The 54365-nt window shown below is 60.0% G+C and carries 64 protein-coding genes and 1 pseudogene (1 of these 65 running past the window's edge); 41 read left to right on the top strand and 24 right to left on the bottom strand.

The features are described from left to right. From BM403_RS28820 to BM403_RS28800, 5 genes are all read right to left on the bottom strand, one after another. Positions 1-7 carry the beginning of a hypothetical protein gene (locus BM403_RS28820; RefSeq protein WP_093546423.1) on the bottom strand. Its footprint begins 509 nt before the window's first position, so 7 of the gene's 516 nt are visible here — the first part of the coding sequence; the start codon lies at positions 5-7; its stop codon lies off the left edge, out of view. Next, on the bottom strand, positions 4-801 hold the full coding sequence (locus BM403_RS28815) for a hypothetical protein (RefSeq protein ID WP_093546421.1): 798 nt from the start codon (positions 799-801) through the stop codon (positions 4-6). The genes BM403_RS28820 and BM403_RS28815 overlap by 4 nt, the downstream gene beginning before the upstream one ends. Continuing rightward, positions 788-1765, bottom strand: coding sequence for an SIR2 family protein (locus BM403_RS28810; RefSeq protein WP_093546418.1), 978 nt, complete (start codon positions 1763-1765; stop codon positions 788-790). The genes BM403_RS28815 and BM403_RS28810 overlap by 14 nt, the downstream gene beginning before the upstream one ends. Positions 1766-2009: 244 nt before the next feature. Then, positions 2010-2435 carry a phage regulatory CII family protein gene (locus BM403_RS28805; RefSeq protein ID WP_093546415.1) on the bottom strand — a complete coding sequence of 142 codons (426 nt, stop codon included), beginning with the start codon at positions 2433-2435 and terminating at the stop codon, positions 2010-2012. A gap of 84 nt (positions 2436-2519) precedes the next feature. Further along, entirely contained in the window at positions 2520-2720 is a 201-nt protein-coding gene (locus BM403_RS28800; protein WP_032877429.1) for a Cro/CI family transcriptional regulator, read from the bottom strand. 108 nt (positions 2721-2828) lie between these two features. Here BM403_RS28800 and BM403_RS28795 point away from each other — a divergent pair, with 108 nt between their 5' ends. The 4 genes from BM403_RS28795 (at position 2829) to BM403_RS28780 (ending at position 6082) form a co-directional block, all read left to right on the top strand. Further along, positions 2829-3404: a helix-turn-helix domain-containing protein gene (locus BM403_RS28795; protein ID WP_093546412.1), complete on the top strand. Its 576-nt coding sequence runs from the start codon at positions 2829-2831 to the stop codon at positions 3402-3404. Further along, a complete protein-coding gene (locus tag BM403_RS28790; protein WP_093546409.1) occupies positions 3385-4263 on the top strand; it encodes a hypothetical protein in 879 nt (292 codons plus the stop codon). Before BM403_RS28795 ends, BM403_RS28790 begins: the two co-directional genes overlap by 20 nt. Next, positions 4260-5141, top strand: coding sequence for a hypothetical protein (locus tag BM403_RS28785; RefSeq protein WP_093546406.1), 882 nt, complete (start codon positions 4260-4262; stop codon positions 5139-5141). The genes BM403_RS28790 and BM403_RS28785 overlap by 4 nt, the downstream gene beginning before the upstream one ends. A 701-nt stretch (positions 5142-5842) precedes the next feature. Further along, positions 5843-6082 carry a hypothetical protein gene (locus BM403_RS28780; RefSeq protein WP_093546403.1) on the top strand — a complete coding sequence of 80 codons (240 nt, stop codon included), beginning with the start codon at positions 5843-5845 and terminating at the stop codon, positions 6080-6082. A 57-nt stretch (positions 6083-6139) separates the two neighbouring features. Here BM403_RS28780 and BM403_RS28775 read toward each other — a convergent pair whose 3' ends face one another. Then, positions 6140-6553, bottom strand: coding sequence for a hypothetical protein (locus BM403_RS28775; RefSeq protein WP_093546400.1), 414 nt, complete (start codon positions 6551-6553; stop codon positions 6140-6142). 202 nt (positions 6554-6755) lie between these two features. On the opposite strand from BM403_RS28775, the gene BM403_RS31965 reads away from it, so the two are divergent. The 10 genes from BM403_RS31965 (at position 6756) to BM403_RS28730 (ending at position 11730) form a co-directional block, all read left to right on the top strand. After that, positions 6756-6920, top strand: coding sequence for a hypothetical protein (locus tag BM403_RS31965; protein WP_175538116.1), 165 nt, complete (start codon positions 6756-6758; stop codon positions 6918-6920). A gap of 28 nt (positions 6921-6948) precedes the next feature. Next, on the top strand, positions 6949-7227 hold the full coding sequence (locus tag BM403_RS28770) for a hypothetical protein (protein WP_093546397.1): 279 nt from the start codon (positions 6949-6951) through the stop codon (positions 7225-7227). Further along, positions 7224-7661, top strand: coding sequence for a hypothetical protein (locus tag BM403_RS28765; RefSeq protein WP_093546394.1), 438 nt, complete (start codon positions 7224-7226; stop codon positions 7659-7661). The genes BM403_RS28770 and BM403_RS28765 overlap by 4 nt, the downstream gene beginning before the upstream one ends. Beyond that, on the top strand, positions 7658-7849 hold the full coding sequence (locus BM403_RS28760) for a hypothetical protein (protein ID WP_093546391.1): 192 nt from the start codon (positions 7658-7660) through the stop codon (positions 7847-7849). Before BM403_RS28765 ends, BM403_RS28760 begins: the two co-directional genes overlap by 4 nt. Further along, positions 7846-8040 carry a hypothetical protein gene (locus BM403_RS28755; protein ID WP_012724020.1) on the top strand — a complete coding sequence of 65 codons (195 nt, stop codon included), beginning with the start codon at positions 7846-7848 and terminating at the stop codon, positions 8038-8040. The genes BM403_RS28760 and BM403_RS28755 overlap by 4 nt, the downstream gene beginning before the upstream one ends. Before the next feature lie 168 nt (positions 8041-8208). Continuing rightward, positions 8209-9015 (top strand): phage recombination protein Bet, encoded by an 807-nt coding sequence (gene bet, locus BM403_RS28750; protein ID WP_093546548.1) that lies wholly within the window; start codon positions 8209-8211, stop codon positions 9013-9015. Continuing rightward, positions 9012-10640, top strand: a complete 1629-nt coding sequence (locus tag BM403_RS28745; protein ID WP_093546388.1) for a YqaJ viral recombinase family protein — start codon at positions 9012-9014, stop codon at positions 10638-10640. Before bet ends, BM403_RS28745 begins: the two co-directional genes overlap by 4 nt. Next, positions 10637-10879 (top strand): hypothetical protein, encoded by a 243-nt coding sequence (locus BM403_RS28740; protein ID WP_093546385.1) that lies wholly within the window; start codon positions 10637-10639, stop codon positions 10877-10879. The genes BM403_RS28745 and BM403_RS28740 overlap by 4 nt, the downstream gene beginning before the upstream one ends. After that, positions 10876-11346, top strand: coding sequence for a hypothetical protein (locus BM403_RS28735; protein WP_093546382.1), 471 nt, complete (start codon positions 10876-10878; stop codon positions 11344-11346). Before BM403_RS28740 ends, BM403_RS28735 begins: the two co-directional genes overlap by 4 nt. A 69-nt stretch (positions 11347-11415) precedes the next feature. After that, a complete protein-coding gene (locus BM403_RS28730) occupies positions 11416-11730 on the top strand; it encodes a hypothetical protein (RefSeq protein ID WP_093546379.1) in 315 nt (104 codons plus the stop codon). A gap of 75 nt (positions 11731-11805) precedes the next feature. Here the strand turns inward: BM403_RS28730 and BM403_RS28725 are convergent, their stop codons facing one another. Further along, the gene (locus BM403_RS28725; RefSeq protein ID WP_093546376.1) at positions 11806-12648 is read right to left on the bottom strand and encodes an FRG domain-containing protein; all 843 of its coding nucleotides are present in this window, start codon (positions 12646-12648) and stop codon (positions 11806-11808) included. 110 nt (positions 12649-12758) lie between these two features. Between BM403_RS28725 and BM403_RS28720 the strand changes: the two genes are divergently transcribed. Continuing rightward, the gene (locus BM403_RS28720) at positions 12759-13391 is read left to right on the top strand and encodes a hypothetical protein (RefSeq protein ID WP_093546373.1); all 633 of its coding nucleotides are present in this window, start codon (positions 12759-12761) and stop codon (positions 13389-13391) included. A 33-nt stretch (positions 13392-13424) separates the two neighbouring features. Here the strand turns inward: BM403_RS28720 and BM403_RS28715 are convergent, their stop codons facing one another. Then, positions 13425-13778: a hypothetical protein gene (locus BM403_RS28715; protein ID WP_139238013.1), complete on the bottom strand. Its 354-nt coding sequence runs from the start codon at positions 13776-13778 to the stop codon at positions 13425-13427. A gap of 217 nt (positions 13779-13995) precedes the next feature. Between BM403_RS28715 and BM403_RS28710 the strand changes: the two genes are divergently transcribed. After that, positions 13996-14865, top strand: a complete 870-nt coding sequence (locus BM403_RS28710; RefSeq protein ID WP_093546367.1) for an adenine nucleotide alpha hydrolase family protein — start codon at positions 13996-13998, stop codon at positions 14863-14865. Between the two features lie 9 nt (positions 14866-14874). Here the strand turns inward: BM403_RS28710 and BM403_RS31770 are convergent, their stop codons facing one another. Next, on the bottom strand, positions 14875-15330 hold the full coding sequence (locus BM403_RS31770; protein WP_139238012.1) for a hypothetical protein: 456 nt from the start codon (positions 15328-15330) through the stop codon (positions 14875-14877). Positions 15331-15381: 51 nt separating this feature from the next. On the opposite strand from BM403_RS31770, the gene BM403_RS28700 reads away from it, so the two are divergent. Continuing rightward, complete coding sequence (locus tag BM403_RS28700; protein WP_093546361.1) at positions 15382-17334, top strand: DNA cytosine methyltransferase; 1953 nt, start codon at positions 15382-15384, stop codon at positions 17332-17334. Here BM403_RS28700 and BM403_RS28695 read toward each other — a convergent pair. Together BM403_RS28695 and BM403_RS31765 are read right to left on the bottom strand one after the other, a co-directional pair. Further along, entirely contained in the window at positions 17331-17912 is a 582-nt protein-coding gene (locus BM403_RS28695; protein WP_139238011.1) for a hypothetical protein, read from the bottom strand. The genes BM403_RS28700 and BM403_RS28695 overlap by 4 nt on opposite strands. 1 nt (position 17913) lies before the next feature. Further along, positions 17914-18297: a hypothetical protein gene (locus BM403_RS31765; protein ID WP_139238010.1), complete on the bottom strand. Its 384-nt coding sequence runs from the start codon at positions 18295-18297 to the stop codon at positions 17914-17916. A gap of 133 nt (positions 18298-18430) precedes the next feature. Here BM403_RS31765 and BM403_RS28690 point away from each other — a divergent pair, with 133 nt between their 5' ends. From BM403_RS28690 to BM403_RS28665, 6 genes are all read left to right on the top strand, one after another. Next, positions 18431-18754 (top strand): hypothetical protein, encoded by a 324-nt coding sequence (locus BM403_RS28690; RefSeq protein ID WP_093546355.1) that lies wholly within the window; start codon positions 18431-18433, stop codon positions 18752-18754. Positions 18755-18803: 49 nt separating this feature from the next. Next, positions 18804-19283, top strand: coding sequence for a class I SAM-dependent methyltransferase (locus tag BM403_RS28685; protein WP_093546352.1), 480 nt, complete (start codon positions 18804-18806; stop codon positions 19281-19283). Between the two features lie 59 nt (positions 19284-19342). Then, the gene (locus BM403_RS28680; protein WP_093546349.1) at positions 19343-19528 is read left to right on the top strand and encodes a hypothetical protein; all 186 of its coding nucleotides are present in this window, start codon (positions 19343-19345) and stop codon (positions 19526-19528) included. Between the two features lie 259 nt (positions 19529-19787). Beyond that, a complete protein-coding gene (locus tag BM403_RS28675) occupies positions 19788-20981 on the top strand; it encodes a tyrosine-type recombinase/integrase (RefSeq protein ID WP_093546346.1) in 1194 nt (397 codons plus the stop codon). 20 nt (positions 20982-21001) lie between these two features. Beyond that, complete coding sequence (locus BM403_RS28670; protein ID WP_080567188.1) at positions 21002-22588, top strand: ABC-F family ATPase; 1587 nt, start codon at positions 21002-21004, stop codon at positions 22586-22588. Positions 22589-22897: 309 nt separating this feature from the next. Next, positions 22898-24073 (top strand): MFS transporter, encoded by a 1176-nt coding sequence (locus BM403_RS28665; RefSeq protein ID WP_043205287.1) that lies wholly within the window; start codon positions 22898-22900, stop codon positions 24071-24073. Here BM403_RS28665 and BM403_RS28660 read toward each other — a convergent pair. Both BM403_RS28660 and BM403_RS28655 read right to left on the bottom strand, forming a co-directional pair. Next, the gene (locus BM403_RS28660; protein WP_012723997.1) at positions 24067-25104 is read right to left on the bottom strand and encodes an alpha/beta hydrolase family protein; all 1038 of its coding nucleotides are present in this window, start codon (positions 25102-25104) and stop codon (positions 24067-24069) included. The two genes, BM403_RS28665 and BM403_RS28660, sit on opposite strands and share 7 nt — an antisense overlap. A 207-nt stretch (positions 25105-25311) precedes the next feature. Further along, positions 25312-25923: an FMN-dependent NADH-azoreductase gene (locus BM403_RS28655; RefSeq protein ID WP_012723996.1), complete on the bottom strand. Its 612-nt coding sequence runs from the start codon at positions 25921-25923 to the stop codon at positions 25312-25314. Between the two features lie 125 nt (positions 25924-26048). Between BM403_RS28655 and BM403_RS28650 the strand changes: the two genes are divergently transcribed. Together BM403_RS28650 and BM403_RS28645 are read left to right on the top strand one after the other, a co-directional pair. Further along, positions 26049-26957, top strand: a complete 909-nt coding sequence (locus tag BM403_RS28650) for a LysR substrate-binding domain-containing protein (protein WP_012723995.1) — start codon at positions 26049-26051, stop codon at positions 26955-26957. Further along, on the top strand, positions 26954-27310 hold the full coding sequence (locus tag BM403_RS28645; RefSeq protein ID WP_093546343.1) for an MmcQ/YjbR family DNA-binding protein: 357 nt from the start codon (positions 26954-26956) through the stop codon (positions 27308-27310). Before BM403_RS28650 ends, BM403_RS28645 begins: the two co-directional genes overlap by 4 nt. Here the strand turns inward: BM403_RS28645 and BM403_RS28640 are convergent. Beyond that, positions 27299-27682, bottom strand: coding sequence for a DUF1294 domain-containing protein (locus tag BM403_RS28640; protein ID WP_093546340.1), 384 nt, complete (start codon positions 27680-27682; stop codon positions 27299-27301). The two genes, BM403_RS28645 and BM403_RS28640, sit on opposite strands and share 12 nt — an antisense overlap. After that, on the bottom strand, positions 27679-28509 hold the full coding sequence (locus BM403_RS28635; RefSeq protein ID WP_093546337.1) for an undecaprenyl-diphosphate phosphatase: 831 nt from the start codon (positions 28507-28509) through the stop codon (positions 27679-27681). Before BM403_RS28635 ends, BM403_RS28640 begins: the two co-directional genes overlap by 4 nt. Positions 28510-28728: 219 nt before the next feature. On the opposite strand from BM403_RS28635, the gene BM403_RS28630 reads away from it, so the two are divergent. The 3 genes from BM403_RS28630 to BM403_RS28620 all read left to right on the top strand — a co-directional run bounded on the left by BM403_RS28630 (position 28729) and on the right by BM403_RS28620 (position 31721). Then, positions 28729-30363 carry a methyl-accepting chemotaxis protein gene (locus tag BM403_RS28630; protein ID WP_093546334.1) on the top strand — a complete coding sequence of 545 codons (1635 nt, stop codon included), beginning with the start codon at positions 28729-28731 and terminating at the stop codon, positions 30361-30363. A gap of 279 nt (positions 30364-30642) precedes the next feature. After that, positions 30643-31206: a nicotinamide riboside transporter PnuC gene (pnuC, locus tag BM403_RS28625; protein WP_093546331.1), complete on the top strand. Its 564-nt coding sequence runs from the start codon at positions 30643-30645 to the stop codon at positions 31204-31206. Then, positions 31203-31721 (top strand): AAA family ATPase, encoded by a 519-nt coding sequence (locus tag BM403_RS28620; protein WP_093546328.1) that lies wholly within the window; start codon positions 31203-31205, stop codon positions 31719-31721. Before pnuC ends, BM403_RS28620 begins: the two co-directional genes overlap by 4 nt. 145 nt (positions 31722-31866) lie before the next feature. On the opposite strand, the gene ggt is transcribed toward BM403_RS28620, so the two are convergent. Continuing rightward, the gene (gene ggt, locus BM403_RS28615; protein WP_093546325.1) at positions 31867-33591 is read right to left on the bottom strand and encodes a gamma-glutamyltransferase; all 1725 of its coding nucleotides are present in this window, start codon (positions 33589-33591) and stop codon (positions 31867-31869) included. Positions 33592-33769: 178 nt separating this feature from the next. Between ggt and BM403_RS28610 the strand changes: the two genes are divergently transcribed. Then, on the top strand, positions 33770-34408 hold the full coding sequence (locus tag BM403_RS28610) for a TetR/AcrR family transcriptional regulator (RefSeq protein WP_043205286.1): 639 nt from the start codon (positions 33770-33772) through the stop codon (positions 34406-34408). On the opposite strand, the gene BM403_RS28605 is transcribed toward BM403_RS28610, so the two are convergent. The 4 genes from BM403_RS28605 to BM403_RS28590 form a co-directional block, all read right to left on the bottom strand. Then, positions 34405-37932 (bottom strand): molybdopterin cofactor-binding domain-containing protein, encoded by a 3528-nt coding sequence (locus BM403_RS28605; protein ID WP_093546545.1) that lies wholly within the window; start codon positions 37930-37932, stop codon positions 34405-34407. The genes BM403_RS28610 and BM403_RS28605 overlap by 4 nt on opposite strands. Positions 37933-37937: 5 nt before the next feature. Further along, the gene (locus BM403_RS28600; RefSeq protein ID WP_046034233.1) at positions 37938-38420 is read right to left on the bottom strand and encodes a (2Fe-2S)-binding protein; all 483 of its coding nucleotides are present in this window, start codon (positions 38418-38420) and stop codon (positions 37938-37940) included. 160 nt (positions 38421-38580) lie between these two features. After that, entirely contained in the window at positions 38581-39015 is a 435-nt protein-coding gene (locus tag BM403_RS28595; protein WP_043206229.1) for a MarR family winged helix-turn-helix transcriptional regulator, read from the bottom strand. Between the two features lie 60 nt (positions 39016-39075). Further along, on the bottom strand, positions 39076-40128 hold the full coding sequence (locus BM403_RS28590) for a 2,5-dihydroxypyridine 5,6-dioxygenase (RefSeq protein WP_093546322.1): 1053 nt from the start codon (positions 40126-40128) through the stop codon (positions 39076-39078). A 307-nt stretch (positions 40129-40435) separates the two neighbouring features. Between BM403_RS28590 and BM403_RS28585 the strand changes: the two genes are divergently transcribed. The 6 genes from BM403_RS28585 (at position 40436) to BM403_RS28560 (ending at position 46935) form a co-directional block, all read left to right on the top strand. Beyond that, positions 40436-41569, top strand: a complete 1134-nt coding sequence (locus tag BM403_RS28585; RefSeq protein WP_093546319.1) for an FAD-dependent monooxygenase — start codon at positions 40436-40438, stop codon at positions 41567-41569. Next, positions 41566-42363 carry an alpha/beta fold hydrolase gene (locus tag BM403_RS28580; protein WP_012723981.1) on the top strand — a complete coding sequence of 266 codons (798 nt, stop codon included), beginning with the start codon at positions 41566-41568 and terminating at the stop codon, positions 42361-42363. The genes BM403_RS28585 and BM403_RS28580 overlap by 4 nt, the downstream gene beginning before the upstream one ends. A 14-nt stretch (positions 42364-42377) precedes the next feature. Next, entirely contained in the window at positions 42378-43130 is a 753-nt protein-coding gene (locus BM403_RS28575; protein ID WP_093546316.1) for a maleate cis-trans isomerase family protein, read from the top strand. Positions 43131-43311: 181 nt separating this feature from the next. Next, the gene (locus BM403_RS28570; protein ID WP_093546313.1) at positions 43312-43944 is read left to right on the top strand and encodes an N-carbamoylsarcosine amidohydrolase; all 633 of its coding nucleotides are present in this window, start codon (positions 43312-43314) and stop codon (positions 43942-43944) included. A gap of 177 nt (positions 43945-44121) precedes the next feature. Next, positions 44122-45432: an MFS transporter gene (locus BM403_RS28565; RefSeq protein WP_093546310.1), complete on the top strand. Its 1311-nt coding sequence runs from the start codon at positions 44122-44124 to the stop codon at positions 45430-45432. Between the two features lie 357 nt (positions 45433-45789). Then, positions 45790-46935: a MalY/PatB family protein gene (locus tag BM403_RS28560; RefSeq protein WP_093546307.1), complete on the top strand. Its 1146-nt coding sequence runs from the start codon at positions 45790-45792 to the stop codon at positions 46933-46935. 55 nt (positions 46936-46990) lie between these two features. On the opposite strand, the gene BM403_RS28555 is transcribed toward BM403_RS28560, so the two are convergent. After that, entirely contained in the window at positions 46991-47206 is a 216-nt protein-coding gene (locus BM403_RS28555; RefSeq protein WP_003173733.1) for a TOBE domain-containing protein, read from the bottom strand. A gap of 318 nt (positions 47207-47524) precedes the next feature. On the opposite strand from BM403_RS28555, the gene BM403_RS28550 reads away from it, so the two are divergent. From BM403_RS28550 to BM403_RS28540, 3 genes are read left to right on the top strand one after another with little or no spacing between them, the layout of a single operon-like run. Continuing rightward, positions 47525-48481 carry an aliphatic sulfonate ABC transporter substrate-binding protein gene (locus tag BM403_RS28550; protein ID WP_043205280.1) on the top strand — a complete coding sequence of 319 codons (957 nt, stop codon included), beginning with the start codon at positions 47525-47527 and terminating at the stop codon, positions 48479-48481. Between the two features lie 22 nt (positions 48482-48503). Beyond that, the gene (locus tag BM403_RS28545; RefSeq protein ID WP_093546304.1) at positions 48504-49325 is read left to right on the top strand and encodes an ABC transporter permease; all 822 of its coding nucleotides are present in this window, start codon (positions 48504-48506) and stop codon (positions 49323-49325) included. After that, on the top strand, positions 49322-50038 hold the full coding sequence (locus BM403_RS28540) for an ABC transporter ATP-binding protein (RefSeq protein ID WP_064052450.1): 717 nt from the start codon (positions 49322-49324) through the stop codon (positions 50036-50038). Before BM403_RS28545 ends, BM403_RS28540 begins: the two co-directional genes overlap by 4 nt. Before the next feature lie 160 nt (positions 50039-50198). Here BM403_RS28540 and BM403_RS28535 read toward each other — a convergent pair whose 3' ends face one another. Both BM403_RS28535 and BM403_RS28530 read right to left on the bottom strand, forming a co-directional pair. Then, positions 50199-51119: a FecR domain-containing protein gene (locus BM403_RS28535; RefSeq protein WP_046034240.1), complete on the bottom strand. Its 921-nt coding sequence runs from the start codon at positions 51117-51119 to the stop codon at positions 50199-50201. Next, positions 51116-51634 (bottom strand): sigma-70 family RNA polymerase sigma factor, encoded by a 519-nt coding sequence (locus BM403_RS28530; RefSeq protein WP_046034241.1) that lies wholly within the window; start codon positions 51632-51634, stop codon positions 51116-51118. Before BM403_RS28530 ends, BM403_RS28535 begins: the two co-directional genes overlap by 4 nt. A 238-nt stretch (positions 51635-51872) precedes the next feature. Here BM403_RS28530 and BM403_RS28525 point away from each other — a divergent pair, with 238 nt between their 5' ends. Together BM403_RS28525 and BM403_RS28520 are read left to right on the top strand one after the other, a co-directional pair. Further along, complete coding sequence (locus tag BM403_RS28525; protein WP_093546301.1) at positions 51873-52838, top strand: threo-3-hydroxy-L-aspartate ammonia-lyase; 966 nt, start codon at positions 51873-51875, stop codon at positions 52836-52838. After that, entirely contained in the window at positions 52835-53215 is a 381-nt protein-coding gene (locus tag BM403_RS28520) for a RidA family protein (RefSeq protein WP_093546298.1), read from the top strand. Before BM403_RS28525 ends, BM403_RS28520 begins: the two co-directional genes overlap by 4 nt. Here the strand turns inward: BM403_RS28520 and BM403_RS28515 are convergent. Beyond that, the gene (locus tag BM403_RS28515; protein WP_093546295.1) at positions 53203-53829 is read right to left on the bottom strand and encodes a helix-turn-helix transcriptional regulator; all 627 of its coding nucleotides are present in this window, start codon (positions 53827-53829) and stop codon (positions 53203-53205) included. The genes BM403_RS28520 and BM403_RS28515 overlap by 13 nt on opposite strands. A gap of 258 nt (positions 53830-54087) precedes the next feature. Between BM403_RS28515 and BM403_RS28510 the strand changes: the two are divergent. Beyond that, positions 54088-54365: pseudogene (locus tag BM403_RS28510) on the top strand (ribonucleotide-diphosphate reductase subunit beta); the annotation flags it as partial.

The following is a 54365-nucleotide window of genomic DNA, read 5'->3' as shown; positions in this document are numbered from 1 at the left end:
TGGTCATTGCGCCACTCTCTTCGCTTCCAAATCCTGGGCCTGCTGGATCAGCAGCGCCCTGCGATCCGCCAACTCGTTGGCAGCCTCAATCCGAATTTCGTCCTGTCGCTCCGCGCTTGCCTTGCGCATCTCCAGCATTGAGGTCTTCACCAATTCCAGCTTCTGGCGCAGTGCCGGCTCTGGCCGAGTAACAGCTCCTGTCAGCAAACCCGCAACGGCACGCCCGTCTTCAGTGATCGGCTCGACGCTCAGGTCTGCCAGGTACTTCTGGCCGTGCTCGCGGGGAATCCGCTTCAGCTCCATGGCCTTGATCACGGCCTGAACGCGGCGATTGGCGTCGAACCCTACAGAGACGTGCCAACTCACCGGCTTGACGTCTTCGCGTGCCTGGCAGACAAACCGCTCGTAAGCGCTGATGAACGCCATGCGGGCCCCCACATTGTCACCGGCGTCGAGGACAGGCTTGGCAGCGGCCAGGGCAAGCTGGATTTCGTCTGTCAGCACCACGGTCTCGAATTCGTCGTAGGTGGTCATGGCGATTGCCCATGCCTCGTCCTTCCCAGGGCGGCCGTCGGAGGTCTGGACACGCTGCAGGATGTCAGCCATTGCCAGCTTGCCCTTCACTTCGAAGCGGCACGCCTTCAGCGCCGCCTTGACGACGGGTACCGGGTAGGCACAGAGGTCTTCAGCCATCATCGCAGCTGTGCCAGGGTTCATTTCCTGGCCCATGGCCTCGGCCGTTGCGCAGATGGCGGCGGCAAGCCCGGCGACCTGCTGGTCGTTCATTTCAGAGGTATTCATTGCGGTCACCTGATTGGCGTTTGTCCAGGACCATCTGAGCGGCCTGCTCCGCTGCGGAGTGGTTCGCCTCTGTCCGCTCCATCTGGCGGGCGGTTGTGCCGTTGATGCGCTGCCCGGTGACCCACTGGGTGTGGTAGCTCTCGGCATTGGCCAGCAGTTCATTGAGGCTGTGGCACTTGCGCAGGACAGCGGCATCGCTGGTTTTCAAGAAGTGGGCGGCGACATGGTGGGCGACGTCGGCGCCCAGGCGGTCAACCAGTTGGCCGAGCTGACCACCGACCTTGGCGTTCCACACCGGCCAGGCGCTGTAGCGCTTGCGGTAAGCCATGGCGTAGTTCGCCCAGACCTTGAAGGTTTTGCAGGTTTGGTCTTTGGGGCCCGGCATGTCGGCGGGGATCTCGACCCGTGGAGTGTCGGTGCGATCAACCACCAGCACCAAGCCGCGGGACTGAGCCGGCTTGCCGGTGGCGTCCTGCAAGTCCTGACTGGTTTCCTGATTGGTACCCTGATGATTGGTATCCTGATTTGTCGGAGATTTATCCGACCCTTGGCCGGATTTTTTTCCGACCTTGCTCGGAGATTTATCCGAGGTAGATCGGATTTTTTTCCGACCCATATTGTTTGGCGGGGTCGGATATTTTTCCGACCCATCAAGCTTATGGTTCCACTCGATGGCCTTCTCGGTTAGGCGAAAAAGCGTGATGTTCGAAGTACTGGAAAGCTCAATCAAACCGGCCTCCTCCAGGGCCTTCAGCATGCGGTAAGCGGTGTCCGGCTTATCAGTGAGCAGCGGCAGCTCCTCGATGATCTTTGCCTTGCTCAGCGCGAAGAAGATCCCGTCATCGGTCTTGATTGGCTTGGTCCAGCTCGGGCAGCCGTAGACGAACGCGAACAGCAGGGCCTGCTGAGAATTCAGCCCCCACTCCAGCGCCTTCACCTGGTTAATCGTGACGGTGTATTGCATGTCAGGCCGCCAAGGGGACGGAATGTGAGCTAATACGCGCCACGCTTTCAGATTGCGGAAAACGTGGCGCGAGATTGGTAGAGCTATTGATATGTGGCGGGGTTTGCATATAATCGGTCTCACAAAGTGTTATCGAATTAGCCGACCTCGACCGTCGGCTTTTTTGTGCCTGGGTTTATGGTCCGCATAATTGATAGTGCGAAGCCAAAGGGCACTGATCCGCGCATGCGCGGGTATTTTTTGTTTAGGCGGCTTTTACCGACTGCTTGAACACTTCCAGACTGACGATCACTTCCTCGGCTTCCTTTAGCAGTTCGGACTTCTCGCGTGTGCATACGCGGCCATCGGCCTGGGCGTCGAACGCAAGGCGGGTCACATCGGCCAGGTCGGCGTGCAGGCGCAGTAGCGCGGTGTTGAGGTTGATGCCCTCGGGCTTTTCCTTCGGCACCAGGTCGAAACCAAACGCCTCGGCCCACGCCTTCAGCGGACGGAAGTCCTGGGTGAACTTCATAATCCGGTGCAGCTCCTGGACGTTCAGCTTGTGGCTGTCGTAGTCCGGGTTCGCCTTCTGGGAAAGCAGCGTCTTCGAAGAGAAGCTGGCGCCCTCTGTAATCCGCCCTGCTCCGTGGTCGTCAACCACGTCATAGATCGCCTTCATCAAGTCCTGCATGTAACACCTCGAAATTCTTTACGTGGCGCCCTGCAGGTGCAGAGGCGATCATTTGCTCAATGGAACGGCGGACAGGGATGTCGCTTAGCTGGCGAGACGTTGATTCTGCGAAGGAAAAGCTCTCACCTCTTCTGCTGTACAAATCCCATTCGGGTGAGGGGTGACATAGATGTCACGGCCGATTCGAATGGCTTTACTGATGGCGCCCTGCGTCATCCCCAACAGAGCTGCAGCCTCGCTCTGCCCAAGCCAGCGGGCAAAATCAGTGATGTGAATTCGGTTCATGGGAGTGATCTCCGTGGTTCTTCATGCACGGATATTACCTATGGCATTTTTAAAAGTAAATGCCATTGGCATTTGTAGCTATATTACCGATGGGAATACGATTCAGGGATGAGCAAGAAACCCCTACCGCAAGAAAAAAAGGATGAGTGCCTTCGGCTGAAGGCATTGTTCAATAGAAAGAAAAATGAGCTTGGCCTGACCCAGGAGAAGCTGGCGCACGCCTTAGAAATCAATCAAAGCTCCGTCAGCCACTATCTGAATGGTGTTAACCCGCTCAATCCTTCGATTGCCGCCTCGTTCGCGAACATATTGAAGGTGGATGTTCGTGAATTTAGTGAGCGCCTCGCCAAAGAGATTTCTCAAATGGCGTCATCCATCGACCAGCGGCACACCGGATCTGGCACCGCCATCTCGCTGGATGGAGAAGATTCGTCCAAATCTGATCGTGACTTTACGGGTGCTGGCAAGAGAGCAAGGGCCCTGGCTTTGGCCGCAAGCCCAAGGTCTAGATCGGCACTCGAACGGATTGCCGAGGCCGCAGATTCTGGGCTGCTGAGCGAGCAAGATGTTCTGCTATTGGAGGCTATCGCCACTCGCCTTTCGATCAGGATCCCAACCAAAACAGAATCGCCTCATCAGCGTTTAAGGAAAAAGCTGACTCCAAATGATCCAGTTCCTGAATAGCGACTGCTTCGGCGGTCAATTGCGTGACCCAGTAAAAACGGGGCTAAACCCATTATTCCGCGCAAAAATTCGGGTCGGTGACGAGTCTTTGCACTGCTACGTTAAGCCGATCCCCGATAAAGTTTGGGAAAGGCCGGGCACCTACGAGTTTGAGTCATCTGAAATCGTAAGCGAGGCAATCGGGTATGCGCTGGCCGGTATCGTTGGTCTCCCGGTGGCCAAGAATGCAGGGGTAATTGAGCTGGATCGCGATCAAATCCCTGAGAGAGTTCAGCGCGCGCTCGACTTTATTTCTCCCTCGGGCCCACAGAAAAGCTATTTGGCGTGGTTCTCGCAAGACACGACGTATCCCAATCTTGTGCAAAAGCACGTGGACGGTTTTCCTGATTTTATGAAGGAGCGTCGAGCAAAGAGACTTGTAACGCAGCTATCCAAGAACAAGTCTATCCCGGCAATTTTGTCTTTTGACGCATGGCTTCAAAACTCTGACAGGCACCTAGGAAACCTACTTTGGGCGTCTAGCGGTTCGTACACCCTGATAGATCACGGAAGGCTATTTGTGTGGCCTGACTGGACTCCAGCCAAGCTGAGCGGGGCAAGGAAGTGCCCAAATAGGCTGATGGAAATAATCGATCTTTATGTGCCTCAGTGGAGCCAGAATCTACCCGTTCGAAGCGCTAGGCTGCTCGCGTACAATTCTTTCTCTGTCGCGTTTCGGGATGGTGGAGCAGAAAAAACAACGGAAATGCTATCGAGCTTTCTAGGCGACGAGGGGTCGACCCAGGTGGTCGACTTCATTGCCGCGCGTCTGGATAATGACCGATACTCCAAGGAACTTGGAATGCTGGCAATATCATGAATATCTCCGAAAAGCTCAGAAGTCGCATAGGTGGCGCACCCCGCCAGGAGCTCGTGCGTGGCTCCTGGAGAAGCATAAGCATGTGCCTTGATCCTGATGCAGGGGAGTTCCTTAATGTGGGGGTTGCCTTCCAGCATGGCGTGCAAGTCGAGATTCGCATGCTCGACACCTTCCAGCGCCTGGCTTGCTTATATGACGGCCGAATCGATCAAAACGATTTGGTGCATTACCTTCAGGACGTAGAGGCCACGCTGCTGAGTTATGGCGGCAATCTCCCTGACTTTATCGGACACGATGTTCGACTGGGAGAGGCCCTATTTGCATCTGGCGCCACGGCAGAAAGCGTCGTCGATGAGTTCTTCAATGACGTAGTGACCCTCGCCCGCCCAAAATTTGGAGCCAAGCGTGACCACTTCCGCTATCACTCCACACCCAAGCTTAGGGACGGCGTGCTGAGAATTATGGAAGAAAAAATGAGGCTGAAGGCATCCCGCATTATTCAGCAGGGAAGATTCAGCTTAAAAATGAAAGGGTCTGCGAACCGCATCGAAGTAGACGTCCCCCTGCTTAGCAGTGACGCCGCCGGCACAATTGTCTCTGCGTGGTACAAGAGTCCGCTTGTGGTTGAGCATAACATCCTGCAAGCAGCCTCGGACATTCTGCTAATTACGAGCAACTCAGATCGAAAAGGGTCTATTTCGGTACTCATGCCCAATTCTGATAGCGGCATGTCAGCAGAGGAATTTCGGAAAGTCCACGACACGGCCTTTCGCCAGATGGATCGGGCCAGCAAGGCTGGTGTTGACGTCATCGAAGCAGTGTCGACTGACGCATTGGCCAACCAAACAATCGAATGGTGGGACGATAGAGCTGCATAACGCATAAATCATCCATCAAATCAGCCCGCCTAGTGCGGGCTTTTTATTGCCATCGACAAATATTATTACCAATGGCATTGACAGCAAATAATGCCATTGGTAATGTTTGTTTGTCGCAGCGACACACAGCCACTGCGAAGGGCCTCACAGCCCGACGCTCTTTAACAGCTCAGGAACTTCGCAGATCGATCCCCGGCAACGGGCACAGCGCGAACAAGAAATTCGATCTCCACGCCAGCTCTGGAACTGGCCGCACCTTCCACATGAGGGTGCGCGAAACCACGCAAGCCAGCCAGGAAGAACACCGGACACGAAATGTGTGACCTGGCCAGAGATATGAATCGGGCGATGCGCGTGGTGGAGATGAAACACCGAATTCAAGAATTAGCGGGCCCGATAGCTTCGGCTGGGACCGCCGGACCTCATGCACCCTGCCCACCTAACCGGGCAAACGAGCTGCAGCGTGCATGTTGTAGGGACCTGTGATCCAAGACGAACAGATGCTGATTGACGCCCTGGGGAGGAAGCTCACCGCCAACCTACGAAGACGAGCGGCCAGCCCTGCAATCAGCAGCGGGCAACGGGCCACACCGCTGACGCAACATACCCGGTCTGACGCCAGTAGCGTGACCGGGGCTTCACCGATAGGCCTTGGCGACAGGGATTAACGGGAAGCCAACGGAGCCCTGGAGGGCAGCGCAATGTTCAACTTCACCAGCACAGAAAAAAACGGAAAGACCATCGCCCGTCTGGGTGAATACAGCGCTCACTTCACCAGCAGCGCTCGAAACACTCGGATCACGGCGGTCGTGATCGCCGATGAAGACAGCGGAGAGTGCCGCGCTACTGGTTCGCTGTTCTACCACTACGACGCCATCGCCCAAGGCCATAGCCATTGCGACACAGGCGCCCGGCAATATGACAACAGCGTACTTGTTTGACGCAAAGCATCACAGAGTAGCCTTCTCGCGAAGGCTGCTTGGGATGCTGACCCAACACTAACGATGCTTGCGAGAGCTGATTAGCTTCTCGCATCTATCAGACACCTGAGGGTGGGATACAGCCACATCAGACAGCACGCGGTACATCTCATGCTCGTCCGGAAACGGGTACACCTCGAGGTTAAGAGCAATCTGAATCTTGCGCAGATCTGTGCCTTCGACAAGCCAGCGCTCAGCGGTGCGAGTCATCGCTGATCCGTTGTCATCCGTCTGCCAGGCAAGAAAGTCGAAGAGCCGGGCCACCTGCATGAAAGCAATCGAATCGGGAATATCGGCAAAAAGCCGGTCAGCCAGATTTTCCTCCCCAAACTCAACCACTACTGCACGAACAGCGCTGAACGCTTCAGTGTATTCAGGCTCGCTGCTCTCTGCCGCGATCACGCTTAACGCCCTTTCAACAACCTGACGCATAGCAATTCCTTGCTCCGAGAAGGAGTGTCGATGCTACCAGCCTTCAGTGCGACTCGCTAAACGGCCAGCGCCGCCGTAGCCGGGAAAGACCGGCACCCTTCCCCACCTCTATTACGTCAGCACTCCTCCCCCGCGCCCATCGGCAACCAGCGGGAGGCATGAGTGTTGACGAATACAGGTGAACAAACGAATGGAGAGAGTCATGAGCGACCTGATTTTGAACATCCGTTTCTGGATGTGGCACTTGCAGATTACCTACCGCCTGCGGGTCCGCGTCAGCAAGAACGAATATCACCGCGCTAACCCGGATGGCCGCTTCGCGATCTACGAGTTTTCGCCCAGCCGGATTATGTGGAATTTCCGGTAACGCCTAACCCCAAACACTGGAGGTCGCCATGCATAACTGTACTGAAACTCAAGCGGTGTGCCGAGGATGCGGCCTCAAGCTGCGCGGCTCGCCATCGTGGAAAGGCGGCCTCGCCTATCACCCGGAGCCGAAAGGCGAAGTCCACCAATGCCACTACGGTGGCTGGGTCTGCTCGCGCCGCTGCGACATCCGCGCCTGCGTCGAGCTGGAAGGAACGATGCCAGGCTGCGGTGGCGTGAACGGCTACGAGCGGCTTTCCATCTACGCAAAAGAGAGCATTGAGCGCCACTGGCCGGAGGCAGCATGAACGCAGCATTGCAGATATGCCAGGAGCGTTACGACGCTCAGTTGCCTCCAGAGGTCAGTGAGGCGAGCGCGGAACAGGAGTGGCTGGAACACTCGGCGGAACAGTTGGTGTGCGGCATGGACATCAAATGGAAGCGCCGCTACGGCCAGCCGCAGGTGGTGACGTTTGATCGGTTTTGCACGTACCTGCAAGGCATCCTGAATCAACGCCAGATCGACGGACTTGACGAGCGTGACTCGTTCGCCCGCCTGTTCCTGTCAGCGATCCTGGGTAGCCAGAGTGAAGCGCGCAGCCATGCAGCGGACTTACTGGGCAATGAGCGCCCAGTCGAAACGGTTGAAAGGTTCGCCATGGACCTGCTCCGGCCCTACGCCGCCGATGCAGTGGCAGCAGAACGGGAAGAGGCAGAAGACGATGTGGATGCCGACCTATGAGCCCGCACGTCGCGATAACCACCGCCCTACTAGAGCTTGAGCATCCGGACACAACAGACCTGGCCGAGTCGCTGGCTGAAGGCCTGATTGTCCGCCACTTCACTACCGGCGCCATCAACGCCGAAGAGTTCCACCACTACAGCGCCTGGCTGCTGAAGACCAGCCGGCAGCGCAAGGAGGCAGCATGACCACCGCACCGGTTAAATCGCTGATCGACGAGCAGCTCGACGACATCGAGCGCCGCATTGCCATCCTGGGCTTCGGCCTTCCCTTCAACGAGCTCATCGGCCGCAAGCGTGAGGACCTGGTGCGGGATCTACCGCAGCGCCTGGCGCCAACCATGAAGGGTGGGCGGATTGCGGTGAGGGTTCGGCCTTGACTCCCCACCAGCGCACCCGGCGCCTGCTGATCTGGCGCGGCGCCTTCCCTGTCCTTGCCCTCTTCACCTTTCTGATGTTGCTCAGCGCCCTCGCTGATCGAATCACTCAATAACCAACACCTTCAATCGCTGCGAGCATCGCGGCAAGGAATCCCCATGTCCGCAGTAATAAAGCTGGACGACAACGCGCCTGCAATGTCGGAGGCCGCTCTCGTTGAAGTGCTGAGCAGCAGCCTCTACCCCGGCGCAGAAAAGAACTCTGTTGTGATGGTCCTGGCCTACTGCCAGGCCGCGCACCTTGACCCGATGTTGAAGCCGGTGCACATCGTCCCGATCTGGAACTCCAAGACAAAAAAGATGCAGGACACGGTGATGCCAGGCATCGGCCTGTACCGCATTCAGGCGGCGCGCACCGGCCAATACGCCGGGATCAGCGAACCAGAATATGGCCCTCCAGTGACTGCGAAGTTGAGTGGTGTAGAAGTCACGTATCCCGAATGGTGCCGCGTGACGGTCAAGCGGCAGATGAGCAACGGCCTAGTGGCCGAATACACAGCCAACGAGCGCTGGATCGAAAACTACGCAACAGCCAGCAAGGACACTGCGGCGCCCAACGCCATGTGGAAGCGTCGAGCATTTGCCCAGCTCGCCAAGTGCGCCGAGGCGCAGGCCCTGCGCAAAGCGTTTCCTGAAGTTGGATCGGCGCCAACGGCTGATGAGATGGAGGGCAAGGCATTCGAGGAGCCGGCGCGCGATATTAGCCCACGACAGCAAGCCCAGCCTGAACCTAAAGCGCTGCCCGCCTACTCCGACGACCTGCTGAGCGAGAACATCGCGAAGTGGCAACCGCTGATCGACTCGAACCGCACCAGTCCCGAACACCTCATTGCGACCATCAGCAGTAAGTACACGCTGAGTGAGGCGCAGATTGAAAAAATCACCAACCTCAAAGCCCTCGATGGAGACGCAGCATGAAAATTCACAACGTAGCTCAAGGCTCCGCCGAGTGGCTTGCCCTTCGCGCCAAGTTCCGCACTGCCTCCGAAGCCCCGGCGATGATGGGCGCATCGAAGTACCAGACCCGCACCGATCTGCTCGCAGCCAAAAAGACCGGCATCACGCCCGATGTCACGCCGTCTCAGCAGTTCATCTTCGACAAGGGTCACGCGACCGAAGCCATGGCTCGCCCGCTCGCCGAAGCACTGATCGGCGAAGAGCTTTATCCGATCGTTGCTACCGAGGGCAACCTGCTCGCCTCCATGGATGGCGCCACGATGCTCGGCGAGACCCTGTTCGAGCACAAGCTTTGGAATGAGTCGGTGGTCGCCCAGGTGAAGGCTGGTGAACTGGCTCCACACTATTACTGGCAGCTTGAGCAGCAACTGCTGGTGAGCGGCGCTGAGCGGGTCATATTTGTTTGCTCGGACGGCACGCCGGAGAACTTCGTGCACATGGAATACCGGCCGGTCGCCGGGCGAGCGGCCCAGCTGATCGAAGGTTGGAAACAGTTCGAGGTCGACCTGGCCAACTTCGAGATGTCCGACGCGCCTTCAATCGCAGTCGGCAAGGCGCCTGATGAGCTGCCAGCCCTGCGCATCGAGCTGACCGGCATGGTCACCGCCAGCAACCTGAAAGTGTTCGAAGACTCGGCGCTGGCTGTCATCGACTCGGTTAAAACCACACTCTCCACCGACCAGGACTTCGCCGACGCCAAGAAAGCGGTCAAATGGTGTGGCGATGTCGAGGAAGCTGTCGCGACCGCCAAGAAGCAGGCCCTGTCGCAGACCCAAAGCATCGACGAGCTGTTTTCATCGCTGGATCGCATCAGCGCTCATGCCCGCGAGACCCGCCTGAAGGTCGACAAGCTGGTGAAGGCTCAAGAGCTGTTGGTGAAGACCAACATCAAGCAAAAAGCAGAACTGGCACTGGCGGATCACATTGCCGCAATCAACAAGACCCTTGGCAAAGTCACGCTGCCTCATGTCGTTTCGGACTTCGCCGGTGCCATGAAGAATAAGCGCACCATCGCCAGCCTCCAGGACGCAGTTGATACCGAACTGGCCCGGGCGAAGATCGATGCAAGCCAGGCAGCCGACAGCATTCGCTTGAACCTGACCAGTCTGGCGGAGCTCGCCGTTGATCACGCCTTCCTGTTCAGCGATGTGCAGCAGCTGGTGACCAAGGCCAACGATGATCTGGTAACACTGATCAAATTCCGTATCGCAGAACACCAGAAAGATGAGCAGGCCAAGGCTGACGCGAAACGCATCGCCGCAGAGCAGGAAGCGCAACGCTTGGCGGCCATCAAGCCAGAGCCTGTCGTGGAGAAGGTGGCGGCGCCCGAGCCAGTCCGCGCCACGCCAGTCCAGACAGCGGCACCCGTCGCCCAGGCTACAAAGCCAGTAACGAGCCACGCGGTCGAGCAGGTAGCGCTGCAGGCGAACGTGACGGACTTCGAGGCACTGATCAAAGCAGTGGCATACGGTCAGGCGCCGACCACTGTCCTTTTGGTCAACTGGGAAGCGCTCGACGCAATGGTCGCGGCGCAGGGTGCAAACTTCAGCATGGCCGGGGTGACACTCGGCAAGGCGGCAGCATGATCAGCAACCTCCGATCAGATATCGAGTTTCGGCGCGAGAAAGCGCTGGAGCTTTCCAGTCAGGTCCGGCGGCACCTGGCCGCCGGCGGCAAGCTCACCATCGGCGATAGTCCGCCGATGAATCCAGACCCGGCGAAGCGTTCGGAATTCATCGACCCGGCAACCATCCTCAAGCGCCGCAAGCCGCCTATCACAGCGGCAGAACGTAAGGCGCTGCGCAAACTCGCGGAGGTTTTATGAGCAAGCGCAAGCCGCACAACCTGCAGACACGCATTGCCCGGTCGTGCCGCTCGCTGCTGGCATCCAATCACGTCGCCGTGGTGAACATCGACCCCGGCGGCCGCCAGGGCATGATCAATTACAAGTCGCTGAAGAACATCGCACCGGGGAAGATTGGCCAGGCCGTCTGCGGCATCCCCCACCGGTGGACGATCTACCTGAGCGCGCTTTGCATCGACGCCCGCGGCGACCGGTACAGCAAGTCGGTGGAGGTGGCGCCCGATGGCGTTTACCTCTCCGACCACTTGGAAGACGTGATCGAGCATTGCTACAAGAAGCTGCGCGACGAGGCCAATCAAAGCCAGATGGTGGCTTCGGGCTGGATCGCCATACCTGAAGCGATATCGCTGGACGAGGCGCACGCCGCGCGCATCTTCGAAGCTGTCGGCGCCTGGTGCCAGGTGAAGGTCGATTCATGCGCCGCATAGCCCGCACTCAGCAACGCAAACGTCAAACCTGGCTCGCACTGCCGGCCAGCGGAGTAGAAGAGGTAGGCCATGGCCAAGACTGTGCAGGAACGATCGGCCAAGGCTGCGCAGAAGCGCCTGGCGGTCGCCGAGAAGGAATTGCGGCACAAGGTCAGGCCGGGTATCGAGCAGGCAATGGAGCGTATCCGGCTTCGCGGCCAGGTGCCGATCATCAGCGAAGTCCTGCAAATAGCCATCATGAAGATGGACTTGATGACCGACGAAGAACTCGAGGCCTTCTTGAGATATCCGCGCCACGAAATCGTTGTTGACGAAAACGTGGCGCATCAACTGTACAGCCACGGCCAGCGCAAGGCATCATGGCTCGACGCCGAAGAAGCATAATTCACACTACAAGCTGAATCAGGCAAGCGAAAATCGACGCCTATAAGCGTTCATAACATTACGAACATATAGGAATCAGGACTTGTACCTATTCAGAAAGCCACCAAACTTTGTAAACAGCAAGTCGCGACAGAGTCCTTCTAAATCACCATAAACAGATTTTGCGCCAATATTTAAACTGACCAAGTTCGAACGCATTTCAGAAATGCAATTCTTCCTAATCTTAATGGCATAAGTATTTTCAATAGGGAACGGACACGAAGGAGTAACCCCAACTGTAAATACACCACTCTGGTGTTTGATACGCTCATTTCTAACATCTGGATCTATAAAGCAAAATCCCATTTCCTTTGCGTCTTCAACATTTCCAAAAAGGTCATTGCTTAAGAGATTCGTTTTTAACCAAGGAGCCCCTTTACCGTTATGTGACGATGGAATCATATATACGACCGCTTCGCTTTCAGGCAGCCCAACATAATCACCATCTATTACAACGCTATGTTGAAACTCATTTCTTTGGCTGTCTGTCAATTCCGAAATTGCCACCCTCTTGTATCGGACTCCATCTAGCGCAAAAAACAAGGCTACTATCGGCGACAGACTCCAATCTAGAAGGCGAGTAGGCAGACCAAAGTGCTGCGCTAGCGTTAAAACGTCCCAGGGATTTGTTGAGGTTAATCCATTATACCCATGCCTTTGAGAGTCGAATATATTATATGCTTGAGATGCTAACTTTAACGCACCTTCTTTATCTTTAGAACCACTTACATAACGGCTCAATCCGGAGGCAATACCCCACCTACTGTCTGACTGGCCTCTATACACAGCACCAGAAATTGAACCAGTCAGATTATTAATTGCTAGAACCTCATCCAAATATTGCGTGAGCGATTCTACCTCAATGACTTTGATATGCATTTTTATAAGTCCTTATGATTTCCGTATCAATATCAAAACGCCATCAATAGTACGATTTCCTGAGAAATCACGTCAACTCTACGAGGTTGGCGCCTGACTGGAGATAATCCATGCCCGCCGAATTCTACCTTCAAGACAGTCGCAGCCACGTCGGTGATGGCCTTACCTTCCACGGGAAGGCGCACCGCGGCTACTACACCGATCTGGACAAGTGCGAGGTGTACACCAAAGAAAAGGCTTGCGGCCACCGTGACACCGATATCCCATGGCCGAAACAGTACATTGACGAACGCGCCCACTATGGCGTCGACTGCCAGTTGATGGACGAGCAAGCCAGCAACGCCATGCTGGGACCAGAGTGCCGCGTCTATCTGCAAGTGCCAGGCAGTTGGAACGGCAATGACGTCTACTGGATCGGCTGGAACAGGGGTCAAGTCACCGCCGATCTTGGGCGCGCCTGCAATCTGAATCTGGAACAATCGCGGATGGAGTTCGCCGCCGAACTCACAGCCGGAACGCGAAAACTATGGTCTGCCGACTATATAGATTCCATCCGCCGACGGTTGGTTTGGCGCCAGGACGTTGATCTCAAGCAGGCACTCCGCGGCACCGGCATCAAATTAGCGAAACCGAAAAAACCACGGGAAGAAGTTTTCAACTGTGGCGGTTGCGGCCGGTTCGTCAGCGACATGCAGCGCTATCGCGAAGACTGCCGGAACTGCGGGGCAAGCAACACTCCTTGATCCAGCCTTTCCTATTACGCCGGATGCCTACAGTCACTCTGTAACTGTGAAATCGCCGAGATTATCGTTCATGTATTGAGCGATCTCCAAGGCCCGAGCAAACGACGTTCCAGGGTTAACGTCAAAACCGAACAATTCGGTCGGCATACCGTCGTCAGCAGTTGCATACTCAATGCAAATGAATGGTACGTGGCTTGCGTATTGCTTCACGGTGAACAATGGCTGAGCGCGCTTCGTCATTTTGATCTCCTTGATCCGGCTCCATGCCGGTAACCCGTAATACCCCATATAACTGGACAGCGCCAGCCGGCGCATCCCTATCGCTTTGCTTTCGTACCGGGAATAAGCCAACTCATTAAAAAAACGCTCGCTGGACCTATGAGCCAAGTAACGCTCGTCCCCGGAAAGACAAGTGGCACCACAATCGCAATTGCAAACAGGCCTATTGCTGCCCATAGATTCCTACGCGGCGTGAACCATTCACGGAACGCTTCAAGCTTTTTACTGGCCACTGCCACTCTCCCTGGTAACCAACCAGAAAAGATTATCACTTCTATCAACGAATCACGCCAGCCGGCGAGGCAATCGGCTGTCTGGAGTAATTATGAATCCCTACCTGATCACTGGCCCGGCCCAGATCGGCATCAGCGGTGGCCGCACCAGCGGGCACATGGTCTACAAAATCCTCGATGCGCATGGCGGAGTTCTGCCGTCTGACATTCACCTGTTCTTCCAGAACACCGGCAAGGAGCGCGAGGAAACCCTGGTCTTCATCGACCAGATCGCCAAACGCTGGAGTGTGAACATCGTCTGGATGGAGTGGTGCCGCGTATATGGCCAGCCGGACGACGCTCCCTGGTACAAACTGGTGAACTTCGAAACAGCCAGCCGTGACGGTGAGCCCTTCACCATGATGCTCGAGTACTACGCCGCATATAGGAAGGCCGAGAAGAACCTGCCACCGGTGTTGCCGAACTTCTCGAACAACATGTGCACCGCTTACCTGAAGGTGAAGATCGGCGAGAAGCACATGCGCGCCCTTGGCTACACCGAATGGGACTGTGTTGTCGGGATTCGATACGACGAACCGAAACGCTACCACCGCATGATGGCTGCCAACGACCGCGGCGGTACGCGCTGGGACAACCTTTGCCCCTCTTACACCGCCGGCATCACGAAAGAGGACGTAGCAGAGTTCTGGAAGGCCCAGCCGTTCGATCTGGGCATGGATTCAGACTTCGGCAACTGCGACCTGTGCTGGAAGAAGAGCGAAGGGAAGCTGATTAAGACCATAATCGAAGACCCTTCCCGGCTGCTCTGGTGGTCAGGCACCGAAGAGCGTTTCGGCCAGGTATTCCGCCAGGATCGCGCAGACTACAAAACGATGGGCTGGTCTGCGGATCAGCGATCTAGACAGACCGATTTCGAATTTGAATATCTCGAAGAGGACATCGACTGCTTTTGTGGTGATTGAACGTGCTTCCTATTTTGGCCAAACCGAAATCACCCCGATGAGAATACCCCCCGTGCCAGTGACCCAGGTTAGCCAGAATGCCTTCACTTCGCGCTTATGCTTCTCGGCCTCTCGAATAATCGTGATGGTGGCGCGCTCACCGACTGTAGTCAGGGTGCACGTAGTGCGCCCCGTATAATCATTTTCAAGTCTTTCCCACATACCCTCCTCAGCGAAATCAGGCATTGGAACGCACAAGGCATCTGCTTTCCTTCGATAGTTGTTAGTAATCAAAGATCTCCGGATTTGAAATAGGTCGAGGCTTTCCCGCTGATATTCATATAACGAGCCATTGCTATCCGACTCCCTTGTGTTGGGTGGAGCCGTTTTCCGGAGTTCCTCTTCGGCTCTACGGCATTTTCGCAACTCGCGCCAGAACACCCATCGTGCTGGGAGAAAACGACTCAGTTTCTTTTCCGGTTCCATATCCCAAATCCATTAGACGAATAAGCCAAATATACCCGGCGAGGATCCCCTATGTCCGCACAACAGAAGAAACACCCCTTCGATTTCAAAACCCAATACGGACTCGGCTTCAACCCTCAGGACGATGAGATCGTTGTCGATTTCTTCTGTGGTGGTGGCGGTGCCGGTACCGGGTTGGAAATGGGCCTTGGCCGCACGGTGAACGTGGCGAAGAACCACAGCCCGCAAGCCATCAGCATGCACACCGTGAATCACCCAAACGCCAAGCACTTCACCACCGACGTGTTCGATGGTGACCCGGACACCGAATGCGGCGGCAAGGCCGTGGGCTGGTTCCACATGTCTCCGGACTGCACGCACCACAGCCAGGCGGCCGGCGGCCAGCCGCGCAAGCGTGAGATCCGCAACCTGTCGTGGATCGGCCTCAAGTGGGGAGGCAAGAAGCGGCCCCGGGTGATCAGCCTGGAGAACGTGAAGCAGATCCTGCAGTGGGGCCGGCTGATCGCCAAGAGGGACAAAGCCACGGGTCGCGTGATCAAGCTGGACGGCACTATTGCTACACCTGGCGAAGTTGTACCGGTGGGCCAGCAGTTCCTGATCCCCGACCCGAAGCAGCGCGGCCGCACCTGGCGCCGCTTCGTGGCCTTGTTGGAAGGCATGGGCTATGTCGTTGAGTGGAAGGTGGTCAAGGCCTGCGACTTCGGCGCGCCGACCAGCCGGGAACGCCTGTTCATGATCGCCCGGTGCGATGGCCAGCCGATCGTGTGGCCTGAGCCAACCCACGCCAAGAACCCGGCCAAGGGCCAGCAGAAGTGGAAAACAGCCGCTGACTGCATTGACTTCAGTGACCTGGGCAAAAGCATCTTCGGTCGCAAGAAGGACCTTGCGCCGGCCACTCTGCGCCGCGTCGCCAAAGGCATGAAGAAGTTTGTCATCGATAGCGCGGCGCCGTTCATTGTGCCGATCGCCAACTGGTCAGGAGAAACGGTGCAGTCCGCAGACGAGCCGCTGCGTACGGTCACCTCCTACCCGAAGGGTGGCGCCTTCTCGGTGGTCAGCCCCACGCTGATTCAGTCAGGTTACGGAGAACGCCCAGGGCAAGAGCCACCGGTGCCGGGCGTGGGTCAGCCACTGGGGACGGTTGTCGCCGGTGGTGTCAAACACGCACTGGCTTCGGCCTGCATCGTCCAGGCCGGGCATGGGGAAGGTTCTGGCGCAAACAAGCGCCGCTCCCACGGGGTGAACGACATCTGCGGGCCGATCGGCACTGTCACTGCCAGCGGCGGCGGCCAATCCGTCAGCACCGCGGTGATGATCCAGGCCAACGGGGGATTCAACACCACGCACGCCAAGGGCATGCACGAACCCATGACCACGGTGACCAACACCGGCAGCCAGCAGCAGTTGGCCGTGGCGAACCTGGTGCACCTGCGTGGCAACTGTGATGCACGGGACGCCAATGACCCGCTGCACACCATCAGTGCCGGCGGCCAGCATCACGGATTGGTGAGTGCGTTCATGGAGCGGGCTTTCGGCGGCAGTGTTGGCCAGGGCCTGGAGGATCCGGCACCAACCATCACAGCCGGTGGTGGCGGTAAGAGCTCCCTGGTGTCGCTGACCCTGTCGCCAGAGCATGAAGCCGGCGCCCTTCGCGTCGCCGCCTTCCTGATCAGCTACTACGGCACCGAGAACATCAGCGCTTGCGATGCGCCCGCGCCGACCATTACCACCAAAGACCGCTTGGCCATGGTCACCGTGATGGTCAAGGGCACGCCCTACGTGATCGTCGACATCTGCCTGCGGATGCTGAAACCGGCTGAGCTGTACAAGGCCCAGGGCTTTCCGGCCGACTACATCATCAGTCACGGCGCAGACGGCAAGCCATTCACCAAGACCCAGCAGGTGCACATGTGCGGTAACAGCGTCAGCCCGCCGCCGATGGCTGCCTTGGCTCGGGCCAACGATCCATGGCAAAAGCTGGCTGTAGTTATCAAAGCCGCTTAGCTGTTGGAGACTGGGGTAATTAAATCGATCGTGGGTGGTACATTCAATACGACATGAGGTTTTGAGTGCAATCTTGATTCAGCACCAATTAATAATTCCTGCATCAATAAGTCACACTGGGCCCTGGCCTGCTCATTAGCTTTCTGTACGACGTTGTTTGCTTCTTCAACTCTACCCTCTATTAGTTCACCAGAGTCACCAATCATTCCGTCCGCCATAGGTAGCGGCTCCCGGTGAAATACGGAGGAGTAATGAGATAGCAAGCCCTTTACATATTCCAGTTGCGGTAAAGCTCGAACATCCGCACTTAAAATTAAGCCATTATCACCCTCTCCCAAATTCAGATTAAAAGGATGAGACTGCTTCAACTCTTCATTTTTATGCGAAACCCACCAAAACAAGCCGCCCGCAGCGAAAAATACAATCGCTCCGCAGATAGCAATGATGAAACTTTGGTTCTGGGAATGAAGCCAAATGGCTACAAACAAGAATGCAGCCGAAAAGAAAACCAATGTAAATACAACTATTTGCCCACCACGAGGACTGACACTCAATGCAGCCTTGGCCTTAACTTCCATGTCATGCTCCGATAGTAACGGTACCATTAGGATTACGTATCGGGTGGTACTCGGGAGAGTCATCAAACTCATTCCCTAAAGCCATAAACTGCAGCGCGTTAACTAACTTCCCAGAAACAACAATAAAATTCGTGCTATCCAAATAGCAATCAACCAAAGAGAAATTTGGAGTTTCAATTATGAGACGACATTTATCAAACCTACACGACTCAAAGCGCCAACCATCCAGCTTTATAATTTTTTCGTTATACCAAAGGCCTTTTACTGCTGGAGGAGCTGGAATAGGCGGTGGTGGAGGCGGAGGAGCTATCCCATACGCTAGCCGGGCCTGGGCTAAACCCTCGATGCCTCTGAGTATGTCTGCAGCATCAATTTTCTCGCTCATCTCATTTTCCCTATGTATGGCGTTTTGCCCTCAAAAATATACAGGCCCTTTGCCCAAAGTAAAAGCTCGATGCAGGTCAGGTAGATACCCCTCCCCCTTCAAAGTCAGCCGCTATAGCGGCAAGGACGAAGTCATGCCTGAAGAAACTGTTTTGATCCAGCCGCTGCCAGTTGAGCGTGACATACACGGCTACTGGACCGACCCGGCCTGGCCATCCACCGAAGACGAGTTGATCCCATACGCCTGGTTTGACTCGCGCGGCCTTGAAGCGCGCGAACTGGCTTTCGAATACGACGCGTCAGAGGAAGTGCAGGCGTCGTGGCTTGCTGAAGGTATCGCCGATTGCGCGGCCTGGCATCCGACAAATCCACCTGGCGAAGGCTGGTTCATCTTCTCGATCCACGATACCGACGACGGCCCGATCTGTGTGTGGGTGCGCAAGCGGGTGACGCCATGATCGCCACCCTCTGGTTCGCCTACGCCTTCATCTACAAGGGGCCAAGGCCATGAATGCGCAAGTCCTCGACCCTTGTAGCGCTAGCCGCATGATGTGGTTCGACAAGGGTGATCAGCGCGCCCTGTTCGGTGACATCCGCGATGAAGAGCATGTGCTGTGTGATGGCCGGGTGTTGAGGGTTGAGCCCGACGTCATTATGGATTTTCGGCATCTACCATTCCCCGACGCCAGCTTCAACATGGTGGTGTTCGATCCGCCGCACCTGGTACGCGCCGGCCGTGAAAGCTGGCTCCGGCTTAAGTATGGAATCCTCACCGACGATTGGCGCGACGATCTGCGCAAAGGCTTCGCCGAGTGCTTCCGGGTGTTGCGCCCTGGCCAGTTCCTTATCTTTAAGTGGAACGAAACCCAGATCCGGGTCAGCGAGATTCTTGCCCTTACCGATGAGCAACCGTTGTTTGGCCACAAGTCCGGGAAGCGCGAAAAAACGCACTGGATGACCTTCATGAAGGGTGAAAATGATAAATAGTCGGGAAACCGACACCCCAACACATCAACCATTGAGGCTCACCAAAAAAGGAGTCTCTCATGAAATATTTCGCAGACGCAGTCATCGCAATCGCCCCAGTAAAAACCCGCAAGTCTAGGAATCGCTTCTTCCGCAAGTACGACCGATGGACAGACAGATTGCTTCGGCTGGGCTTCATCAATCTTAAAACGCGACAGGATATGCGGCAGCAAATCGCAGGCGCATATCTCGCCTCCTTGATGTAGCCATTCCCCCTCTGAATAAGCCTGCCGGAAACCGGTGGGCTACTTTCCGTCGCCCCGCGCGGCCAGGACCACCCATGTCAGCATCAGAAAAACTCAACGACGGGATCACGGGCGACAAGGTGCCCGAGGCGCAGATGGCCGAGCTCCTCGGTACCACCCTCGCCGCCCTGCGCTCAAAGCGCGCCCGCAACCAAATCCCCATCGGCGTCTGGAACAAGCAAGGCAGCCGCGTCATGTACAGCATCAGGAGATATTACGAATGGCTCGAAAGCCAATGGGTTTGCCCGCAGGAATGGACCTCCACCACGGATCGATCCGCATCCGCTTTATGTGGAACGGCAGCCGGCGCAGTGAAACGCTCCCCTATCCCCCGACACAGAAAGGAATCAAGTCTGCCTCACAGGTTGTTGATCAAGTAAAAGGTCTGATTAAGCTGGGGCTGCTCGACGACGATAAGTACGCCGAGCTTTTCCCCAGTTCCAGTAACGTCGCTGGGGGGAAGATCAACTTCGGCGAGTATGCCCAACTCTGGCTAGACAGTCGTGAGGTGGTCGGTGGAACGAAGGCGAACTACAAGGGCGCACTGAACCGATACTGGATGCCCGGCCTGGCCCTGGTGCGGATCGACCTGATCACCACCACGCTGCTCCGCCGGGTCATGGCCACCAGCGAGTGGAAGTCGCCGGGCGTTAAGCGCAACGCAATCTCGAAGCTGTCCACCATCCTGAATTCAGCCGTATCCGAAGAGCTGATCCAAAAAAATCCGGCGGCGATTCTGGAGCTGCCCAAGCGCAGCAAAAAGGAGATCGACCCGTTCACCCTGGACGAGGCAAACCAGATCATCGCCAAGATGTACGAGCACGATCACTGGCCCAGCACGATTTATGCGGCATTTTTTGAGTTCGTGTTTTTTACAGGAATGCGTCTCTCCGAAGCCCTGGCGATGCGCTGGGATGAGGTAGACGAGCAGAAGAAGACGGCCCACGTGTGTCGTGGTGTCGCACTGGGGGAAGTGGTGGAGCGCACGAAAACGGGTGGTGACCGCTTTGTTTTGTTGAATGACCGCGCCCTGCATGCCTTGGATTTCGCCAAGAAATACGCAGAACGTCGGAAAAAGGGCAAAGGCAAGGTGCTGGAAACCCCTTACATCTTCCCGCCCTCAAAGAACGCAGCCTACGTCCGACAAACGTCCGACCTGCACAAGCAATGGGTTCCTACCCTAAAAGCACTAAACATCCGTCGTCGCCCGCCATACAACTGTCGTCACACCTATGCGACAATATGCATTATGTCTGGCATGAACCCCGCCTTCATCTCCCAGCAGCTCGGCCATAGTGTGCAGATGCTGCTCTCGACTTATGCGCGTTGGATCAACTCAAGCTCGGACTGGAGCGAAATGCAAAAGCTCCAGATTGGTCCCAAATTGGTCCCAGTTCAAATAAGCGCACCCTAAGCTATTGATAGGTAAAGTAATTGATCTCCACAGCTAACATCACCATGCAGTTCGGCGCCAAGCCGCTCTTTGAGAACGTCTCGGTCAAGTTCGGCGCTGGCAACCGTTATGGTTTGATCGGTGCCAACGGTTGCGGCAAGTCGACCTTCATGAAAATCCTCGGCGGCGACCTGGATCCGTCCGGCGGCCAGGTCATGCTGGAGCCGAATGTACGCCTGGGTAAACTGCGCCAGGACCAGTTCGCCTACGAAGAATTCACCGTGCTCGACACCGTGATCATGGGCCACGAAGAGCTGTGGAAGGTCAAGGCCGAGCGCGACCGTATCTACTCGCTGCCGGAAATGAGCGAAGACGACGGCATGGCCGTGGCCGAGTTGGAAACCGAGTTCGCCGAGATGGACGGCTACACCGCCGAATCGCGTGCCGGTGAGCTGCTGCTGGGCCTGGGTATTCCCCTGGAACAGCACTTTGGCCCGATGAGCGAAGTGTCCCCAGGCTGGAAGCTGCGTGTACTGCTGGCCCAGGCATTGTTCTCCGATCCTGAAGTGCTGTTGCTCGACGAACCGACCAACCACTTGGACATCAACACCATCCGCTGGCTGGAAAACATCCTGACCCAGCGCTCCAGCCTGATGATCATCATCTCTCACGACCGTCACTTCCTGAACAGCGTGTGCACCCACATGGCTGACCTGGACTACGGCGAGCTGCGCCTGTTCCCGGGCAACTACGACGAGTACATGACCGTGGCGACCCAGTCCCGCGAGCAATTGCTGTCGGACAACGCCAAGAAGAAGGCGCAGATCTCCGAACTGCAATCCTTCGTCAGCCGCTTCTCGGCCAACGCCTCGAAAGCCAAGCAGGCCACCTCCCGCGCCAAGGCGATCGACAAGATCCAACTGGCCGAGGTCAAGCCTTCGAGCCGCGTGAGCCCGTTCATCCGTTTCGAACAGACCAAAAAGCTGCACCGCCAGGCGGTCATCGTCGAGCGCATGGCCAAAGGCTTCGATGGCAAGCCGCTGTTCAAGGACTTCAGCTTCCAGGTTGAAGCGGGCGAGCGCGTGGCGATCATCGGCCCGAACGGCATTGGCAAGACCACCCTGCTGCGCACCCTGGTCAACGAACTGACGCCGGACGCCGGTAGCATCAAGTGGACCGAAGCCGCTGAACTGGGCTACTACGCACAGGACCACGCCCACGACTTCGAAGACGACATGAGCCTGTTCGACTGGATGGGCCAGTGGACCCAAGGCGAGCAAGTGATCCGTGGCACCCTGGGCCGCATGCTGTTCTCCAACGACGAGATCCTCAAGTCGGTCAAGGTGATCTCCGGTGGTGAGCAAGGTCGCATGCTGTTCGGCAAGCTGATCCTGCAAAAGCCGAACGTGCTGATCATGGACGAACCGACCAACCACTTGGACATGGAATCCATCGAAGCACTGAACCTGGCGCTGGAAAACTACCCAGGCACGCTGATCTTCGTCAGCCACGACCGCGAGTTCGTATCGTCCCTGGCCACCCGCATCATCGAGTTGAGCGCCGATGGCGTGATCGACTTCAGCGGCACCTACGACGACTACCTGCGCAGCCAAGGCGTGGTGTTCTAAAGCTCGCACTTGTAATGAGCAGGCTTGCTGTGGTGAGCGGGCTTGCCCCGCGCTGGGCTGCGAAGCGGCCCTAAAAAGAACACCGCGCTCTGTCCGACAGAACGCGGTGTTTTCTATTGGGGCCGCTTCGCAGCCCAGCGCGGGGCAAGCCCGCTCACCACAACAAGCTCGCTCGCTACAACGGCCCCCTTCACAAACAGCACCGCCCATCACACTACACCTGTTCATCAGGCAAAGTAGTTAGCCTGCTTTCTTTTCCCCCTGGCCCTTGCCATCATGCCCTCACCGCCCGCCCGCGAATGAGTGCCCATGCCTGCCGCCGCTCCCAGTTCAATGTCGATCACCCTGAAGATCGTCTCCATCGTCTTCTACACCTTTATCGCCTTTATCTGCATCGGCCTGCCGATTGCGGTGATCCCAGGCTATGTGCACGAACAACTGGGCTTCAGCGCCGTGGTGGCCGGGGTCACGATCGGCTCGCAATACCTGGCCACCCTGCTCAGCCGCCCCATGGCCGGGCGCATGTCCGACACCGTCGGCACCAAACGCGCGATCGTGTTGGGGCTGGCCGGGATCCTTGTGAGTGGTGTGCTGACGTTTTTCGCGACGCTGGTGGACAGCCTGCCGTCATTGAGCCTGGGCATTCTGATCGTCGCGCGGCTGTTGCTGGGCGTAGCCCAAGGGCTGATCGGCGTGGGTACCATCAGTTGGTGCATGGGCGCCGTCGGTGCCGAACACACGGCGCGCTCGATTTCGTGGAACGGCATCGCCTCCTACGGTGCCATCGCCATCGGTGCGCCGCTGGGCGTGGTGATGGTGGCCGAGTATGGCTACAACAGCCTCGGCATTGCGCTGTCGGTGTTGTCCGCATTGGGCCTGGTGCTGATCCGCAACAAACCCTCGGTGCCGGTAGTGCGCGGTGAGCGCCTGCCGTTCTGGGCGGTGTTCGGGCGTATCGCACCGTTTGGCGCCAGCCTGTGCCTGGCATCTATCGGCTACGGCACCCTCACCACCTTTATTACCCTGTATTACCTCAATCGCGGCTGGGCCGGCGCAGCGTACTGCCTGACCGTGTTCGGCGTGTGCTTTATCCTGTCGCGTCTAGTGTTTATCTCCGCCATCAGCCGCTTTGGTGGCTTCCGCGCCGCGATTGCCTGCATGACCATCGAGACCTTGGGCCTGACGCTGCTCTGGCTCGCACCGTCCACCGGGGTGGCATTGATGGGGGCCGGGCTGACCGGCTTTGGCTTGTCACTGGTGTACCCGGCGCTGGGTGTGGAAGCCATCAAGCAGGTGCCCAACAGCAGCCGAGGCGCGGGACTGAGTGCGTATGCGGTGTTCTTTGATTTGGCCCTGGCGATTGCCGGGCCATTGATGGGCGCCGTGGCGCTGAACCTCGGCTATGGCTGGATCTTCTTCTGCGCGGCACTGCTGTCGGTGACCGCACTGGGCCTGACGCTATTGCTCAAGCGCCGCGCTTACTGATCAGCCGTCTGCAAACCGGCGCGGGTGGATTGGCCGAGGGTGTGGCTGAAAAAACGCCCCGCCTCGGAAATCAGGTCGCGGTGAATGCCCTCGCGGTCGACGCCATCGGCATCGGTGCAAATCGCCGGCATTGCGGCCAACTGATCGCTGTCGCACGGCGCCATGAACACGAAATGCCCGGCCCCGGCCAGCAGTTTGAAGTCCGGCGGTTCCGGCAGTTTGCGCGCGAGGGCCGCCGCGTTCTTGTCCACGGCCACCAGCTTGTCGCCATCGCCGCTGTAGAGCAGCACCGGCACATGCACATCCGCCAGGGTGTGGCGACCAAACATCAGGCTCAGCGGTGCCATCAGCATCAAGGCATGAATACGCGGGTCGGACTGCGGTTGCAGGTCGTCACGGTCCACCACCAGTTCGCCCTTGGTGGTGCAGGCGTCGCGGTCTTCCGGGCGCTCCTGGCAATAACGGCGCAACCGGTCGAAGTCCGGCTTGGCACCGGCCAGGATCAACGCGGTCTCGCCCCCGGCGGAGTAACCGATAACCCCCACTTGATCAATGTTGACGAACGGCGAGAGCATCGGGTCGCCCAAGGTCGCGGTGATCGCTTCGGAAATCTGGATCGGCCGGCCATACAGGTTACTCACCGTGCCCAGGCGGCTGTGGTCCTTGTAGTTGTCGCCGGGGTGCAACACCGCCACCACCACGAAGCCTTTGCGCGCCAATGAGGTGGCCAGGTCATGCAGGGCCAGGGGCGTGCCAGTGTTGCCATGGGACAACATCAACATCGGGAAACGGCCGATGGCAATCTTGGAGTCTTCGGTGGCAGCGACGTGGTACGCACCCAATTGTGTGGTGTGCTCAAGCCCGGTGGACGGGTAAAAGGCCACGGCCTTCATCGGCTGCAAGTCCAGCGGATCAAGAAACGTCATGCGATGGAAACCCACACTCCAATGCGGGTGCGGTGCCGGCGCAGCGTGCACTGAAATCAGGCCGCCGAGCAGGGAAAGAACCATAACAGCACAAAGACGCATCATGGGGATGTCCACCTTTGCTGCGTGAGAACCGACATATCGAAGAAACGTCCAGGTTGTTAAACCCATGCTTGCACAACCTGGGCCAAAGTAATGACAGCGGGTAAACGAAAAAACTCCGTACTCCGGTCGTTTTCAGGCGAGCAGAATACAGAGTTTAGGCGCCCGGCTTCAGATTGAAACCGAGGAAGGGCGAAATTTACACAAGCCTTACGCGGCGGCGAACAATTGTTCGTTGATCAGTACGTTGGCGTCGCTCAGGGCTTTGCTGCGCACTTCGTCACCGTAGGCCAGGCCTTCGGCACGCACGATCTCGATATCGGTGATGCCCAGGAAGCCAAACAGCAGTTTCAGGTAGCCTTCATGGGCGGCACCCGTGGCTTGCCCGGCATGCATTCCACCGGACGTGGACACGATGATGACTTTCTTGTTGCCGCACAGGCCTTCCGGACCGGCTTCGCTGTAGCGGAATGTCTGGCCGGCGACGGCGATGCGGTCGATCCAGGCTTTCAACTGGGTTGGAATAGTGAAGTTGTACATCGGCGCACCTACCACCACCGCGTCGGCGGCGAGGAACTCGGCCAGCGACGATGCGCTCAGCTCGGCCTCATGCTTTTGCGCGGCATCACGCAGCTCGGCAGCGGTGCCCAGGGCGCCCAAGGTCGCGCCGGAGAAGTGGTTGATGCCTTCGCTGGCCAAGTCACGGTAGGTCACTTCCACACCCGGCTCCGCAGCTTGCCAGGCCTTGACCACGCCGGCGCTGAGCTGACGGGACGCCGAGTTGTCGCCGAGGATGCTGGAATCGATATGCAACAGTTTCATGGTGGATCTCCGAGGTGGGATCGACAGTGGCGATCAGATGGTGGTGATCCTACGCATCAAACGAATAGTCGATAAGTCAGCTCAAATGCGATAGTTTGTCCCACTGACAGGACAATAGGCTGACCATGCAAGACCTCAACGACCTCTACTATTTCGCCAAAGTCGTGGAAGCCGGCGGTTTCGCGGCGGCCGGGCGCCTGCTGGGGATTCCCAAGTCCCGGTTGTCGCGACGCATCGCCGAGCTGGAAGAACGCCTCGGCGCGCGCCTGCTGCAACGCACCACCCGCCAATTGACGCTTACCGCCGTCGGCGAGCGTTACCTGCGGCATTGCCAGGCCATGCTGCTGGAAGCGGAAATGGCCGATGAGGCCGTCGCCAGCATGTCCAGCGAGCCCCGTGGGCGGCTGAGGGTGAGCTGTCCGGTGGGCATGGCACAGCACATCCTGCCGGAAATCGTCGCGGGTTTTCTCGCAGCCCACCCTCAGGTGCAATTGGAGATGACCCTGGTCAACCGCCGCGTCGACCTGGTGGCCGAGGGCATCGATGTGGCCCTGCGTGTACGCGAGCTCGGTGATGAAGACCCCTTGCTGGTCACCAAGCGCCTGCGTCAGGCGCAGACCGTGCTGGTGGCCAGCCCCGCGTTGATGCTCGGTCGTCAGGTGGCCAGCCTTGAGGACCTCAAGCAATTGCCGATCCTCGGGGCGCTGGAGGCGGATCGCCTGGTGCATCAGCGCATTATCGACCCGCAGGGCCATGCCCACGAGCTGGCGATGGAGGCCCGGCTGGGTATCGACGACTTCATCGTGCGCAAAACCAGCGCCATCATGGGCCTGGGCTTCACCATACTGCCGATGATGTACTGTGAAGCCGAACTGGCCAGCGGCCAGTTGGTACAACTGCTGCCGGAATGGTCGTTGCCGGGCGGCTGGCTGCAAGCGGTGTACCCGCATCGCCGTGGCGTGTTGCCGGCCATCCGCGCCTGGATCGATTACCTGGAAGAAGGTTTCAAAGGCTGTGGAGACCGCCTGCTATGAAAATGACCGAAGCCCAAGTCGCGACCTTCTGCCTGAGCCTGCCCGGCGCGCGGGAGGACTACAAATGGGGCGGCGTGCGGGTATTCTCGATTGCCGGCAACAAGATGTTCGCCCTGCAAAACCTGCGCGGTGACTCGCTGGCGTTCAAGGTCGACAAGGAATTGTTCCTCGGCCATGTGGACCGCCCAGGCATCCACCCGGCGCCCTACCTGGCACGTGCGCAGTGGATCATCATGAACACGCCCTACCCACTGGGCGCCGAGGAGCTGCGTGGCTTGTTGCAGCGCTCCCACCAGTTGGTGGTGAGCAAACTGCCCAAGCGCACGCAGATCGGGTTGTTGCTAGAGAATTGAAACCAGGGTACCGCCGAGGAACATCTGGTCCAGCCAAAACACCTGGTGCAGTAACACGATCACCCAGAACAGCACCTGGTAGGACACCTTGCGCGTCTTGTGCCGGAACACCTGCTGCGCAATCAACGCGCCCGGCCAACCGCCTGCCAGCTCGACGGCGTGCAGGATATTTTCCGGCGTGCGCCAGCTGTCGGTGCGCGCCTTGCGCTTGTCGCTCCAGTACAGGAAGAACGCGATCACGCTGACCACGCCATAGGCCACCAGCGGAATCAGCGTCTCGCCACGCTGCCACACCAATACCGACCCCAACAACGGCGCCGCGCACAGCAGCGCAAAGATCGCCGCCTTCAGGCGTGGGTGCTGGATCATCATGCCTCGGCCGCGGTCCAGTCGATCCAGCCGAACTGCCAGGTCGCCAGGATCAGCAAACCGAACGCAATGCGGTACCAGGCAAACGCGGCATAGCTGTGACTGGCAATGAACTTGAGCAGGCCCTTGACCGCGATCATCGCGAAGATAAACGAGGTCACGAAGCCGATGACGAACACCGGCAGGTCCGCCGGCTGGAACAGGTCACGGTACTTGTAGCCCGAATACACTGCCGCGCCGACCATGGTTGGCATGGCCAGGAAGAACGAAAACTCGGTGGCGGTCTTGCGTGACAGCCCGAACAACAGGCCGCCGATAATGGTCGAGCCCGAACGCGAGGTGCCCGGGATCATCGCCAGGCACTGCGCCAGGCCGACTTTGAGCGCGTCTTTCCAGGTGATGTCATCGACGGTCTCGGCATGCACTTCATGTTCACGACGCTCGGCCCACAACATGACGATGCCGCCCAGCACCAGGGCCGTGGCCACGGTGATCGGGTTGAACAGGTAGTGGTGAATCACGTCAGCGAAAATCACCCCCAACACCACCGCCGGCATAAAGGCGATCAGCAGGTTGACGGTAAACCGCTGGGCCTTGCGCTGGGTCGGCAGGCCGCTGACCACTTCGAAAATCTTGCCCCGGAACTCCCACACCACGGCCAGGATCGCGCCCAGTTGAATGATGATGTTGAACGCGTTGAAACGGTCGCCGGTAAAGTCGAGCAAGTCGGCGACGATGATCTGGTGGCCGGTGCTGGAAATCGGCAGGAACTCGGTAAGCCCCTCCACAACGCCAAGAATCACTGCCTGAATGGCGGTCCAAAAATCCATACTTCCCCCAAAGGTCTTGCTCTACGGCAAGCCTTGTTAATCTTTTTAATGGTTCACTGACGACAAGACACAGCGCTGAGTTTCAACCCCGCGCTGCAAAAATCCTGTGAAAAATCAGACAGTACTCAGGTTTTTCGATTACAGGCCGAAAGCCTATCAGACAAGGCGTAAAAGTCGATGTGGCGCCCACAATTATAAAAAGCCCGGAGTGACAGGACGATGAACAGTTTGCGCAATATGTCGATCAGCCGACGGCTCTGGCTGATCCTGATAGTCGCTGTGCTGATGCTGATGGCCCTGGGTTTGCTGATGCTCAAGCAGATCCATGACGACCTCTACCAGGCCAAACGCCTGCAGACCCAACACGTGGTCCAGACCGCCAGCGGTATCCTGACGTTTTATCACAGCCTCGAAACCACCGGCGTGATGACCCGCGAAGCCGCCCAGAAACAAGCCATGAACGCGGTGCGCGGCTTGCGCTACGACCATGACGACTATTTCTGGATCAACGACCTCACGCCCGTGATGATCATGCATCCGGCCAACCCCAAGCTCGACGGCCAGAACCTGTCGGCGATCCGCGACCCCGACGGGTTTGCCGTGTTCAACGAATTCGTGATCCTGGCCAAGGCCAAGGGCGCGGGCATCATCAACTATCGCTGGCCGAAGCCGGGTGCCGAAGCGCCCGTGGCCAAGACCTCGTATATCCAACTGTTCGAGCCGTGGGGCTGGATCATCGGTTCCGGGGTCTACGTGGATGATGTACAGGCCGAGTTCAGCGCCCAGGTCTGGAAAGCCTCGTTTATCGGCTTGGGCATCGCGGTGGTCATGGCGTTGCTGGTCTCGTTGATCGCCCGCAGCATCGTACGGCCGTTGCAGGACGCCGTGAATGCCATGGGCAACATCGCCAGCGGCGAAAGCGACCTCACCCGCAGCCTCGATACCCATGGCCAGGACGAAGTCACCCAACTGTCCCAACACTTCAACAGCTTTACCGCCAAGCTGCGTCTGGTGGTAACCCAGTTGCAGGCGTGCGCCAACGCATTGGGCCAGTCCTCGCAAGAGCTGGGCGCCAACGCCACCCAGGCCCATGACCGCAGCCAGCAACAGTCCCAGCAGATGGAACTGGTGGCCACGGCCATCAACGAAGTCACCTACGGCGTGCAGGACGTGGCCAAGAACGCCGAACACGCCGCCAGCGAAATGCGCGATGCCCAGGCCCAGGCGCAGCAAGGCCAGGTCAACATCGACGGCAGCCTGCAGCAGATCGACCAGCTCTCGGGCACCATCAGCCAGGCGGTGGAAGTGATTCGCACCCTGTCCGCCGAAAGTACCCAGATCGGCAGCGTGCTCGAGGTCATCCGCTCCATCGCGGACCAGACCAACCTGCTGGCCCTTAACGCGGCGATTGAAGCGGCACGCGCGGGCGAACAAGGCCGTGGCTTTGCCGTGGTGGCCGATGAAGTGCGCCTGCTGGCCCAGCGCACGCAAAAGTCCACCGCCGAGATCCAGGGCATGATCGAGCGCCTGCAAGGCCACTCGGAAGCGGCGGTCAAGGTGATCAGCGACAGTCACAGCGCCTCGCAACTGACCATCGAACAGGCCGGCCAGGCCGGCGCCAGCCTGACCGCCATCGGGCAAGCCCTGAATAACCTCAACGGCCTGAATGCGTCGATTGCCAGTGCCACCCTGCAACAGGCCCATGTGGTGGAAGACATCAACCAGAACGTCACCCAGGCCGCCGGTTTGTCCCACAGCACGGCGCTGGCGGCGGAACAGTCGAGCGTGGCGAGTGCGCAATTGCGCGGGTTGAGCGAACAACTCGACGGCCTGCTGCGCCAATTCAAAGTGTAGTTTTGTGGTGGGCGGGCTTGTTGTGGTGAGCAGGCCTATTGTGGTGAGCGGGCCTATTGTGATGAGCAGGCTTGTTGTGGTGAGCGGGCTTGCCCCGCGCTGGGCTGCGTAGCAGCCCCAATAAATACGCCGCGTATTGCCTGACAGTATGCGGCGATTGGTTTTAGGACTGCTGCGCAGCCCAGCGCGGGGCAAGCCCGCTCACTACAACAGCCAATTCCTAGACCCACCTTCTTTGGTTACAATCCCCGCCCTCTCCCACTCTCCCAAGGAACCACCATGTCCGGGCTTGAACTGTTCGCCGCCGCCCTGGGGGTGATCGCCGTATGGCTGACGGTCAAGCAGAACCCTTGGTGCTGGCCTATCGGGCTGGTGATGGTGTTGCTGTACACCTGGGTGTTCTTCGACGTAAAACTCTATTCCGACATGCTCTTGCAGGTGGTCTACGCCGCGCTGCAAGTCTACGGTTGGTGGCAGTGGACCCGCGCCGGCGAGGTCCAGCAGGGCCGCCAAGTGACCAGCCTCGATGTGCCGGCGATCATGGCCAGCCTGGCGGTGGGGGCAATCGGCAGCTTGCTGCTCGGCGCCGCCATGGCGCACTGGACCGACGCCGCCCAACCCTGGCTGGATGCCGCCCTGACCGGTTTCAGCCTGGTGGCACAACTGTGGATGGCGCAGAAGCGCGTGCAGTGCTGGCCACTGTGGATTGCCGTGGACGTGATCTTCGTCGGGCTGTTTGTCTACAAAGGCCTCTACCTCACCGCCGCGCTCTACGCGCTGTTCACCGTGATCGCCGTGCAAGGCTGGCGCGAATGGCGCGCCGACCCGGCGTTGCACGCATGAAGGTGGTGGTACTGGCCGGGCCGGAATCCAGTGGTAAAAGTTGGCTGGCGACGGAGCTGCAAGCGCAGTTTGGCGGGTTGATGGTGCGTGAATACGTGCGCGAATTCATCGACCATCACCAGCGTGATACCTGCCTTGCGGATATCCCGGCCATCGCCCGTGGCCAACTCGCCAGGGAAGACGCCGCCCGCGCCGAACAGCCCCGCCTGCTGATCCTCGATACGCACTTGCTGACCAACAAACTGTGGAGCCAGACCCTGTTTGGCGACTACCCGGCCTGGCTGGACGACGAACTGCTGGCTCGGCACTACGACCTGCACCTGCTGTTGTCGCCGGAAGATGTGGAGTGGACGGCCGATGGGCAACGCTGCCAACCTGAGCTGGCCGACCGCAGGGCGTTTTTCCAGGACAGCCTGGACTGGATGCAGCAGCACCAGCAACCCGTCGTGGTCATCAGGGGAAATTGGGAAGAACGCCGGAGCGCCGCATTCACCGCAGTAGAACAGCTGTTGTAGTGAGCGGGCTTGCCCCGCGCTGGGCTGCGTAGCAGCCCTAAAACCATACACCGCGCTCTGTCAGGCAGAACGCGGTGTTTTTATTGGGGCTGCTACGCAGCCCAGCGCGGGCGGTGCGAAGATTCGACAAGCCCGCGCGCCCCCGTCAGTACCCCAGCGACAGCCCGGTATTACGACGCGGGTCATTCGCCCCATAGAAGCGGTTGTTACCCACCGGCTTGCCACCCAGCGACGGCGCGCCCACCAGGATCGCCGCCAAGTGGTTGGCATCCTGCGGACCGGCAAACTTGTGGCCCCAGCTTTCCAGGATCTTCTGGGTGTCCGGGCTCACGGCAAACGTCTCGAGGTTGGTGGTCTCCGGCATCCACTGCTGGTGGAAACGCGGCGCGTCCACGGCTGCCTGGATGTTCATCTTGTAGTCGATGACATTCAGGATAGTCAGCAAGTTCGCGGTAATGATGCGGCTGCCACCTGGCGTGCCCACCACCATCACAGCCTTGCCATCCTTGGTCACGATGGTCGGGCTCATCGACGACAGCGGCGCCTTGCCCGGCGCGATGGCGTTGGCTTCACCCTGGACCAGCCCGTACATGTTCGGCACGCCGACCTTGACGGTGAAGTCGTCCATTTCATCGTTGAGGATCACCCCAGTCTTGCTCGCCATCACGCCCGCGCCGAACCAGTCGTTGAGGGTGTAGGTCACCGACACCGCATTGCCCCACTTGTCGACGATGGAATAGTGGGTGGTGTTGTTACCTTCGTGAGGGGATACGCCCGGCTTGATGGCTTGGGAATCCCCGGCCTTTTGCGGCTCGATGGCGTCGCGCAGTTTGGTCGCGTAGTTTTTATCCAGCAGGTGCTCGATCGGGTTCTTCACGAAGTCCGGGTCGCCGAGGTAGCTGTTACGGTCCACATAAGCGTGGCGCATGGCTTCGATCTGGTAGTGCAGGCCTTGGGCCGAGTGATAGCCGAGGTCGGCCATCGGGTAGCCTTCGAGGATGTTCATGATCTGGCAGATCACCACGCCGCCCGAGCTTGGTGGCGGTGCCGAGACCACGTGGTAGCCACGGTAGTCGCACTCGATGGGTGCCAACTCACGGGTCTTGTATTTGTCGAGGTCCGCCTGAGTGATGATGCCCTTGCCGGCCTGGCTGGAATCCACCAGCGCCTTGGCGACCCAACCTTTATAGAAACCGTCGGTGCCCTTGGCCGAGATTTCCTTAAGGGTCTTGGCCAGGTCTTTCTGCACCAGTTTCTGACCCACCTGCAGCGGCTGGCCGTTGTGCAGGAAGATCGCGCGCATGTCCTTGTCTTTTTCAAACTCGCCGGTGGCGGTGTGCAGCAGGTCGATATCACCTTGCTCCAGGGCAAAGCCGTTTTCCGCCAGCTTGATCGCCGGTGCGATGACCTGGGCGCGCTTGAGGGTGCCGTATTTGCTCAGGGCCAGTTCCATCCCCGACACGGTGCCGGGTACGCCGACGGCCAAGTGGCCCTTGGCGCTGAGGCCTTCGATGACGTTGCCGTCTTTGTCCAGGTACATATCGGCGGTGGCCGCCAGCGGGGCTTTTTCGCGGAAATCGAGGAAGGTCTTGCGCCCGTCCGCCAGTTGCACGGTCATGAAACCGCCACCCCCCAGGTTACCCGCCGCCGGGTACACCACGGCCAGCGCATAGCCCACCGCGACAGCAGCATCGACCGCGTTGCCGCCGGCCTTGAGCACATCCACGCCCACATGAGTGGCCAAATGCTGGGCCGTCACCACCATGCCATTTTCACCGGCCACCGGGGCCTGGGAAGCGGCGTGCACACCACTGACCGTCAACACCAGGGCTGTGGCAATCAAGGTACGGCTGAAGGGTTGGTATTTCATCCATGGCTACTCTAGTTATTGAGACGCACCAAAATAGCCCGGCGCACAGGTAATCCCCAGCGCAATGGCGTTTTTATTACAGAACTTGTCGGTCATAGAACGGACGCGAAAAAGCCCATGCTATATTCCGCGCCCTGACTGTCGTGCAAGGCGCCCTGATAGGGCGATGAAGAGGGATATGGCGATCAAGAAAACCGGCATCCGCGCCCAACAGGCCGACCAGACCCGCGCGCGTATCCTCCAGGCGGCGGTCAAGGTGTTTACCCGTGACGGTTATTCAGGCGGCCGTGTCGATACCATCTCCAAGGAAGCCGACTCCAACGACCGCATGCTGTATTACTATTTCGGCAGCAAGGAACACCTGTTCGTCTGCGTGCTGGAACACACCTACGAACAGTTCAACAAAGCCGAAAGCAAGCTCAAGCTGAGCCTGGACGCACCCGAGCAGGCCCTGCGCGACCTGGTGGCGTTCATCTGGAATTACTACGTCAAGCATCCGGAATTCGTGGCGATCCTGAGCATCGAGAACCTGCACCAGGGCAAGCATGCCCAGCAGTCCGGCGAGATGCGCAGGCTGTCGGGGGAAGCGGTGGGCGTGCTGAAGCCGATTATCGAAGCCGGCCAGGCGCAAGGCGTGTTTCGCCTGGATGTGGACCTTAAGCACGTGTACTTGATGATTGCCTCGCTGTGCTACTTCTATAACTCCAACCGCCATACCCTCAGCTCGTTCCTCGGTGAAGACCTGGCGGACAAAGGGCCGCAGCAGGATTGGCTGGGGTTTATCAGTGACCTGGTAGTGCGCGGCGTCACGCCCTAGTGCGTACCGGGGTTGGCGCGCAGATGCGCCACCTTCTGTTCCACCCCCATCCACTGCGGCGCATTCGGCGCGAATTGCCCGCGCAGGTACGCCGCCAGGTCCGCCACCTGGCTATCCGACAAACTGTCCTTGAACCCCGGCATATACCCCAGATCCCGGGTCGCCGGGTTGCTGATGCCCTGCAGAATCACCTTGATCAAATTATCCGGCTGATCGCTGTGCACATTGGTATTGGTCGCCAACGACGGGCTCACCCCAAAGAGTTTCGGCCCCAGGCCGTCGGCATGACAGGCCTTGCACGAACCTTCGAACACTCTTCGGCCATTGGGGTTGGGTACGGTCACAGCAGCGGCCACCGGGGCGTCGGCCGTCGCATTGCCGTTAAGCGATGCCAGGTACACCGCCATGGCACGGATATCCGCCTTGGGCAATTTCGACAACTCACTCACCACCGGCCCCATCGGGCCTGCCGCCACGCCGTGGGCGTCGGAATAGCCGGTGCTCAGGTAAGCGAACAGGTGCTCTTCGGTCCACGGCGTCGGTGACTTGGACAAGCCATTGAGCGCCGGCGCCTCCCAGCCATCGACCATGCCGCCCGCCAGGAACGCCTTGCCGCCCTTCTCCGCCCCCATCACGTTGCGCGGCGAATGGCACGCGGCGCAGTGACCCAAACCGTTGACCAGATAATTGCCGCGATTCCATTGCTCACCGCGCTCAGGCTGCGGCGTGATTTCACCGCGCCGCACATTCAGCGCATTCCACCCCGCCATCAACGGCCGGATATTGAACGGAAAGCGCATGGCGTTCGGCGTTGGCGCCTGGCTTACCGGCGCCTGGGACATCAGGTAGGCGTACAGCGCCTGCATATCCGCGTCGGTGATATTGCGAAACGCCGTATAGGGAAACGCCGGGTACAGGTTGCGCCCGTCACGGCCGATGCCGTCACGCATCGCCCGCTCGAACGCCGGGTATGACCAAGCGCCAATCCCGGTCTTCACGTCCGGGGTGATATTGCTGCTGTACAACGTGCCGAACGGCGTTTCCATGGCCAACCCACCGGCATTGGGCGCGCCGCCGGGCGCTGTATGGCACACCGCGCAATCCCCCACCGCCGCCAACAAACGCCCGCGCTCCAGGGTGGCCTTGGACCAGGTGCCGGCGCTGGGCGGTGCAATCGGTGCGATTTCAGCCTGGAAGGGCCAGGCTGTCGCCAGCACCGCGCCCAAGGTGGCGAACAGCGCGCCGAACCACCATTTTCGGCGTTTTTCCGGCGACTTGGCCGGCTCACCCAGGGTCGCCGCATTCAGCGCCGCCAGCACCCGCTCCGGAGTGATTGGCAACTCGCGAAAACGAATGCCGGTGGCGTCGTAGATCGCATTGGCGATCGCCGCCGCGCTGGGTACCGACGCCGACTCACCGGCGCCCATGGGCGGTTGGTCCTGGCGCGGCATCATCATCACGTCGATCTGCGGCACGTCGGGGAAGGTCAGGATCGGATAGCCGCCCCACTCCTTGCTCGCCACGGTCGACTCTTCAAAGGTCACGCGCTCCTTCAGTACGCGACTGGTGGACTGGATCACATTGCCGTGGATCTGATGCTGCACCCCGGCCGGGTTGATCATCATCCCCGAATCATGGCCGATCACCACCCGCGTCACCGACACATCGCCGGTCTGCTTGTCGATGGCCACGTCCGCCACCCAAGCCGCCCAGGCCGCGCCGAACCCGGGAAACTTGCTGTGGATGTAGCGCGCGTAGGCAAAGCCACGGCCACGCAGCAGATGGTCTTCGTTGGCGGTTTGCATCGGCGCGGTGCGCGGTGCCCAGTTGGCGCGTTCGGCGGTGGATTTCACCAGGTCGATGGCGCGCTCGTCCTTGAGGTAGCGCAGGCGGTATTCCACCGGGTCGACGCCGGCGGCAAAGGCCAGTTCGTCGATATAGGATTCATGCGCAAAGGTGTTGGGCAAGGCCGATACGCCGCGCATCCACGAGGCGCGCACAATGGGCGCCATGTCGTTGATGGTCACGCGCATATTATCGATGTCGTAGGGTGGGATCGAGGTGCGGTCGCCCATCTCGAACATCGCCGCCACCGGCTCGACACGGCCTGTCAGCAACAGCGCCAGGGTCGGCGCGCCGTTGGAGGGATAGCTGGTTTCAAAGTCGTAGGCGGCAATGCTGCCATCAGCGTTGAGGCCACCGTCCACATCCATCAGCTGCGCGGTGCCCTTGGGCTCCCACAGGTGTTCCTGTTCGCGGGTCAGTTGCACGCGCACCGGCTTGCCGACCGCACGGGATAACAGCAAGGCATCCGCACACACATCATCGGCGCAATTGCGCCCGTAACAACCGGCGGCCTCCATGCGGATCACGTCGATCAGGGTTTCTTCGCACTCCAGCAACCACGCCAGGTCAGCGCGCAACAGGTGCGGGTTCTGGCTGCCCGACCATACGCGACTGCCGGAAGGCGAGTAATCGGCCACGCCACAGGAGGGGCCGATCGAGCCATGCATCTGGTACGGCCACAGGTAAGTACGGGGCATACGTTGACTGGCATTGGCCAGGGCCGCATCGACGTTGCCCTGGTCGAGGACGGTGCGCCGCACACGGGGGTTGTCGCGGATGGCCTGCTCGACATCGCTCATGTCCGGCAACGCGTTGTTCCAGGGTTTCCAGTGCACCTGCAAGTCGGCGGCCGCCTTGATCGCCTGCTCTTCCCGCAAGGCCACCACGCCCACAAAATCGCGGATCACCACCACCGCAACGACGCCTGGGATATGGGCGATGGACGATTCGTCCACGCTCAGCAGGCTATTACCGACAAACTCCCCGCAATCAAGCCCGGCATACGGCGGGCGGATCACCCGGCCATGGAGCATGCCCGGCACGCGCATGTCGTGCACGTAGGTCAGCTCGCCGGTGGCCTTGCCTGGGATATCCACCCGTGCAGCGCCCTTGCCCACCAGGCGATACTCCTCAACCGCCTTCAGCGGCGCATCACCGCTGATGCGCAGTTGGTCGTGCTGGCCGCTGACCAGTTCAAAGTAGCTGGTGGTGCGCCCGTCCGCCGCCTGAATAACGCCGGCGTCCACCTTAAGACTGGCGGTGCTCACGCCCCAGCGCCCCGCCGCCCGCGCCAGCAGAAACCGCCGCGCCTCGGCGGCGGCATGGCGCAGGGGCACGGCGGAAATCTGCAGCGTCGCACTGGCAATGGTCGCGCCCTGATTGGGCACGCGTTCGGTGTCGCCGAGCACCATCTTCACCTGTTCCATTGTCAGGTCGAGTTCCTCGGCCACGATCTGCGCCAGTGAGGTGCGAATGCCGGTACCCAGGTCCACATGGCCATTGAATGCGTACACCCGCCCGTCATCGCTCACCGCGATAAACAGCCCGAGTTCCTTGGGTTTCACAGTGGGCGTGCCACCCTTGGCCACCGGCCCCGAGGGCGGCAGCACGTCATCGACGATCAGCAAGACGCCGGCCTTGGCCAGCCACTGGTCACGGGAAAGCGGAGTGTCTGTCATGGTCATCAATCCACGGTCATCAAGCGGGCCGCACGCAGCACGGCGCGCAGGATTTCGATATGGGTGCCGCAGCGGCAGAGGTTGCCCGACAGCGCGTTGCGCACCTCGGTTTCGCTGGGGTTGGGGTTACGGTCGAGCAAGGCCTTGGTGGTCATGATCATGCCGTTGAGGCAGTAGCCGCATTGCGCGGCCTGCTCATCGATAAAGGCTTGTTGCACCGGGTGCGGCGCCTGCCGCGTGCCCAGGCCTTCAAGGGTGAGAATCTCGCGCCCCACCGCACCTGCCAGCGGGAACACGCATGAGCGCGCCGCCACGCCATCGATGATCACGGTGCAGGCACCGCACTCCCCCAGGCCGCAGCCGTATTTGGGGCCATTGAGTTGCAGGTCATTGCGCAGCACCAGCAACAGCGGCGTGTCCGCCATGGCGCTGACTTCGCTGACGTGCCCGTTGACCTCAAGCGCTACCGTGATGTGCTGGCTGATCATTCGCTTCGCCCGTAACAGTTGATGAAGCAGGCACTACATGAAACAGTCAAAAAAAAGCATCGCGGACCTGGGGCCTCACGACACACTTGACTGATGAAGTGACTACTACATGAACTCAGAGCAAAAACGGTGCCAAAGGACCGTATGGTGAGTGGGCTGTTTATTCCTGCGGGTCGTCGATCATCTTGCGCAACAGGAACAGCACCGCGACGCGTTCGGCGGGGTTGAGGTTGCTCATGGTCAGTTCGCTGATCTGCGCGGCGCGAGGTGCAGTCTGGGCAACCAGCTCGGCGCCTTCCGGGGACAGGTCGACCACCACTTTGCGCTTGTCCTGCGGGTCCGGCTCCAGGCTGATCAGCGCCTTGGCCTTCAGCCGCTCGACGATACCGCGAATGGTCGCCTGGTCCACCGCAGTCGCCTTGACCAGTTCCGTCAGGGAACTTGCACCGTGATCGCGCAGCGCACACAAGGTCACGAATTGCACGGCGGTGAGCTGCGAGTCGCCGACATTCTGCTGAAAGATCGCCAGGTGGCGCTGGTAGGCCTTGCGCAGCAGGTGGCCAACTTGTTCAGAAAAGACGTAGGAATCAGGCACGGCGCAGCTCGGTGGGTGGTTAAGGTGGGGAGGCATGATACTCCATCCCCATACCGATGATCAGCGCGCGAGAGAGGCTTGCGGCGCCACCACATCCCCCGCAATAACGACGGCCTCATTATCCAGATACACATCGCAATTGCGCAGCGGAATGTCCATATGGCACGGCGTCTTGCGCGTTCCGCCCACTTCGGTATTCGGCCCGGTGGAGAACAGGAAATTGCCATAGAACGCCCGCGCGTCCATGCACATGCCGTCATTTTTGTCGTGCAGCCCCATGGCCGTCCACTGCGCCCGTGGCTGCAGGCCCCAGCCGATATGGGAGATGCCGTACACCTCGGGGTCATTGAAATATTTCATGTAGTCACGCAGGTATTCCGCCTCGAAACCACCATGGATGTTAGTGATGAAGCCCTTCTCGATCTCCAGGGTGATCTTCTCGCGGGTGTAGGTCTTGAACGGCAGCAGGATGTCGCCGATGTCCAGCACCAGCACGCCTTCGGCGGTTTCTTCGTTGGGCCAGGAGAACAGGAAACCGCTCGGCCAATGGTCCCAGCGCCCCGGCTCATCGGCGAAACCATATTCCGTCACCGACGGGTATTGCCCCAAGGCTGCACGGAAGTCGCTGCCGGCGCGGGACGTCACCTGAATCGAGCGCGCCTTTTTCAGCCACTGCTCCGCCGCCAGCACACGCACTTTGTCTTCTTCGGTGGGCAGCATCCGCGCCAGCACTTCCGGCGGCTCCACGGCCAGCAGGATGCGCGTGCCGGTCTTGAGGATCTGCTCCTGCTCCGGCGAGTGCAGCAGCATCATGGTGTCGACGATCAGGTCGGCGGCTTCCAGCGCGCGTTGCGCCGCGATATTGCCGGTCAGCGCAGTGTCGCCGCAGTAGGCGGTCATGTCGTTACCCATCGCCTTGGGATGGTTGAACGACGGCAACTCCACCGCATACACCTTGGCCCCCAGGCGCTGCGCGGCGTCCATCGCGGCACGCACGGTGCGCGGGTCGGAGTAATGGCTCTTGAGCACGGCAACGCTCTGGGTCGGGTCGACCTTGGACAGCGTCAACACGTGTTCAAACATCTGGGTCAGTTCGCAATCGCTTACCGGCATTTTCCTGTCTCCTGTGGGCCTGCACCAAGTTCAAGCACTGCGCTTCACTCTAGTGCATTTTTATAGCGTATACGCCATTTAATAACGATAAGACCCGAATTGCAGACAGACTGCAAGCGGCGCACCAAAACGTTACCTATCGAAACAATTCCAGTATTTATTGGACAAATCAAGTTACACAGGACAACTATCGCCAAAAAATATATTTGCAGAGATGGGCTTCCCATTTCAAAAAATGAGCGTATACACTTTAAAAACCTTGCGGACAGACGCCGCCGAAAAATCAAAAGACAGAGGAACACGCCCCATGGGAAGCACTCAGAAAATCGCCATCGTCGGCGCCGGCCTCGGCGGTGCCGCCGCTGCCACCCTGTTGCAGCAAGCTGGTTTCGACGTGGATGTGTATGAGCAGGCGCCGGAGTTTTCCCGACTGGGTGCCGGGATCCACATGGGCCCCAACATCATGAAAATCTTCCGCCGCATGGGCATCGAAAAGCAGCTGGACCTGATGGGCTCGCACCCCGAGCACTGGTTCAGCCGTTGCGGCGAGAGCGGCGACTACCTCTCGCGCATCCCGCTCACCGGCTACGGCGCGTCCTACATCACCGTGCACCGTGGCGACCTGCACGCGTTGCAGATGTCGACCCTCAAGCCCGGCACCCTGCACTTCAACAAGCGCCTGGAAACCCTTGAAGAAACCGACACTCAGGTGCGCCTGACCTTCGCCGACGGCCAGGTGACTTACGCTGACATCGTGATCGGTGCCGACGGCATCAACTCCAAGATCCGCGAAGAACTGCTCGGCGCGGAAAAACCGCTGTACAGCGGCTGGGTCGCCCACCGTGCGCTGATCCGGGGCGACCAGTTGGCCAAGTACGACCTGAAGTTCGAGGACTGCATCAAGTGGTGGACCGAAGATCGCCACATGATGGTCTACTACACCACCGGCAAGCGCGACGAGTACTACTACGTCACCGGCGTGCCCCATGCCGAATGGGACTTCCAGGGCGCATTCGTCGACAGCAGCCGCGAAGAGATGTTCGACGCCTTCAAGGGCTACCACCCCACCGTTCAAGCCCTGATCGAATCCACCGAAAGCGTGACCAAATGGCCGCTGCGCAACCGTAACCCGCTGCCGCTTTGGAGCCGTGGCCGCCTGGTGCTGCTCGGCGATGCCTGCCACCCGATGAAGCCGCATATGGCCCAGGGCGCCGGCATGGCCATCGAAGACGCGGCGATGCTCACTCGCTGCCTGCAGGAAACCGGCATCAGCGACTACCACACCGCGTTCCAGCTCTACGAAGCCAACCGCAAGGAACGTGCGTCACGCGTACAAGCCGTGTCCAACGCCAACACCTGGCTGCGCACCCAGGAAGACCCGGCCTGGGTCTACGGTTATGACCTGTACGCCCAGGAACTGAAATCGGGGGTGGCCGCGTGAGCACCTTCCTCTACGGCGGCAACGTGCAGGCCAATGGCATCCGCCAGCATTACCTGCGTTATGGCGGCAAGGGCCCGGCGCTGATCCTGATTCCCGGCATCACCAGTCCGGCGATCACCTGGGGCTTCGTGGCCGAGCGCCTGGGCGCGCGGTTCGACACCTACGTGCTGGATGTGCGCGGTCGCGGCTTGTCCTCGACCGGCCCCGCGCTGGATTACAGCACCGATACCTGCGCCGAGGACATCGGCGCGTTTGCCGATGCATTGAACCTGCACAGCTACCACCTGATGGGCCACTCCATGGGGGCACGCTTTGCCCTGCGCAGCGCGGTGCTGCATCCCCAGGGCGTCAATCGCGTGGTGTTGATCGACCCGCCGGTGTCCGGCCCGGGCCGACGCGAATACCCAAGCAAGCTGCCGTGGTACGTCGACTCGATTCGCCAATCCCTGATCGGCATGGACGCCGAGGCGATGCGCGCCTTCTGCGCTACCTGGACCGACGAGCAACTGCAACTGCGCGCCGAATGGCTGCACACCTGCTATGAGCCCGCCATCGTGCGCGCCTTCAATGACTTTCACACGGTGGATTTCCATCAGCACTTGCCGTCTCTCAAGGCGCCGGCCCTGCTGATGGTGGCCGGGCGCGGCGGCGTGATCCTCGACGAGGACATTACCGAAATCCAGGACCTGCAACCGGCCATCCAGGTGGCCCGCGTACCGAATGCCGGGCACATGATTCCGTGGGATGACTTCGACGGTTTCTTCCACGCCCTCGGCGACTTCCTCGAACAATAACCCTGGAGACCACCATGCAGAAGCCCTACCGCATCGGCCAGATCGTGCCGAGCTCGAACACCACCATGGAAACCGAGATCCCGGCGATGCTCACCGCCCGCCAGGCGATCCGCCCCGAGCGCTTTACCTTTCACTCCAGCCGCATGCGCATGAAACAAGTGCGCAAGGAAGAACTGGCGGCCATGGACGGCGAGTCCGACCGTTGCGCCGTCGAACTGTCCGACGCCAAGGTCGATGTGCTGGGTTATGCGTGTCTGGTGGCGATCATGGCCATGGGTCTGGGTTATCACCGCAATTCCGAACAACGCCTGCGCAAGGCCACCGCCGACAACGATGCCAATGCACCGGTCATCACCAGCGCCGGGGCCTTGATCGAAGGCCTGAAAGTAATGGGCGCCCAGCGCATCGCGATTGTCGCGCCGTACATGAAGCCACTGACCGAACTGGTGGTGAACTACATCCGCGAAGAGGGCTTCGAGGTCGTGGACTGGCGTGCCCTGGAGATCCCCGACAACCTCGAAGTGGCCCGCCACGACCCGGCCAACCTGCCGGCCATCGTCGCCGGGATGAACCTGGAAGGTGTCGACGTGATCGTGTTGTCCGCCTGCGTGCAGATGCAATCGTTGCCGGTGGTGGCCAAGGTCGAGGCGCAAACCGGCAAGCCGGTGCTGACGGCCGCGATCGCCACCACTTACGCCATGCTCAAGGCCCTGGACCTGGAACCCATCGTTCCCGGCGCGGGCGCGCTGCTCTCCGGCGCCTACTGAAACCGCATCTGTGGTGAGCAGGTTTTGTAGTGAGCGGGCTTGCCCCGCGCTGGAGTGCGTAGCGCTCCCGCTTTTTTGGGGCCGCTTCGCAGTCCAGCGCGGGGCAAGCCCGCTCACCACAGCAAGCCCGCTCACCACAAATAAACCGCTCACCACAGCTATGAATGAGGAGATTGGGAAGATGAGCGAACAATCCGCCGACGCCAATTATCAGGGCGTCTGGGGCAACCGCATTGGTTTCGGCAAAAAAGCCGCGCTGCTGATGATCGACTTCATGCAGGGCTACACCACCGAAGGCGCGCCATTATTCACGCCGGGCGTGGTCACGGCCGTGGCCGAAAGCGTCGAGCTGCTGGCCACCGCACGCGAGCACGGGATTGCGGTGGTGCACACCAATATCCGCTACCATCCCGGCCATTTCGTCGACGGTGGCATCTGGGTCAAAAAGGCCCCGGTGATGAAAGACATGGTCGAAGGCAACCCACTGGCCGCGTTCTGCGCCGAAGTCTTGCCGCAAGCCGATGAAGTGGTGATCACCAAACAGTACGCCAGTGCGTTTTTCGGCAGCAGCCTGGCGCCGATGCTGCATGCCCAGGGCATCGACACCGTGGTGCTGGCCGGTTGTTCCACCAGCGGCTGCATCCGCGCCACGGCGGTGGATGCGGTGCAACACGGGTTTCGCACCATCGTCGTGCGCGAATGCGTCGGCGACCGGCACCCGGCGCCCCATGAGGCCAACCTGTTCGATATCGACAGCAAGTATGGCGACGTGGTGAGCAAGCAGGAGGCGATGAGCAAGTTCAGGGAGCCATAAGACGGTACCGAGAACCGCGCCATAGAGCGCGGTCTTGAACAAACTGAGGCCTGAAATGCAAAACCGAAAGACCTCAGTCTTCTGACACTGCCTTTGGAAGTCGCTTCTACAGCACTCCGAAGTGCTGGAACAAAAGCGGCTGTATAAAAACCATAAGTCACCGCCAGGAGACACCCAATGCCCATTGCGAATGCAGCGCCCGCGACCACCGTCGCCGACCCGGTCAACACGCTTTACCACAAGATCATCTGGAAGCTGATTCCGTTCCTGTGCTTCTGCTACCTGGCCGCCTACCTCGACCGCATCAACATCGGCTTCGCCAAACTGCAGATGCTTGACCAGTTGCAGTTCAGCGAAACCGCGTTCGGCCTCGGTGCCGGCCTGTTCTTTGTCGGCTACATCCTGTTCGAAGTGCCGAGCAACCTGGTACTGGAAAGGGTCGGCGCGAAGATCTGGATCGCGCGCATCATGATCACCTGGGGCCTGCTCTCGGCTTGCACCATGCTGGTCACCTCCACCACCCAGTTCTACATCCTGCGTTTTCTGCTCGGTGCTGCCGAAGCGGGCTTTCTGCCGGGCGTCCTGTACTACCTGACCACCTGGTTCCCCACTCACCGACGCGGGCGGATCATCGCGCTGTTCATGATCGGCCTGCCGCTGTCCAGCGTGATCGGCGGCCCGTTGTCCGGCTGGATCATGGGCCACTTCGACCACATGGGTGGCCTGCGCGGCTGGCAGTGGCTGTTCCTGATCGAAGCGGTGCCCAGCGTATTGCTCGGCGTGCTGACCTTCTGGGCACTGCCCAACACCTACCAGCAAGCCAAATGGCTGTCGGACGAGGAAAAGGCCCTGCTGGAAACCGAACTGCGCAAGGATGACGCCGACGGCGCCGACAGCAAGCACGGCTTCCGCGACGGTTTCTTCAACCTCAAGGTGTGGATGCTCGGCGGCATCGATTTCTCGATCCTGCTCAGCGCTTACGCCATGGGCTTCTGGATGCCGACCTTCATCCGCAATGCCGGGGTCATCGACACCTTCCATATCGGCGTGCTCACCGCGCTGCCGAGTGTCGCCGCCCTGCTCGGCATGCTGCTGATCGGCGCCAGTTCCGACAAGCACCGCGAGCGCCGCTGGCACATCATCGTGCCGTTTTTCATCGGCGCGGCGGCCATGGCCACCAGCACCTTCTTTACTCATAATGTGGCGGCCACCGTGGCGCTGTTCGCGATTGCCTCGGCGGCGATCATCGGCGCGGTGCCGGTGTTCTTCAGCCTGCCGGCAACCTTCCTCAAAGGTACGGCGGCGGCCACCGGCTTTGCCCTGGCCTGCTCGGTGGCGAATATCGCCGGCCTGGTGAGCAACTCGTTGATGGGCGTTGCGATCGACGTCACAGGCAGCAGCGCCGGTGCCTTATGGTTTTTCGCCGGCTGCCTGATTCTCAGCAGCTTTCTGGTCATCGCCTTGCCGGCGAAACTGGTGAACCGTTGATAACAACCCTTTTTGCGGATAAATCACCCTGCAAGGCTTCTTGAAACGCTGTGCGCTGCTTGTCGCGGTCGGCCTGTGCGCCCGCGCCTTGCGTGGAAGCGCGTGTTTCTCAAGGGGTATATCCGTTACCTGATGTATGGAGATCAAACTGTGGGAGGGGGCTTGCTCCCGATGGCAGTGGAACAGCCACAGATGCATCAACTGACACACCGCCATCGGGAGCAAGCCCCCTCCCACAGTTTTAACCCAGTACGGCACACCTCAACAACGGTAAGCACCAATCAACCCTGGCCTATAAAAATAATGACGCTAGAATCAGCCCCATTCCCGCGCCCGACGCCCTGACACGAGCCCCCCATGAGCTTTGATTTCGACACGATCCACCCCCGCCTAGGCACCGGCAGCACCAAGTGGAACCGCTACCCGCACGACGTTTTGCCGATGTGGATCGCCGACATGGACATCGCCGCCCCACCCGCCGTGCTGCAAGCCTTGCACGCGCGCCTCGACCAGCAGGTGCTCGGCTACAGCGTCGCCGGCCCGGATGTGCGTGAGGCGATCATTGCCGATTTGTGGGCCAAGTACGCCTGGCGCGTGCAGCCGGATGAGTTGCTGTTCCTGCCCGGCGTCGAACCGGGTTTCAACATGGCACTGCACGCCTTTGTACAACCCGGCCAACCGGTGGTACTGCAAACCCCCAACTACCGGCCGATCCGCCTGGCGCCGGGGCACTGGAACCTGCCGCGCATCGAAGTCCCCTTCGAGCTGGTCGACGGCGAATACCTCACGCCCCTGCCATCCATGCGTCAGGCGCTGACCGGTGCCGGCGCGCTGCTGTTGAGCAACCCGCATAACCCCATGGGCAAAGTCTTCCCCCGCGAAGAACTGCTGGCCGTGGCCAACGCCTGCCTGGAACACGGCGCGCTGATTATCTCCGACGAAATCCACGCCGAGCTGTGTTTTGACGGCCGTCGCCACATTCCCACTGCCAGCCTCAGCGATGAGATCGCCCAGCGCACGATCACGCTGATGTCGGCGAGCAAGGCGTATAACGTCGCCGGCCTGAAAACTTGCTTTGCAGTGGTCCAGAACGCCGAGATCCGCGAGCGCTTCAACCGGGCGCGTTGCGGCATGGTCGACAGCGTCAGCCCCCTGGGCCTGGAGGCCACCCGCGCCGCCTACAGCCAGTGCGGCGACTGGCTTGATGCGTTGGTGCAGTACCTGCAAGCGAACCGTGACTACCTGCTCGAGGCCGTGCAAACCCGCCTGCCCGGCGTGGTGATGCAGGTGCCGCAAGGCACGTTCCTGGCGTGGCTGGATTGCAGCGCCCTGGGCCTGGATGATCCGCAGCAGTTTTTCCTGGAGCAGGCCAAGGTCGGGTTGAGCGCCGGTATCGAGTTCGGCGATGACAGCCAACAGTTCGTGCGGCTGAACTTCGGCTGCCCACGGACGATGCTGGAAGAAGGCCTGCAACGCATGGAACGCGCCCTTCGCCAACGCTGAAGCGTGCATCTATTAATGAGGGCCCCGGCTTGCCAGCGCCCTCATTCGATTGGGTTCACAACTTGGCGATGGACACTTCCGTCGATTTCACAAAGGCAATCACTTCGCTGCCCACTTTCAACTCCAGGTCACGCACCGAGCGGGTGGTGATCACCGAGGTGACGATGCCGGACGCGGTCTGCACGTCGATCTCCGACACCACTTCCCCCAGCAGGATTTCCTTGATGACGCCCTTGAACTGGTTGCGCACGTTGATCGCTTTAATGGTCATGTCGGCTTTCCTTTTGGCTGTTGGGTCAATCCGCACGAATGCGCAGGCCCTCAACATGCGCCACCCACGAAGACATTAAAAGGAATATATAACTCTTTATTTATTCGATATGGATATATAAGAATTGTTGCATCACCAACAGCTGATCAACAGTTTGCGCGTTCGCGCTACAGCTTTATCCCCTTCAAGCCCCGTAAACACGCCTCCGAACCAGATGGCACAGAGACTGCATATTCCCGAAAAGCATGATGGAACATGCCGTTTAATTTTTCTGGATATAAGAAAAGCCTTCTCTCAACGCCTTGCCGGAGCTGTTCCATGAACCCCTTCACCCGACGTTTACTCGGCGCCTGCGCCCTCGCCCTCTGCCTGCAACCGCTGGCCCATGCCGCCGACACCGACCCCGCTGAAGTCAATCTCGACTATGCCTACTACTCGCCCGTGAGCCTGGTGCTCAAGCATTTTGGCTGGCTGGAACAGGCCCTGCCGAACAGCAAGATCGGCTGGGTCCTGAGCCAGGGCAGCAACCGGTCGCTGGAATACCTCAACAGTGGCGGCGTGGATTTCGCTTCCTCCGCCAGCCTGTCGGCGGTGTTGAGCCGCGCCAACGGCAGCCCGATCAAATCGGTGTATGTGTACAGCCGCGCCGAATGGACGGCCCTGGTAGTGCGCAAGGACTCGCCGTTCAAGAGCGTCACCGATCTCAAGGGCAAGAAAATCGCCGCCACCAAAGGCACCGACCCGTACCTGTTCACCCTGCGCAGCCTGCAAAAGGCCGGGCTGAAAAAAGACGATGTGGAGTTGGTACACCTGCAACACCCGGATGGCCGCACCGCCCTGGAGAAAGGTGACGTGGACGCCTGGGCCGGTCTTGACCCGCACATGGCCGCCAGCGAAATCCAGGCCGGTTCGCGCCTGCTGTACCGCAACAAGGATTTCAACAGTTATGGCGTGGTCAGCGTCACCGAAAAATTTGCCAAAGCGCATCCGCAGACCATCACCAAAGTGCTCGGCGCCTATGAAAAGGCCCGCGACTGGGCGGTGAAGCACCCGGATGAATTCGCCAAGCTGCTCGCCGACGAATCCGGCCTGCCGCTGGAAGTGGCCAAGCTGCAACTGTCGCGCACCGACCTGAGCACGCCGTTCCTGAGCAGCAAGGATGTGCTGTCGTCCAAGGCCGCCGCGCCGATCCTGGTGTCCGAAGAGTTGGTGCGCAAAGGCGTGAATGTGGACCAGGTGATCGACCAGTTGATCGACACCTCGTTCGGCCACTGACACTAAGGAGAAGGAGCGCGTGATGACCAGCAAAACCCAAGCATTGCCCCTTGCCGCGCGCGTGGCGATCAACCGCAGTGCCTGGCCGAGACGGCTCAAGGGCCTGGTGGTGCCGGCGCTGATCCTGCTGGTGTTGGAAGTGGTGGTACGTGTGGGTTGGCTGCCGTCGTACCAGATGCCGGCGCCCAGCGAAATCGCCGTGACCCTGACGGACCTCGCCGAAGGTGCACTGTGGAAACACATCAGCGCCAGCCTCGGCCGGGTGCTGCTGGGCTTTGCCATCGGCGCCAGCCTGGCGTTGATGTTTGCCGCGTGGGTCGGCTTGAGCCGCGAGGCCGAAGCGTATCTGGAACCGACCTTCGCCGGGCTGCGCTCGATCCCGAGCCTGGCCTGGGTGCCGCTGTTGCTGCTGTGGCTGGGCATCGACGAAACGTCGAAGATCGTGCTGATCGCAATCGGCGCGTTCTTCCCGGTGTACCTCAATGGGGTTGCGGCCATCCGCGATATCGACCGCAAGCTGGTGGAAGTCGGGCAAATGTATGGTTTCAATCGCCGCCGCCTGGTGCGCCGCATTTTATTGCCCGCCGCCCTGCCCGGCCTGTTTACCGGGTTGCGCAGCGGCTTGAGCCTGGCGTGGATGTTTTTGGTGGCGGCTGAGTTGATCGCGGCCACCAAGGGCCTGGGTTATTTGCTCAGCGACGGGCGGGAAACCTCGCGGCCGGATATCGTGCTGGCCGCGATCATTGTGTTGGCGCTGCTGGGCAAGGTCAGCGATGGCCTGCTCGCGGCACTGGAGAAGCGCTGCCTGGCCTGGCGCGATACGTTTCAGGGAGCCGGACAATGAGCGCGCAGCCTCTGCTGGACATTCATGTGGCGCGTAAAAGCTTCGCCCACACCACCGTACTGAACGAGGTGCGCCTGGCGTTGCAACCGAGGGAAGCCGTGAGCCTGCTGGGCCCCAGCGGCTGCGGCAAAAGCACCTTGCTGCGCATCGTCGCCGGCCTGGAAAAGGACTTCCAGGGCGAACTGCACAGCCCGGAGGGCGAAGTCGCCTTTGTGTTCCAGGAACCCCGGCTGATGCCCTGGCTCACGGTGGAACAGAACATCGGTTTCAGCGATGACAACCACTACGACAGGGCCTGGGTCACGCAACTGATCGAGGAAGTCGGCCTCAAGGGGTTTGCCCAGGCACTGCCCAAGGCGTTGTCCGGCGGCATGGCGCAGCGGGTCGCCATCGCGCGGGGCCTGTATTCACGCCCGCAGGTGTTGTTGCTGGATGAACCCTTCAGCGCAGTGGACGCGTTTACCCGCATGAAACTGCAGGACCTGCTGCTGCAACTGGCCAAACACCATGCCATCGCCTTGCTGTTGGTGACCCATGATGTGGACGAGGCGCTGTACCTGAGCGACCGTGTGCTGGTGATGGACAATCGACCCAGCAGCATTCGCCAGGAACTGGCGGTGGACCTGCCGCACCCTAGGGACCGGCGTGATCCGCTGCTGGCCCGGCTCAAGGCACTGGCCTTGACCGAGCTGCACCGCGCCCATGTGATCTAACACCACTGAGACTTGTAGTGAGCGGGCTTGCCCCGCGCTGGGCTGCGAAGCGGCCCCAATAAAAAACACCGCGGTCTGTCAGACAGAGCCGGGTGTTTGGTTTTAGGGCCGCTTCGCAGCCCAGCGCGGGGCAAGCCCGCTCACTACACAAACGGGGTGATCAGCTCATTGCTTTGCGCAATGTCACCCAATACCGTGTCCGCGCCTGCAGCTCGAGCCCCAGGGTCGAGGCAAGCAAATTGAGGATGCGGTCGGTGTCGTCGAGGCGGAAGCTGCCGGTCACACGTAAATTCTCCAGGCTCGGTTCCCAACGCAAAACACCTGGCCGATAACGTTCCAGCTCCCGCAAAAAATCGCCCAGCGCCTGGTTCTGCGCCGTCAGCACACCGTCGCGCCAGCCCAGCTGCGACACATCAAACGGCACCCAGGCACCCAGCCCGCCGGCTTTCAGCGGCGCTTGCTGCCCCCCCTGCAGGGTCGCCACCTGCCCGTTCCGGTCGCGCACTTGGACTGCGCCCTTGAGCACAGACACCAGGCAGCCGGCAGCCTGTTGTCGTATGCACACGTCGGCCTGGCTGACGCTCAACTCGCCGTAGCGGGTCTGCACGGTCATCGCGGTCGCGCCGGGTAGATTCAACGCCAACTCACCGTCCACCAGGGTAATACGCCGCTGTGCCAGGTCCACATCCACCGCCGTGGCGGTATTGAGTTGCAGGTTGCCGCCGTCATCCAAGGGGATACGCTTGCGCTCACCGGTGGCGGTGTGCAGGTCGGCGCGCCAGACCTCGATGGGCAATTGACGGCTGACCAACCAGGCCGTCGGCACCAAGGCCGCGATACCCAACGCGCGCTTGAGCACGGCGCGGCGTCCCGGTTGCGGGCGATCGAGGCTGGCCATCGCCAGGGCCTGGGGCAAGGCGCTGAAACGCTGGCGCAGGGTCTGGGCTTTTTGCCAGGTCTGTTCGTGCTGAGGGTGGCTGTCCCGCCAGTGCTGCAAGGCGGCGTGATCATGCTCGGTGGCCGCGCCAGACTCCAACAGCGCCAGCCATTGGGCGGCGGCGCGGGCCACGTCACGGCTCACAGGTCCACCAGCAGGCAATGTTCGTAAGCCTGGGCCATGTAGCGTTTTACCGTGCGCTCGGAGACGTCGAGGCGTTCGGCGATCTCCCGATAGCCCAGGCCTTCCAGTTGGCTCCAGAGAAAGGCGCGGCGGACCAGCACCGGCAAGCCATCGAGCAATTCATCCAGGGCTTGCAGGGTTTCCAGCACCAGCCAGCGCTGCTCGGGCGACGGCACACAGGCTTCCGGCAGGTTCGCCAAGGCCTGCAGATAGGCCTGTTCGAGGCTGCGCCGCTGATGGAAATTCACCAGCAGGCGCTTGCCGACGGTCACCAGATACGCGCGCGGCTCCTGCATCTGCGCAATCGGCTGGGCGCTGGCGAGTACCCGTAAAAACGTATCCTGGCTCAGGTCCGCGGCATCCCAGGCATTGCCCAAGCGCCGGCGCAGCCAGCTTTCCAGCCAGCTGCGATGGTCGCGGTACAGGCTCGACAACGTCAGCTCGGGGGCGTGGGTCGAAACAACAGCATCATTCATGGCAAGCGACCTGCGCGGCGCGAGTGAGTCTCAAATGAGATTCATTCTATTTAATATCGCAGCGAGACACCATGATCTTTTCAACCTTGCGCTAAGTGGGCGATGCAGTCGGCGAGTCGGACCAACATCGTTCCCTCCTGCGATCAGAGAGGTTCGAAACGCTAGCACTCCCACACGAATCTTTACTATCTGTCTTGTTATGGATATTTTATCCAGACATGCCATTGAGGTCCGTCCCATGCACCTGCCGACTTACCAAGACGTCATCGCCGCCGCCCAACGCCTGGAGGGCGTTGCCTGCCTGACGCCGGTGTTCACCTCTCGAACGCTCAACGCACAGACCGGCGCCGAGGTCTTCATCAAGTGCGAGAACCTGCAGCGCACCGGCTCATTCAAGTTTCGCGGCGCCTTCAATGCACTGTCGCAGTTTGACGCACGGCAACGCGAAGCCGGGGTGGTGGCGTTCTCGTCGGGCAACCATGCCCAGGGCATTGCCCTGGCGGCGCGTTTGCTGGGCATACCGGCAACGATTGTGATGCCCGGCGATGCGCCTGCCGCCAAGGTCGCGGCCACCCGCGAGTATGGCGCCAGCGTGGTGCTGTATGACCGCTTCACCGAGGACCGCGAGCAGATCGGCCGTACCCTGGCGAACGAACACGGCATGACCCTGATCCCGCCCTACGACCATCCGCATATCCTCGCCGGCCAAGGCACCGCCGCCAAGGAACTGCTGGAATTCACCGGCCCCCTGGACGCGTTGTTCGTCGGCCTGGGCGGTGGTGGCATGCTGTCGGGCACGGCGCTGTCGACCCGCGCCTTGTCGCCGGAGTGCCAGTTGTACGGCGTCGAACCCGAAGCGGGGAACGACGGCCAGCGCTCGTTTCGCACCGGTAACATCGTACATATCGACACCCCGGCGACCATCGCCGACGGCGCCCAGACCCAGCACTTGGGCAACTACACCTTCCCGATCATCCGCGAGCAGGTGAACGACATCCTTACGGTGTCGGACGCAGAGTTGGTGGCCTCGATGAAGTTCTTCATGCAGCGCATGAAAATGGTGGTGGAACCCACCGGCTGCCTGGGCCTGGCCGCACTGCACGCGTTGGGCGACCAGTTCAAGGGCCAGCGCGTGGGCATCATCGTCACCGGCGGCAACGTCGATCTCCAGAAGTACGCCACCCTGCTCAGCGAGGCGCCATGAACATCATCCACACCCCCACGGCGGCAAAGCCTGCCGGCCATTATTCCCAGGCCATCCGCCACGGCGACACGCTGTATATCTCCGGGCAACTGCCGGTCAGCCCGGACGGGCGGCATAACCTGTCGGCGCCGTTTGCCGAACAGGCCCAGGTCGCACTGGTAAATGTGTTGGAAATCCTCAAGGCGGCCGGCGGCACGCCGCAGGATCTGGTGAAAGTCACGGTGTACGTGGCGGGGGTCGAACACTGGCCGGCGTTCGACCAGGTCTACGCCGGCGCACTGGGTGATCACCGCCCGGCACGCGCGGTGGTGCCGGTGCCCGAGTTGCATCACGGGTATCTGGTGGAGATTGAAGCCGTCGCGCGTTACTTGGCGTAGGTGTAGACCGCCGCGCGCGACACGCCCAGGTGCGAGGCTACGGTTTCCATGGCCCGGCGCACATCCATGCAGCCGGCATCCTTGAGCTCACGCATCAAGGCACGCCGGTCCGCGGTCTTGAGCGCGCGCGGCGTGGTGGCCAGGCGTGCGGCGAACTGATCGATGCGCGCACGAATGGCGTCGGCGCCGGACGGGTCGAGAGACTCGCGGGGCGTGTCGCCACTGACGGAGCCGAACTGTTCCAGCATGCCCTGCAAGCCTCGGAACAACGAGAGGTCGACGTTCATGCACAAGGCCGCGACGTATTGTCCGCGGGTGTCCTTGATGCCGATCGAGGTGCTCTTGACCTGGCGGCCGTCGGCGAACTGGTTCTGATAATTGGCAATGACTGGCGGGTACTCGGGATCGGCAATCCGCGCCAGGCCCAGCTCAGTGGCCGGGTCGCCAGGCTGGCGGCCCGAGAGGTTGTTATGGATGGCCAGGATCGCGTGCTGCGGGTCGCGCAAGTCGTGCAGCACCACTTCGCAGAACGGACTGAAGGTTTTGCTCAAGCCTTCGGCGATCTGTTCGAGCTGGCTGATCAGGTGGGTGTCTTCGGGCAGGGGCTTTTTCATGCAAGACAACATATCCAGTCCTGGATAGGGCGTCAATCAGGCGCCCGGCAGCGACCCCAGGCCGCACATCTTGTGCGTTGACCATCGTCACCACACCCCATATAGTGTGCCCACAAACAGAACAGACCACTACATAGTGTGCAGTATCGGTAAATACCGACCACACTATGCGCCGTATTTCAATGCCTAACCGCCTGCAAATTTTATATTTTGGACGGCCCGATAGGCCGTCAGAACAGACCAGAAGGGAGTATTTCAATGCTGAGTTGGGATGAAGTCGACAACGAAGACACCGGTGCAGCGGTGATCAAGGGCGCCAACGCTGGCCACGCCAGCGAAGCCAACATGGACCGCCTCGACGGTGCCGGCGCCGCCGCCGCGCTGGAAGCCCGTAACGTGACCGCCAACGACTCCGCTGCGATCATCCGCGCCAAGGCCGCACTCGACAAACTCGACGTCGCCGAAGGCCTCGCCGAACTCGAAGGCTCCGCCGCCCGCGTCGCCGTCGACGAAAAGCGCATGATCAACTGCCGCGC

The sequence above is a fragment of the Pseudomonas sp. OV546 genome, from assembly GCF_900116845.1.
GTDB classification, from domain to species: Bacteria; Pseudomonadota; Gammaproteobacteria; order Pseudomonadales; family Pseudomonadaceae; genus Aquipseudomonas; species Aquipseudomonas petroselini.
This window is presented reverse-complemented; position numbering and strand designations above follow the sequence as displayed.

Coding starts and splice junctions, on each gene's coding strand:
- BM403_RS28815 (WP_093546421.1), bottom strand. CDS start 801: ATGAATACCTCTGAAATGAACGACCAGCAGGTCGCCGGGCTTGCCGCC.
- BM403_RS28810 (WP_093546418.1), bottom strand. CDS start 1,765: ATGCAATACACCGTCACGATTAACCAGGTGAAGGCGCTGGAGTGGGGG.
- BM403_RS28805 (WP_093546415.1), bottom strand. CDS start 2,435: ATGCAGGACTTGATGAAGGCGATCTATGACGTGGTTGACGACCACGGA.
- BM403_RS28800 (WP_032877429.1), bottom strand. CDS start 2,720: ATGAACCGAATTCACATCACTGATTTTGCCCGCTGGCTTGGGCAGAGC.
- BM403_RS28795 (WP_093546412.1), top strand. CDS start 2,829: ATGAGCAAGAAACCCCTACCGCAAGAAAAAAAGGATGAGTGCCTTCGG.
- BM403_RS28790 (WP_093546409.1), top strand. CDS start 3,385: ATGATCCAGTTCCTGAATAGCGACTGCTTCGGCGGTCAATTGCGTGAC.
- BM403_RS28785 (WP_093546406.1), top strand. CDS start 4,260: ATGAATATCTCCGAAAAGCTCAGAAGTCGCATAGGTGGCGCACCCCGC.
- BM403_RS28780 (WP_093546403.1), top strand. CDS start 5,843: ATGTTCAACTTCACCAGCACAGAAAAAAACGGAAAGACCATCGCCCGT.
- BM403_RS28775 (WP_093546400.1), bottom strand. CDS start 6,553: ATGCGTCAGGTTGTTGAAAGGGCGTTAAGCGTGATCGCGGCAGAGAGC.
- BM403_RS31965 (WP_175538116.1), top strand. CDS start 6,756: ATGAGCGACCTGATTTTGAACATCCGTTTCTGGATGTGGCACTTGCAG.
- BM403_RS28770 (WP_093546397.1), top strand. CDS start 6,949: ATGCATAACTGTACTGAAACTCAAGCGGTGTGCCGAGGATGCGGCCTC.
- BM403_RS28765 (WP_093546394.1), top strand. CDS start 7,224: ATGAACGCAGCATTGCAGATATGCCAGGAGCGTTACGACGCTCAGTTG.
- BM403_RS28760 (WP_093546391.1), top strand. CDS start 7,658: ATGAGCCCGCACGTCGCGATAACCACCGCCCTACTAGAGCTTGAGCAT.
- BM403_RS28755 (WP_012724020.1), top strand. CDS start 7,846: ATGACCACCGCACCGGTTAAATCGCTGATCGACGAGCAGCTCGACGAC.
- BM403_RS28745 (WP_093546388.1), top strand. CDS start 9,012: ATGAAAATTCACAACGTAGCTCAAGGCTCCGCCGAGTGGCTTGCCCTT.
- BM403_RS28740 (WP_093546385.1), top strand. CDS start 10,637: ATGATCAGCAACCTCCGATCAGATATCGAGTTTCGGCGCGAGAAAGCG.
- BM403_RS28735 (WP_093546382.1), top strand. CDS start 10,876: ATGAGCAAGCGCAAGCCGCACAACCTGCAGACACGCATTGCCCGGTCG.
- BM403_RS28730 (WP_093546379.1), top strand. CDS start 11,416: ATGGCCAAGACTGTGCAGGAACGATCGGCCAAGGCTGCGCAGAAGCGC.
- BM403_RS28725 (WP_093546376.1), bottom strand. CDS start 12,648: ATGCATATCAAAGTCATTGAGGTAGAATCGCTCACGCAATATTTGGAT.
- BM403_RS28720 (WP_093546373.1), top strand. CDS start 12,759: ATGCCCGCCGAATTCTACCTTCAAGACAGTCGCAGCCACGTCGGTGAT.
- BM403_RS28710 (WP_093546367.1), top strand. CDS start 13,996: ATGAATCCCTACCTGATCACTGGCCCGGCCCAGATCGGCATCAGCGGT.
- BM403_RS31770 (WP_139238012.1), bottom strand. CDS start 15,330: ATGGAACCGGAAAAGAAACTGAGTCGTTTTCTCCCAGCACGATGGGTG.
- BM403_RS28700 (WP_093546361.1), top strand. CDS start 15,382: ATGTCCGCACAACAGAAGAAACACCCCTTCGATTTCAAAACCCAATAC.
- BM403_RS28695 (WP_139238011.1), bottom strand. CDS start 17,912: ATGGAAGTTAAGGCCAAGGCTGCATTGAGTGTCAGTCCTCGTGGTGGG.
- BM403_RS31765 (WP_139238010.1), bottom strand. CDS start 18,297: ATGAGCGAGAAAATTGATGCTGCAGACATACTCAGAGGCATCGAGGGT.
- BM403_RS28690 (WP_093546355.1), top strand. CDS start 18,431: ATGCCTGAAGAAACTGTTTTGATCCAGCCGCTGCCAGTTGAGCGTGAC.
- BM403_RS28685 (WP_093546352.1), top strand. CDS start 18,804: ATGAATGCGCAAGTCCTCGACCCTTGTAGCGCTAGCCGCATGATGTGG.
- BM403_RS28680 (WP_093546349.1), top strand. CDS start 19,343: ATGAAATATTTCGCAGACGCAGTCATCGCAATCGCCCCAGTAAAAACC.
- BM403_RS28675 (WP_093546346.1), top strand. CDS start 19,788: ATGGCTCGAAAGCCAATGGGTTTGCCCGCAGGAATGGACCTCCACCAC.
- BM403_RS28665 (WP_043205287.1), top strand. CDS start 22,898: ATGCCTGCCGCCGCTCCCAGTTCAATGTCGATCACCCTGAAGATCGTC.
- BM403_RS28660 (WP_012723997.1), bottom strand. CDS start 25,104: ATGATGCGTCTTTGTGCTGTTATGGTTCTTTCCCTGCTCGGCGGCCTG.
- BM403_RS28655 (WP_012723996.1), bottom strand. CDS start 25,923: ATGAAACTGTTGCATATCGATTCCAGCATCCTCGGCGACAACTCGGCG.
- BM403_RS28650 (WP_012723995.1), top strand. CDS start 26,049: ATGCAAGACCTCAACGACCTCTACTATTTCGCCAAAGTCGTGGAAGCC.
- BM403_RS28645 (WP_093546343.1), top strand. CDS start 26,954: ATGAAAATGACCGAAGCCCAAGTCGCGACCTTCTGCCTGAGCCTGCCC.
- BM403_RS28640 (WP_093546340.1), bottom strand. CDS start 27,682: ATGATGATCCAGCACCCACGCCTGAAGGCGGCGATCTTTGCGCTGCTG.
- BM403_RS28635 (WP_093546337.1), bottom strand. CDS start 28,509: ATGGATTTTTGGACCGCCATTCAGGCAGTGATTCTTGGCGTTGTGGAG.
- BM403_RS28630 (WP_093546334.1), top strand. CDS start 28,729: ATGAACAGTTTGCGCAATATGTCGATCAGCCGACGGCTCTGGCTGATC.
- pnuC (WP_093546331.1), top strand. CDS start 30,643: ATGTCCGGGCTTGAACTGTTCGCCGCCGCCCTGGGGGTGATCGCCGTA.
- BM403_RS28620 (WP_093546328.1), top strand. CDS start 31,203: ATGAAGGTGGTGGTACTGGCCGGGCCGGAATCCAGTGGTAAAAGTTGG.
- ggt (WP_093546325.1), bottom strand. CDS start 33,591: ATGAAATACCAACCCTTCAGCCGTACCTTGATTGCCACAGCCCTGGTG.
- BM403_RS28610 (WP_043205286.1), top strand. CDS start 33,770: ATGGCGATCAAGAAAACCGGCATCCGCGCCCAACAGGCCGACCAGACC.
- BM403_RS28605 (WP_093546545.1), bottom strand. CDS start 37,932: ATGACAGACACTCCGCTTTCCCGTGACCAGTGGCTGGCCAAGGCCGGC.
- BM403_RS28600 (WP_046034233.1), bottom strand. CDS start 38,420: ATGATCAGCCAGCACATCACGGTAGCGCTTGAGGTCAACGGGCACGTC.
- BM403_RS28590 (WP_093546322.1), bottom strand. CDS start 40,128: ATGCCGGTAAGCGATTGCGAACTGACCCAGATGTTTGAACACGTGTTG.
- BM403_RS28585 (WP_093546319.1), top strand. CDS start 40,436: ATGGGAAGCACTCAGAAAATCGCCATCGTCGGCGCCGGCCTCGGCGGT.
- BM403_RS28575 (WP_093546316.1), top strand. CDS start 42,378: ATGCAGAAGCCCTACCGCATCGGCCAGATCGTGCCGAGCTCGAACACC.
- BM403_RS28570 (WP_093546313.1), top strand. CDS start 43,312: ATGAGCGAACAATCCGCCGACGCCAATTATCAGGGCGTCTGGGGCAAC.
- BM403_RS28565 (WP_093546310.1), top strand. CDS start 44,122: ATGCCCATTGCGAATGCAGCGCCCGCGACCACCGTCGCCGACCCGGTC.
- BM403_RS28560 (WP_093546307.1), top strand. CDS start 45,790: ATGAGCTTTGATTTCGACACGATCCACCCCCGCCTAGGCACCGGCAGC.
- BM403_RS28555 (WP_003173733.1), bottom strand. CDS start 47,206: ATGACCATTAAAGCGATCAACGTGCGCAACCAGTTCAAGGGCGTCATC.
- BM403_RS28550 (WP_043205280.1), top strand. CDS start 47,525: ATGAACCCCTTCACCCGACGTTTACTCGGCGCCTGCGCCCTCGCCCTC.
- BM403_RS28545 (WP_093546304.1), top strand. CDS start 48,504: ATGACCAGCAAAACCCAAGCATTGCCCCTTGCCGCGCGCGTGGCGATC.
- BM403_RS28540 (WP_064052450.1), top strand. CDS start 49,322: ATGAGCGCGCAGCCTCTGCTGGACATTCATGTGGCGCGTAAAAGCTTC.
- BM403_RS28530 (WP_046034241.1), bottom strand. CDS start 51,634: ATGAATGATGCTGTTGTTTCGACCCACGCCCCCGAGCTGACGTTGTCG.
- BM403_RS28525 (WP_093546301.1), top strand. CDS start 51,873: ATGCACCTGCCGACTTACCAAGACGTCATCGCCGCCGCCCAACGCCTG.
- BM403_RS28520 (WP_093546298.1), top strand. CDS start 52,835: ATGAACATCATCCACACCCCCACGGCGGCAAAGCCTGCCGGCCATTAT.
- BM403_RS28515 (WP_093546295.1), bottom strand. CDS start 53,829: ATGAAAAAGCCCCTGCCCGAAGACACCCACCTGATCAGCCAGCTCGAA.